Here is a 55,476-nt window from a genome sequence, read left to right on the forward strand (position 1 = left end):
GGCCGGAGCCGCGGCCGGCCCGGAGGCCGGAGCCGCGGCCGGCCCGGAGGCCGGAGCCGCGGCCGGCCCGGAGGCCCGCGACGGCGGGCCTCGCTACTTCCCGGCCGGACCCGGGGTGTCGTCCTCCGGGGTCTCGCGACGCAGCGGCAGCAGCCGGGAGCCGGCCATGCGCTCGCCGAAGACGTCGTCGGGGTTGGACAGGACGCAGGTCTCCAGGGAGAGGCAGCCGCAGCCGATGCAGTCCGTCAGGTGGTCGCGGAGCCGGCCGAGCTGCTTGATGCGGTCGTCGAGTTCGGCGCGCCAGGTGGCGGAGAGCCGGGACCAGTCCTCGCGGGTCGGGGTGCGCTCCTCGGGGAGTTCGGAGAGGGCGTCGCGGATGGTCGCGAGGGGGATGCCGACGCGCTGGGCGGCGCGGATGAAGGCGACCCGGCGCAGCGCGTCGCGCCCGTAACGGCGCTGGTTGCCGGCGGTGCGGCGGCTGCCGATGAGCCCCTTGGCCTCGTAGAAGTGGAGGGCGGAGACGGCCGCGCCGCTGCGGGCGGAGAGCTGGCCGACGGTGAGCTCGTGGATCTTCTCTGGAATCTGCGGCACCCCGCGAACCCTACTGGTCCGTTGACAGCGCGACCCCCACCCCACATGCTGAGCAAGCGCTTAGACACAGACCGTTGGGTATGTCGTACGAGAAGGGACCAGGGACATGGCCGAGCCGAGGATCTTCACCTCCGCCGAGGAGCTGCGCGCGGGGGTCGGCGAGCAGCTGGGACACAGCGACTGGCTGGAGGTCGACCAGAAGCGGATCGACCTCTTCGCCGACGCCACCGGCGACCACCAGTGGATCCACGTGGACCCCGAGCGCGCCGCCTCGGGCCCCTTCGGCTCGACGATCGCGCACGGCTATCTGACCCTCTCCCTGCTGCCGCTGTTCGTGCCGCAGGTGCTGCGGGTCGAGGGCATGAGGATGGGCCTCAACTACGGCACGGAGAAGGTGCGCTTCCCCGCGCCGGTGCCGGTCGGCTCGCGCCTGCGCGCCACGGCGGTCCTCACGAAGGTGGAGGAGGCCGGCGGCGGAGTGCAGGTCACCGCGAAGGTGACCGTGGAGCGCGAGGGCGGCGACAAGCCGGTGTGCGTCGCCGAGTCGGTCTCCCGCTACTACTTCTGAGCCCGGAACCCCACCATGCGCAGCACGAGGTCGGCGTAGAACGCGCCGACCTCGTCGGGCGTCCGGCGGCCCTGGACGTTGAACCAGCGAGCCACGTCGATGCAGAGGGAGAGCACGGCGACGGTGGTGCCGGCCGGGTCCGCCACGTCGAACTCGCCGGCCGCCACGCCCTCCTCGATGATCCGGCGCACGGTCGCCTCGGTCTCCCGGCGCAGCTCCACGATCTCGGTGCGGTGCTCGGGGCCGAGCGCGTCCAGCTCGTACTGGACGACCCGCGCGGTGGTGTGGCGCTCGGCGTGCCAGCGGACGAAGGAGCGGACGGCGTCGGCGAGCCGGTCGGAGGCGGCGCCGTCCCGCAGCTCGGCGGCCCGGAGGATCTCCAGGGCGCGGTCGTGACCGATGCGGCTGATCCGGTGGAGCAGCTCTTCCTTGGTCTTGTAGTGGATGTAGAGCGCGGCCGGGCTCATCCCGGCGCGGCCCGCGATGTCGCGGGTGGTGGTGGCGTGGTAGCCGCGTTCGGCGAACGCCTCGACGGCCGCGACCAGCAGCCTCCGGGCGGCCTCGGGCGCGACCTCGCCCCAGGTCACGTCCTCGCCGCCGGGCGTCTGCTCCGCCGTGCTCATCCCCACACTCCTCCTCGGACCGGTCAGGACGAACACCATACAACGAAGCTGAGCAAGCGCTTAGAGCCCGGGGCGCCCGGGGTCCGGGCCCACGGGGCTCAGAGCTTCTGCTGGAAGGGGTCGTGTTCGGCGAGGAGCTTCTCCAGACGGGCCTGGTCCACCCGGCTGACGATCCGGTCGGACTCCTGCCGGTCGCGGACCACCTTCGCGAGGGTGAAGGCGGAGGTGGTGAGGTAGAGCACGGAGACCGCCATGAAGGCGCGCACCCAGGCGCTCGCCTCCAGCTGGTAGATCCCGATGGCGACGGCGCCGAGGGCGATCGCGAAGGAGATGACGGCCTGCGCGTGGTAGGCGTTCGTGTTCTGCTGCTTGACCTGTGACTCGCTCATGGCGACAGCATCGGGCGGATGTGGCCGGCGCCACATCCGCCCGGATACTCAGCGCGGTACTCAGACCGCGGGGGCTCAGAAAGCGGAGATCCCGGTGAGCGCCCGGCCGATGATGAGCTTCTGGATCTGGCTGGTGCCCTCGTAGAGGGTCATCACGCGGGCGTCCCGCAGCAGCTTGCCGACCGGGTACTCGTCGATGTAGCCGTAGCCGCCGAAGACCTGGAGGGCGTTGTTGGCGGAGCGGACGGCGGCCTCGGAGGCGTACAGCTTGGCCTTGGAGGCGGCGGTGGCGAAGTCCAGGCCCCGGTCGATCAGGTCGGCGACCCGCCAGGTCAGCAGCCGGGCGGCGTCCACGTCGACGGCGATGTCGCTGATGAGCTCCTGCACGAGCTGGTACGAGGCGATGGGTCTGCCGAACTGCTCGCGCTCCCCCGCGTACCGCACGGCGGCGTCGAGGGCGGCCTGGGCGATGCCGACGCAGCCGGCCGCGACCGACATGCGGCCCTTGGCGAGGGCTGACATGGCAACGGAGAAGCCCTTCCCCTCGGGGCCGAGCATCGCGGAGGCCGGGACGCGCACGCCCTCCAGGGCGAGTTCGGCGGTGGCCTGGCCGCGCAGGCCCAGCTTGCCGTGGATGGTGCGGCGGGTGAGGCCGGGGGTGTCGGTGGGGACGAGGAAGGCGGAGACGCCCTTGTGGCCGGGGGCGTCGCCGGTCCGGGCGAAGAGCAGGACGACGTCGGCCCAGGTGCCGTTGGTGATGAACATCTTGGCGCCGTCGATCACGTAGTCGCCGCCGTCGCGGACGGCCCGGGTGCTCAGATTGCCCGCGTCGGAGCCGGTGCCCGGCTCGGTGAGGCCGAAGCAGCCGAGGGCGTCGCCGGAGGCGAGCCGGGGCAGCCAGGCGCGCTTCTGCTCCTCGGTCCCCCAGGCGGCGACGGTCTTGGTGACCAGCCCGAGGGAGACGGAGACGATCCCGCGCACGGAGGAGTCGCCGCGCCCGAGCTCCTCGGTGACGAGGCAGTACGCGAGGTGGTCGCCGCCCGAACCGCCGTACTCCTCCGGGACGGTGAGCCCGAGGAAGCCGACGTCGCCGAGCTTCTTCACCAGCCCCCGGTCGACGCTCTCCGCCCGGTCCCACTCCACGACGTGCGGCGTCACCTCACGGGCGACGAAGTCGGCCGCCAGCCGCCGTACGGCCTCCTGCTCCTCGCTCAGTCCCAGATCCACCGCGACGCCACCTCACCCGGTCCGCTCAGCATTTAATTACCACTGCTAGTTTTCTTGGTACGGGCCTACTATGTGCGCCATGGCCCGACCGCGCAAGCCCCTGCTCAGCCGAGACCGCATCGTCGAGACGGCGGGCGCGCTCGTGGACGCGGAGGGCCTGGACGCCCTCTCGACCCGGCGGCTCGCGGCCGAGCTCGGCGTGAGCGGGCCCTCGCTCTACAACCACTTCCGCACCAAGGACGAGATCCTGGACGCGGTCGCGGACGCGGTGAGCGCCAAGATCGACCTGTCGATGTTCGAGCCGGACGACCCGCGCGACTGGCGCACCGCCCTCCACGACTGGGCGCTCTCCTACCGGGCCGCCCTCGCCGACCATCCGCACATCGTCCCGGTGCTCGCCCAGGGGCCGGGCCGCCGCCCGGCGGGCCTCAAGGTCGCCGACGCGGTCTTCGGCGCGATGGTCCGGGCCGGCTGGCCGCCCGCCCAGGCCACCCACATCGGCGCCCTGATGCGGTACTTCGTCACGGGCTCGGCCCTCGGCTCCTTCGCCCGCGGCTTCGTCGACGACGAGACGGCGTACGACCCCGCCGACTACCCCCACCTCGGCCAGGCGCACCGCCTCGCGGAGCACCGCGAGAAGGTCGACGAGGGTGCCTTCGCCACCGGCCTGCGCGCCCTGCTCGACGGCCTCGGCGCGCAGTACGAGATCGGGGTACGGGGGGCCTGGGCGCCGCAGGGCGCGGAGCGGGGCGGTTAGGGAGCGGGGCGATTAGGGACCGGGGCGATTAGGGACCGGGGCGCGGGAGGGAAGCGGGGCGCGGGAAGGGTTCGTGCGGGAGGCGTCCGCGTGCGGGAGGAGTCCGCGTGCGGGAGGAGTGCGTGCGCGGGAGGAGTGCGTGCGCGTGGGAGGGGTCCCTGCGGGGACGTTTCGGGCGGGGCCGAAGGATGTGTGGGGGATGCTGGGCCCATGGGAGCCAGTGATCTCGCCGCGTTCGCGGCGCTCTTCGCGGAGGAGAGCCGGGCCGCGATGCTGCTCGCCCTGCTCGACGGGCGGGCCTGGACGGCCGGGGAACTCGCCCGGCACGCGCGCGTGGCACCGTCCACCGCGACCGAGCACCTGGGGAAGCTGGTCGCGGGCGGGGTGCTCACCGAGGAGCGGCAGGGCCGGCACCGGTACGTGCGGCTCGCCGGGCCCGGCATCGCGCACCTCGTGGAGGAGCTGGCCGCCCGCGCCGGCTCCGGCGCGGACGAGCCGCCCCGGTCGCTGGCCGCGGTGAGCGCCGGACGGGCGATGGCGCGCGGCCGCACCTGCTACGACCACCTCGCCGGGCGGCTCGGGACCTCCGTCACGGACGCGCTGACCGCGCGCGGGCTGCTGCGGCAGGACACCGGGTTCGCGCTCACGGACCGTGGCCTGGACTGGTTCGCCGGCCTCGGCATCCCCCTCGCGCCGAAGGGGCGGCGGCCGCTCGCGCGCGGCTGCCTGGACTGGACCGAGCGCCGGCCGCACCTGGCGGGGCTGGCGGGAGCGGCGCTCTGCGCCCACGCGCTGGACCACGGCTGGTGCGTACGCATCGGGTCCGAGCGGGCGGTGAAGGTCACCCCGGCCGGGGAACGGGCCCTGCGGCGGGAGCTCGGGATCGAGGCCGCGACGCTGCGGTGAGGTGCCCCGGGGCGGCGAGCGGATACGCCGGGGGACGGCGCGGGCCTGGTACGACGCGATGGCGGTCTCGGTCCGGGGTCGCGGTCTCGTCACGGTCCGGGGTCACGGTCGCGTTTGCGGTTGCGGTCCGGGGTCGCGGGCGCAGGCACGGGCGCGGGCACAGGCGCGGGCACCGATATTGCGGTGTGGGCCGAAGGGTGCGGGTCCTACCGTCGGGGCATGCCGAAATCCGTCTCCTCCGCCCGGCTCGCGCTTGCCGCGGCCTGCGTCACCGTCGTCCTGTGGGCGTCCGCCTTCGTCTCCATCCGCAGCGCCGGGGCCGCGTACTCCCCCGGCGCGCTCGCCCTCGGACGGCTGCTCGCCGGGGCGCTGGTCCTCGGGGCCGTCCTCCTGGTGCGGCGCGAGGGGCTGCCGCCCCGGGCCGCGTGGCCGGGGATCCTCGTCTCCGGACTGCTCTGGTTCGGGGTGTACATGGTGGCGCTGAACTGGGGCGAGCAGGAGGTGGACGCCGGGACGGCCGCGATGCTCGTCAACATCGGCCCCCTCCTGATCGCCCTGCTCGGCGCCCGGTTTCTCGGCGAGACCCTGCCGCCGCGGCTGCTGGCCGGCATGGCGGTGTCCTTCGCCGGCGCGGTGGCCGTGGGGCTGTCGATGTCCGGCGAGGACGGCCACGCCTCGGTGCTGGGCGTGGCGCTGTGCCTGCTGGCGGCGGTGGCGTACGCGGGCGGGGTCGTGGCCCAGAAGCCGGCGCTGGCCCACGCGAGCGCGCTCCAGGTGACGACGTTCGGCTGCGCGATCGGCGCGGCGGCCTGCCTGCCGTTCGCCGGGCAGCTGGTGACGGAGGCGGCGCGGGCGCCGCTGTCGGCGACCGCGAACATGGTCTACCTCGGCGTGTTCCCGACCGCGCTCGCCTTCACGACCTGGGCGTACGCGCTGGCGCGGACGACCGCGGGGCGGATGGGCGCGACCACGTACGCCGTGCCCGCCCTGGTGGTCCTGATGGCCTGGGCGCTGCTCGGCGAGCTGCCGGGGACGCTGACGCTGGTCGGCGGCGCGCTGTGCCTGGCGGGCGTGGCGGTGTCCCGGTCCCGCCCGCGCGCGTCCGCTCCCCCGGCGTCAGGGACGGGCGCCCACCTGGAGGAGGCCGCGGGCGAACGCCGCCAGTGAGACGCCGATCCGCTCGACGGGGAGCCCGAGTTCGTGCCGCTGGAAGGCGAACAGCTCGGGCGCGAGCGGGGCGAGGACGGTGTCGACGAGGGCGTCGGGGTCCTCGGTGCCGTGCGCGACGAGCAGGGTGCGGACGTGGACCCGCCAGAAGCCGTACGCGCCGGTGCGGAAGCGCTCGGGCCCGGTCTCCGCGCCGAGCGCCAGCGGGAGGTGCTTCTCCAGGAGGTTGAGCATCGCGAGGTAGAACGCGGCGAGCCGCTCCCCCGCGGGCGCGCCGGGACCCAAGGGCGGCGGGCCGTAGACGAGCTGCCCCTGGAGCAGCCGCTCGTGCTCGTCGAGCAGCGCCACGGCGACCGAGGACGGGTCGGGGAAGCTCCGGTAGAGGGTGGCGCGGCCGACGCCGGCGGCCTTGGCGATGCGGTCCATGGTGACCGTCCGGGGATCGCTCTCGGAGAAGAGCCGTTCGGCCGCGGCGAGGATCTGGGCGCGGTTGCGCTCGGCGTCGGCGCGGCGGCGCGGCGCGGCGGCCGGGCGCGCGCCGTGGGCCTGGAGGTCGCCCTCGATCAGGAGGCCGCCGGCCGCCGACGGGACCCCGGCCGCCAGCACGTCGCCCATGGCCAGGGGGTCGCCCGCCGCGCCGAGGGCGGCGGTCAGGTCGCGCTCGACGCGGGAGGGGCGGTCGGCCGGACGGGGGGCCGCCCCGTCCGGCGTCCGCGCCGGGTCCGGCCCGGTGCCGGGCCGCTCGTGGTCGCTCATGGATCCGACCCTACTTCCCTTTCACTCAAACGGACACCTTGTCCGCTTGAGCGTCCCCGTGGCACTCTAAATGGACACGGCGTCCGCTTGCGGAGTTCGTCGCCCTGCCCTGCCCTGCCCTGCCCCGGAGTTCCACGAGGGAGATCCCGGATGCACACCGCCCTGCTCGCCGTCGCCCTGCTCGTGGGCTGCCTCCTCGCCGTCCAGGCGTCGGCGAACCTCCAGCTCAACTCCGCCGTCGGGACCCCGTACGGCGCCTCGACGCTGCAGCTCGGCGTCGCCACCGCCCTCCTCGCCGCCCTGGCGCTCGCCGCCGGGACCCTCGGCGCGCTGGGCGGACTGCCGGACGTGCCGCCCTGGCAGTTGCTCGGCGGACTGGCCAGCCCCCTCTACATCACCAGCGGCATCCTGCTCTTCCCCCGGCTCGGCGCCCTGGCGAGCGTCGGACTCTTCGTCACCGGGCAGATGTTCGCCTCGCTCGCCCTCGACCTCTTCGGCCTGCTGGGGCTGGAGCGGAAGGAGCCCGGCGCCGGCATCGTCCTCGGCGCCGCCGCCGTCCTCGCCGGCATCGTCGTGATCATCCGCGGCGGGCGCGGCGCGGGCCCGGCGGGCGCCCCCGGTCTGTCGGCCGCCGCCCGCACGGGCTGGCTCGCCCTCGGGATCGTCGCGGGCGGGGTCCTGCCGGTGCAGGGCGCGGTCAACGCCCAGCTGAGGGAACGGCTCCACGCGCCGCTCACCGTCGCCGTCATCAGCTTCGCCGTCGCGACCCTCACCATCGCCGTCGTCCTGCTGGTGCTCCGGGCCACCCGGCGCACCCCGGCTCCGCGTGTCGCCCCGCTGAAGAAGATGCCCTGGTGGGGCTGGCTCGGCGGGGCCTGCGCCGCCGCGTACGTGACGGGCACGTTCCTGCTCATACCCGCCATCGGCGCGGCCGTGACCATCGCGCTGACGGTGACGGGCCAGCAGCTGACCTCGGCCCTCATCGACCACAAGGGGCTCTTCCGGCTGCCCCGGCGCCCCCTCACCCGGCCGCGCGCGCTCGGTCTCGCGCTGCTGCTCGCCGGCTCGCTCACCATCCAGCTCGCCTGAACCCCGCGCTCCACCCCGACGAAAGGACACACCCATGCCCGAGAGCACCACCGCGCCCGCGGCCGTCCCGTCCGCCGCCGCCACCGAGCCCTCCGCCGCCGTCACCCCGCCGCCCGGAGTCCTCATCGTCCACTCCGATCTCTGGTGCTCGTTCGCGCACCTCGCGATCCACCGGCTGCACACCACCCGGGCCCGGCTCGGTCTGGAGGACCGGGTCTCCTTCGACCTGCGCGCCTTCCCGCTGGAACTGCTCAACGACGCCCCGAGCCCGCGCCCCGGCACGGACAGCGAGGTGGCCCGGATGGCGTCGCTGGAGCCGGCGGCGGGATGGCAGCTGTGGCAGGCGAAGGACTGGCTCTACCCGTCCACGACCCTCCCGGCGCTCGAAGCCGTGCTCGCCGCCAAGGAGCAGTCCCTGCGCGCCTCCGAACTCCTCGACCTGGGGCTGCGCCGGGCCTTCTGGGCCGAGTCCCGGTGCGTCAGCAACCGGCGGGTGATCCTGGACGTCGCGAAGGAGGCCGGCGGGGTCGACGTGGCGGAGCTGGAGGCGGCCCTGGACGACGGCAGGGCCCGCCGCGCCCTCGCCGACCAGACGGCGCTCTCGCGGACGGACGCGATCCGGTGCAGCCCGCACCTCTTCCTGCACGACGGCACCGACGTCGCCAACCCGGGCGTCGAGGTGTCGTGGGAGGGCGCCTACGGCGTCGGCTGGCCGGTGGTGACCGGCGACGACCCGCGGGTGTACGAGGACATCCTCCTGCGGGCCGCCGCCTGAACCGCGCCCCGGGGCGTGCGCGAGAGCCGCGCCCCGGGGCGTACGACGGGTCGCCCCCCGGGCGCACCCCGGGGCCGTGTCCCCGGGTCAGAAGACGACGAGGGCGCGGCCGCCCCTGCCCGCGAGCATGGCGTCGAAGGCGCCGGGGATGCCGTCCAGGGTGATCCGTTCGGTGACGAGCGCGCCGAGGTCGAAGCCGCCGTCCCGGATGTGGCCGGCGATCACGGGCAGGTCGGCCGCCGGATTCGAGTTGCCGTACACGCAGCCGGCGAGGGTGCGGCCCCAGTGGAAGATCTCCAGCGCGTGGAAGGAGACCTGCTGGTCCTTGCCGCCGATGCCGACGACGGTGGTCCGGCCGCCGCGCCGGGTGGACTCCCAGGCGGTGCGGATGGTGACCGCGCGGCCGACGCACTCCACGGCCACGTCGACACCGTGTCCTCCGGTCAGCTTCCGGATCTCGCGGGCGGTGGTCTCCGAGGCCACGACGTACTCGGTGGCTCCGGCGGCCCGCGCCAGCTCCTCCTTCTCCGGGGAGACGTCCACGGCGACGATCGTGGACGCCCCGGCGATCCGGGCGGCCTGGAGGGTGGCGAGGCCGACGCCGCCGACGCCGAAGACGGCGACGGTCTCGCCCTCCCGGACCCGGGCGGAGTGGTGCACGGCGCCCCAGCCGGTGAGGACCGCGCAGCCGAGGAGGGCCGCGTCGGTGAGCGGTACGCCCTCCGGGACGGGCAGCACGCACGCCGCGGAGACGACCGTCTCCTCGGCGAAGGCGGCCACGTTGAGGCCCGGGTGCAGCTCGCGCCCGTCGGCGGCGCGGGCGTGCACGTTCGCGGCGCCGTTCAGGGCGTTGACGCAGAGCCACACCTCGCCGAGCGAGCAGGGGTGGCAGGCGCCGCAGGACGGCGCCCAGTTGAGGACCACGCCGTCGCCGGGGGCGACCTGGGTCACTCCCTCGCCGACGGAGACGACGGTGCCGGCGCCCTCGTGGCCGAGGACGGCCGGGACGGGGACGCGCATGGTGCCGTTGGACAGCGACAGGTCGGAGTGGCAGACCCCGGCGGCGGCGAGCCGGATCCGGACCTGGCCGGGGCCGGGTTCGGGCAGCTCGATGCCGGTGATCTCCAGGGGGGCACCGACGGCGGGCAGGACGGCGGCACGGATCACGGGTGTCTCCTTCTGCGGGTCGGGGCTCAGAACTGGAGGGACTTGGTCTGGAGGTACTCGGCCAGGCCGTGGGCGCCGAGTTCACGGCCGACGCCGGAACGCTTCCAGCCGCCGAAGGGGGCGAGCGGGTTGAACCGGCCGCCGTTGATGTCGACCTGGCCGGTCTCCATGCGGCGGGCGAAGGCGACCGCCTCGGTCTCCTCGCCCCAGACGGCGCCGCCGAGGCCGTACTCGGTGCCGTTGGCGAGGGCGAGGGCCTCCGCCTCGTCCTCGTACCGGAGGATCGAGAGGACCGGGCCGAAGATCTCCTCCCGGGCGATGGTCATCCCGGGGGTGACGTCGGCGAAGACCGTCGGGGCGACGTAGTAGCCGGTCTCCAGCGGGGCCTCGGGGCCACCGGCGACGAGCCGGGCACCCTCCTCGATCCCCTTCTCGATGTAGCCGCGGACCCGGTCGCGCTGGCGGGCGCTGACCAGCGGGCCGAGGCGCTCGCCGGGGACGTACTTGGCGGCGGCCTCGGCGGCGAGGGCGACGGCCTCCTCGTACCGCTCGGCGGGGACCAGCATCCGGGTCCAGGCGCTGCACGTCTGGCCGGAGTTGGCCATGACGTTGCCGACGCCGGCGGCGACGGCCTTGGCGAGGTCGGCGCTCGGCAGGATCACGTTGGCGGACTTGCCGCCGAGTTCGAGGGCGACCCGCTTCACGGCGCCGCCGGCGAGGGCGCCGATGCGGCTGCCGACGGCGGTGGAGCCGGTGAAGGAGACGAGATCGACACCGGGGTGCTCGGCGAGGGCCTGGCCGGCGACCGCGCCGACGCCGGTGACCAGGTTGAAGACGCCGGCCGGGAGACCCGCCTCGTGGACGGCCTCGGCGAAGAGCTGGGCGGTCAGCGGGGTGTCCTCGGCGGGCTTGAGGACGGTGGTGCAACCGGCGGCGAGGGCCGGGGCGACCTTGGCGACGATCTGGTGGAGCGGGTAGTTCCAGGGCGTGATGGCGGCGACGACGCCGACCGGCTCCGCGTAGACGGTGGAGTTGCCGACCTTCTCCACGAAGGAATGGGTGGCGGCGAGTTCGGCGTACGAGCCGGCTACCGTGACCGGCAGGCCGGCGTGCACGGCCGCGGCGATCTTCGGCGGGGCGCCGAGTTCGGCGGTGACGGTGGCGGCGATCTCCTCGGCGCGGGCGGCGAGCGCGTCGCGCAGGGCGCCGATCCGGGCGGCCCGCTCGGCGGGCGGGGTGGCGGACCAGCCGGGCAGCGCGGCCCGGGCGGCGCGCACGGCGGCGTCGACGTCCTCGGCGGTGCCGGCCGGGACGTGGGCGATGACCTGCTCGGTGGCGGGATCGACCACGGGGATCGTCTCGGAGGAGGCCGCGGGGCGCCACTCCCCACCGATGTACATCGCGTCGTGGGCCTTCATCAGCTTCCCCATTCCCGGTCCGCTCGACCGCTCGCCTGCGGCGGGGCCGATCCGATCGGCTCCGCCGACCCAAACTAGCGCTGTTAGTTTTAGGGCGCCAGGGCCTGCCGGAGTGGGGCGGATCTCATCGCGGCTCCCGTCGCCGGGCGCGGCGGGGCGCCGGGCCGCGCGGAGCGGCCCCGCGCCGGGTCCGTACGGCCCCGCCGGGGCGACGGTACCCGACGCGGGGCCGGTGCGGTCCCGCGCTTCAGATCGTCTTGTCGACACCGGTGAGGTGGGCGAAGACGACGATGTTGGCGTCGTAGCCGGCACCCCGGTCGTAGGCTCCGCCGCAGGTCAGCAGACGCAGCTCGGGCCGGCCGGTGAAGCCGTACACCTCCTTGTCGGGGAAGGCGGACTTCGGGTACGTGCGCACCTTGTCCACGGTGAAGACGGCGACCCGTCCGTCGGCGCGGGCGACCCGGACGGTGTTCCCGGGCCCGAGCGAGTCGAGGTCGAGGAAGACGGCCGGCCCGGTGCGGGTGTCCCGGTGCCCCACCATCACGGCCGTGCCACGTTCGCCGGGCGCGGGGCCTTCCGCGTACCAGCCGACCTTCAGCGGGTCGTCGATCGGCGGCACGCCGAGGCGTCCCTGCCGGTCGAGCCCGACGTCCAGGAAGGGCGCCTCGGTGGTGATCGCGGGCACGGCGAGGAGGGTGGGGCGGGAGCGGGAGAGCGGGGCGGGCGAGGGAAGCGGCGCGGGGTTTCTCGCCGCCGGAACCTCCGCACGCCCTCCGGCACCGGCACGACTCCCGGCCGCGTCGGTACGGGGCCCAGTCGCGTCGGTACGACCCCCGGCCGCGTCGGCACCGGGCCGGGAAGTGTCGGCACGAGGTCGAGTCTCGTCGGCACGACTCCCGGCCGCGTCGGTACGAGGCCGGGCCGCGTCCGCGCCCGCGGCGGTGCGAGGGCCTGCGGCGGTGCGAGGGCCCGCGGCCGGCGCGGTGGCACCGGCCGCGGGGCCGGGCGCCGCGGCCGACGCCCCGGCGTCGGACTTGGCGTCGGCCCTGGCGACGGGCTGCCGGTCGGCGGGGTCCCCGTCCCCGCTCCACCACACGCCCCCGGCCACCAGGGCCACGGCCACCGCCATGGTCCTGGTGAGCCGGAGGAGCCGTCGCCGCCGGCGCGTGAGGCGGGCCTTACGCCGCGCCATGATCGCGGCGGCGCGAGCGGCGGATCAGCACCAGGCCGACGGTGCCCGCGAGGCCGGCGGCGACCGCCGCGCCGACACCGAAGGCCGTGCCGTCCTCGTCGGCCGCCATCTCGGCGCTGCCGCCGCCGCCGGCGCCGACCGGACCGTGCGGGGGCTTGTGGCCGCCGTGGCCCCCGTTGCCGTTGCCCCCATCACCGTTTCCGCCGTTGCCGTTGCCGCCGCTCTCTCCGCCGTTCGGGCAGTCGACCTGGAAGACCTTCCGCTTGCCGGCACCCTGCTCGCCCACGAAGTTCCAGGTGAGCCTGTACATGCCGTCGGGCAGGGAGAGGGCGCCCGGAGTGCGGCCCGTGCCGGTCGGGGGCGTGAGCGAGCCGCTCAAGGTGGCTCCGCCGTTCCTCGCCGGCTGGGGCTCGATCCTCCAGGTGACCTCCTGGCCCTCGTCGAAGTCGAACGCGGCGAGGTAGAACGCGCAGACCTTCGGGTCGTTCCGCCGGTCGCTCTCGGGGGTGGTCGTCTGGTGGATCTTCACGTCCCCGTTGTCACCGGGTGCGGCGTACGCGGCCGGGGCGGCGGCCCCGAGGAGAGCGACGCCCGCGAGGGCGAGGCCGGACGCGGCGGCGAGGGGTCGGGCGGTACGAACGAGCATGCGGGTCCCTCCGCGAACGATGTCGTCAGACATTTCAAGCGATAATCCGACTATCCGTCACGTCATGAACACGCACGGTCGCGACATGCGCACGCCTCCCCGCCGGTCCCCCGTCCGGCCCAGACCCGGTCAGACGAGCCCGAAGAGGACCGCCGCGGCGAGGACGACCAGCGAGGTGAGAGCGGCCCACTTCACGGTGAAGCGGGTGTGGTCGCCGAATTCCACCTTCGCCATGCCGACCAGCACGTACACGGCCGGGACGAGCGGACTCGACATGTGCAGGGCCTGTCCGACGAGCGAGGCGCGGGCGATCTCCAGCGGCGAGACGCCGTGGGCGGCACCGGCCTCGGCGAGGACGGGCAGGACGCCGAAGTAGAAGCCGTCGTTCGACATGAAGTAGGTGAGCGGCAGGCTGAGCACTCCGGTCACCAGCGCCATGTGCGGGCCCATCGCCTCCGGGATGGCGCCCACCAGCCAGTCGGCCATGTGCTTGACCATGCCGGTGCCGGTGAGGACCCCGGTGAAGACGGCGGCGGCGAAGACCATGCCGGAGACGTTGAGCACGTTCTCCGCGTGCGCGGCCAGGCGCTCCTTCTGCTCGGCCGGGCGCGGGTAGTTCACGGTGAGGGCGAGCGCGGCACCGATGAGGAAGAGGACCGGGATCGGCAGCACTTCGAGGATCATCGCGGTGAGCAGCGCGACGGTGAGGGCGGCGTTGAACCAGTAGAGCCGGGGGCGGAGGGTGGCCCGGTTCGGGTCGAGGCCCTGGAATCCGGGGACGGCGAGGTCCTCGTCCGGCGTGCCGGCGCCCGCCGCGGTGGGGGTGGCGCCCGCGCCGCCGTCGGTGCCGCCCGTCCGCTGCGCGGAGCGCCCCTCGCCCTTGCGCGTGCCCGGGCCCTCGTCCGTTCCGCCGCCGGCGCCCACGAGGACGGTCTCGGCGTCCGCCCCGGTGGCGAGGGCCTCGTCGAGGGTGAGGTAGCCGATCCGCTTCCGCTCGCGGCGGCCGAGGACGTACGCGAGGGCGACGACGAAGAGCAGGCCGACGGCGAGGGCCGGGATCATCGGCACGAAGATGTCGCCGGCGTCCAGCTTGAGCGCCGTCGCGGCGCGGGCGGTGGGGCCGCCCCAGGGCAGGGTGTTCATCACGCCGTTGGCCGTGGCCGCCACGCCGGTGAGGACGACGAGGCTCATGCCGAGCCGCTTGTAGAGCGGGTACATCGCCGAGACGGTGATCATGAAGGTGGTGGAGCCGTCGCCGTCTAGGGAGACGATGGCGGCGAGGACCGCCGTGCCGACGACCACGCGGACCGGGTCGGCCTTGCAGAACCGCAGGATGGCCCGGACGATCGGGTCGAAGAGGCCGACGTCGATCATGACGCCGAAGTAGACGATCGCGAACATCAGCATCGCCGCGGTGGGGGCCAGCTTGCTCACGCCGTCGATGACGTAGTCGCCGAGCTGCGCGCCCTGCCCGACGGCGACGCAGAAGAGGGCGGGGATCAGGACGAGCGCCGCGATCGGCGACATCTTCTTCATCATGATCAGGACCAGGAAGGTCGCGATCATGGCGAAGCCGAGGACGGTCAGCATGGAGGCACCTCACGTTCACCGTTGAACAGCCGCCGAGCGGCGGTCCGGATGACCGTAGGTGCCCCCTTCCGGCCTCAACAAGGGGTCGACCCGTGAGCAATACGAGCAAAACCCCAGGTCACGGCCGTGGCGTCGATTCCAGCGGGGTCACCTCCACCGGGAAGCCGTTGAGGACGGCGGTGCCGGAGAGCGGGTCGAGGAGGGAGCCGTCGAGGAGCTGGTTCACGTTGACGCCGGGACGGACGGCGGCCACGGTGAGCCGGGTGCCGGGGCGGTCGTGGCCCCAGCCGTGCGGGAGGCTGACGACCCCGGGCCGTACGGTGTCGGTGACCTCGACCTCCGCCGTGAGCTCGCCCCCCTCGCCCTTGATCCGGGCGGGGGCGCCGTCCGCGAGCCGCAGCCGCCCGGCGTCGTCCGGGTGCACCTGGAGGGTGCAGCGGTTGGAACCCCCGGTGAGGGCGGGGGTGTTGTGCAGCCAGCTGTTGTTGGAGCGCAGGTGGCGGCGGCCCACCAGCTGGAGCGCTCCGGGTTCCGGCACGGCGGTGAGGGCGGCCCGCAGCCGGGGCAGGTCGGCGGCGATCGGCTTCGGGAGGAGTTCGATCCGCCCGCTGCGGGTCCTGAGCACCTCGTCCAGGCGGGGCTTGAGCGGGCCGAGGTCGATGCCGTGCGGGTGGGCCTTGAGGTCGTCGAGGGTGAGGCCGTACGGGCCGAGCCGCAGCATGAGGTCGAGTCGCCGCTCGGCTCCGCTCTCCCCGGTGAGCCGGGCGGCGAACTCCTTGGGGTCGGCGCCGTGGGCGGGCGAGTACGGCTGGGCGACCGCCTTGGCGAGGAGGGTGTCGACGGCGAGGTCGTCGACGGCGGAGGGCGGGGCGCCGTGCATGCCGGACGCGGCGAGGACCAGCCGGGCGTGGATCTCGCACTCGTCCATGCGGCCGGCCTCCAGGGGGGCGGCGGCGGGGGTGTAGCGGGCCTGGTCGCGGACGGCGAACCCGTTGAAGGCGAAGTCGAAGTGGGCGCTCTGGGAGGGCGGCGGCGGGGGCAGCAGGACGTCGGCGTGGCGGGTGGTCTCGTTGAGGTAGGGGTCGACGCAGACCATCAGGTCGAGGGTGTCGAGGGCGGCGTCGAGCCGGAGTCCGTCGGGGGCGGAGAGGACGGGGTTGGCGGCGATGGTGATCACCGCCCGGATGCGGCCCTCCCCCGGGGTGTCGATCTCCTCCGCGAGCGCGGCGAGCGGGAACTCCCCCTTGACCTCGGGGTGTCCGGAGACGCGGCTGTGGCGGCGGCCGAGGGCGAAGCCGCGGCCGGGCCCGGCCGGGCGGGGCGCGGGGGCGGTGGCGGAGCGGGGGAAGAGGGCGCCGCCGGGCCGGTCGAGGTTGCCGGTGAGGACGTTGAGGACGTCGACGAGCCAGTTGGCGAGGGTGCCGTGGGTCACGGTGGAGCTGCCCATCCGCCCGTAGACGGCGGCGGTGGACGCGGCGGCGAGTTCCCGGGCGACGGCGCGGATCGTCCCGGGGTCGAGCTCGCAGACGGGTGCGACGGCCTCGGGGGTGAAGTCCCGTACGGCGTCGCGGACCTGGTCGATGCCCTCGGCGCGGTCGGCGAGGGGGCCGGGGCGGGCGAGGTCCTCGGCGAAGAGGGTGTGGACGAGGGCGGCGAGAAGGAGGGCGTCGGTGCCGGGCCGGGGCGCGAGGTGGCGGTCGGCGAGGCGGGCGGTGCGGGTGCGGCGGGGGTCGACGACGGTGAGGGTGCCGCCGCGGCGGCGCAGCGCGGCAAGCCGGCCGGGGAAGTCGGGGGCGGTGCAGAGACTTCCGTTGGAGTCCAGCGGGTTGGCCCCGATGACCAGGAGGTGGTCGGTCCGGTCGAGGTCGGGCACGGGGACGGCGAAGGGGTCGCCGAAGAGGAGGCCGCTGGAGACGTGCTTGGGCATCTGGTCGAGCGTGGAGGCGGTGAAGAGGTTGCTCGTGCCCGTGGCGCGGAGGAGGAGGGGCGGGTAGAGCGCTCCGGCCATCGTGTGGACGTTGGGGTTGCCCAGGACGATGCCCAGGGCATCGGGGCCGTAATCCTCGATGAGGGGGCGGATTCTCGCCGCGATCGTGTCGAACGCCTCCTCCCAGCTCGCTTCCCGCAGGCGTCCGTCCTCGCGGACGAGCGGGGCGCGCAGCCGGTCCGGGTCGGCGTCGACCTGCGGGAAGGCGGCGCCCTTGGGGCAGACGAAGCCTCGGCTGAAGACGTCGTCGCGATCCCCTCGGGCGCCGGTGACCCGGCTGCCGTCGAGGGTCAGGACGAGTCCGCAGGTCGCTTCGCAGAGGGGGCAGATGCGCGGGGCGGTGGGCATGGCGTCTCCCGTGGACGGCGGCGGGGCGGCGGCTCGCCGAGAGCATACCGACCGGTAGGCACGTCGGGGAGGGGTTCGTCGGAGCGCACCCCGGCGGTCAGGCGGAGAGGGAGGGGGCGAGGTAGGCGTGGAGCAGCTGCCGGGTCTCGCCGATCAGGGCGGCGTCGCCGTCGGGGTCGGCGCGGAAGGCGAGGCGGACGAGGGTGTCGGCGGTCTCGACGCCGACGAGGACCTTGCGGCGGAGCGTCTCGTCGGAGGTGCGGCCGAGGTGGGTGGCGAGCAGCCCGCAGATCCGCTCGGCGACCAGGCCGTTGGGGTCCTCGGCGGCCGCTCCCCCGGCCTCGTCGGCGGCCGGGACACCGAAGTCGACGAGGGCGAAGCCGGGGACGCTCCGCTTCATCGCGATGAACTCGTCGAGGACGCCGTCGATGGCGGAGTGCGCGTCGAGGACGGGGGTCCGCTCGAAGCGGGCGGAGATCCGCTCGGCGTACCGGTCCAGGTTGCGGTGGGCGAGGGCGGCGACCATGGCCCGCTTGTTGCCGAAGAAGCGGTAGACCGAGCCGATCGGCACGCCGGCGCGGACGGCGACGGCCCGGGTGCTCAGCTGTTCGTAGCCGGTCTCGTCGAGGAGCCCGGCGCAGGCGTCGAGGATGCGGGCGAGCCGCTCGGCGCTGCGCTGCTGGACGGGGGTGCGGCGGAGCGCGGGCGGCGGGCCGTGCGGGCGGGTCTGGGGCACGGGGTCCATGATGCCGTTCCGATCCTGTTCAGGCGATGAGCAGGCCGATGCCGCCCAGCGTGTACGCGATCATCAGCGCGAACAGCGGGAGTTGGCCGGCGACGGCGCGGGCGGGCGGGAAGAGGCGGACGGAGCGGTCGTGGGCGGCGACGACGCCGAGGACGTGACCGGTGACGATCGCGGCGACCTGGAGGACGGCGAGGCCCCCGGGGCCCAGGGGTGGACCGGGTGAGGGGGCGTTGTCAGTGCCCGCTGCCATCATGACGGTGCGTGGTCCTTCGACCGCGAGGAGTGAGAAGTAGTGGGCGACGAGATAGCCGAGGGCGATGGGCAGCAGCGAGTGGGCGAAGGAGGTGAGGGGCGTGGTGAGGGCGCGGTTCAGGAGCCGGAGGGTGCCGGCGCAGAGTCCGTAGCAGGCGGCGGCGAGGGCGACGGCGGCGAGCAGGCCGAGGGTGGCGGTGGCGGTGGGGCCGAGGGAGGAGGTCTGGAGGGTGGTGATCCAGCGGGGGTTGTCGGAGAGGCCGTCGTAGGCGGTGGTGCCGAGGAGGACGCAGACGGTGGCGACGAGTCCGGGGGTCTCGGGGGTGGAGTCGAGGCCGTTGAAGGGAGAGCGGAGCACGAGCCGGCCGTCGGCGCGGCGGCCGAGCGGGGAGAGCCGGGCGAGGAGGGAGGAGTAGACCTCGAAGGGGTCGGCGTGGGCGAACCAGGCGACGCCGTGGCGGGCGGCGCCGAGGAGCTGGACGGCGAGGTGGGCGGCGAGGGCGGCGAGGAGGACGGAGCGGGAGGTGTTGTCGGGGGCGACGAGTTCGAGCCAGGCGAAGAGGAGGAGGCCGGCGGCGGCGGGGCGGATGCCGACGGCGGCGGGGATCGGCCGGGGCGCGCGGGGCGGCCGGAGGGAGAGGAGGGCGCGCAGCGGGTTGAGGAGGCGCCAGACGGGGCCGAGGAGGAGGGAGGCGGGCACGAGTCCGACCCAGAGGAGGACGTAGAGGGCGCCGGGGGCGGGGTTGCGGTCGGGGTCGTCGGGGCCGAGGAGGAGGTGGGCGAGGAAGAGCAGGGCGAGCGCGGCGCCGAGGAGGCGGAGGGCGGTGCGGGTGGCGGGGGCGTCGGCGAGGTGCTGGAAGGAGGCGGGCAGGGGGCGGCCGGCGCGGTCGCCGCGGAAGCGGGAGGTGGACCAGAGCAGCGCGAGGCCGAGGAAGGAGGCGAGCAGGGCGGTGAAGGCGCCGGCGTACGCGTAGAAGGGGGAGAGCGGCAGGTCGTGTTGGGCGCCGACACCGTGGGCGAGCGGGAGGGGCGGGGCCTGGGCGGCCGTCATCGGACCACCAGCTGGGTGAGCACGAGTCCGGACTCGTGGGTCTCCACCTCGAAGAGTCCGGTGCGGTCCGCGGTCAGGGTGAGGGTGGCCGGGGTGCCGGGGGCGAGGGTCGCCTCGCGGTCGTAGCCGTGGACGTGGACGGTGTCGGCGCGGTCCGAGGTGACGCGGAGGGTGACCCGCTCCCCCTTCTTCACCTCGACGCGGGAGGGCGCCGGGGTGACGGTCGAGCCGCTGACGCGGATGTCGAGGGTGCGGCCGGCGGGGGTGGGGTCCGCGGCGGGGGACGAGGCCGGGGGCACGGTCGGGGTGGGGGACGAGGTCGGGGGCACGGTCGGGGTGGGCGAGGGAGCGGTGGAAGGGGTGAGGGGAAGGGTGGTCTGGACGGGCTTGCCGGCGACGGCCCAGACGGTGTGGTCGTCGGCGTGGAGGCGGACGGTGAGGGTACGGGCGCCGGGCGGGAGGTGGAACCAGGGGCCGTAGGCGCGGGCGGTCTCCCGTCCGTCGACGAGCACGCGGGCGTGGCCCCGGCCGATGAGGGCCCCGCCGCCGACGGACTCGGGGGTGAAGCGGAACCTCTCCACGGTGAGGTGGACGTTCCAGCCGCCCTCGGTGTCCGGACGGGCCTCGGCGCGGACCGTGGGCGCGTCGGCGGCGGGAAGTTCGCGGAGGCGCCGGCCCGACTCGTCGCGGGCCGCGAGCAGGGTCCCGTTGGAGCCGGTGGCCTGCTCGTGGCCGGTGCCGGGCTTGTGATGGGTGGTCGCCCGGCCCCCGCACCCGGCGGCCAGGAGCAGGACCGCGGCGACGGCGGCCGCCGCGAGCGGAGCCGTACGACGCCGGCGGATCGCGGGGCGGTCCGCGCGGCGGACCGGACGACGGGCGAAGGGGCGGGAGGCGGGGCGGGGTTCGGGCGCGGGGGCGGGGGTGGGAGTGAGGGCGGGGGTGGGGTGGGGGGCGGGGCTGCGGGTGAGGGCGGGGAAGGAGGGGGCGGGGGCGGGAGTGGGGCGGGTCATGCGGGGATCTCCTCGGGGCGGTCCTCGGCCGGGTGCTCCGGGGCGGGGGCGGGAGTGGGGCGGGCGCCCGCGGCGATGACGGCCCACAGGACCCAGACGGCGCCGAGGAGGAGGCGGACCCAGGCGGGGCTGAGCGGGATGCCGGGGATCATCAGGACGGCCTTGTCGAAGGCGTCGAGGAGGGTGAGGAGGCCGAGGGCGACCGTGGTCCAGGCGAAGACGGGACGGGCGGGGCGCAGGAGGAGGCCGGTGACCGTCCACCAGGCGCCGGTGAGGAGGAGGGCGAGGGCGGGGACGTAGGTCGAGGCGAGGGTGAGGGTGGAGCCGGCGACGTCGAGGGCGAGCCCGGCGAGGCCGGTCGCGAGGGCCGCGGCGGCGAGGCGGCGGCCGCGCAGACGGCGCCACCACAGGGCGGTGCCGACGAGGGCGAGGAGGAGGGAGGCGGCGAGGGCGATCTGGGTCTCGACGCGCTCGACGCCGCGGGCGCCGTACCAGTCGCAGCCGGCGGGCAGGCGGCGGGCCTGGACGCTGTAGTCGGCGCAGACGAGGAGCTGGGCGAGCTTGACGGGTTCGCCGACGAGGCGGGCGGTGGCTCCGGAGACGTCGCCGCGGGCGGCGCCGCAGGTGGGCAGGGTGCGGGGGCTGGAGGCGCCGGTGTCGTCCTGCCAGCAGTTCTCGCTGCCCTGGCCGTCCCACCAGACGTCGGTGCGGTTGGGGCGGGAGTTGCCGGCCTTGTCGGTGCCGAGGCGGTTGTTCGCGTAGCGGTTGTGGTGGGAGGTGTCGGTCTGCTTGGCCCAGGCGGATTCGCCGCGGATGAAGGCGGGGACGGCGTTGAGGTAGAAGCCGGTGCGCTCGTGGCCGTAGATCCAGTTGTCCTCGTAGAGGTTCCAGTTGCCGCCCGCGGTGATGATGCCGCTGCCGGGGGGCATGGAGATCTGGGGGCAGACGACGCCGTTCTCGTAGCCGCGTTCGGCGGGCGGCTTGGCGCAGGTACCGTCGGCGACGTGGCGGTAGTAGTCCTCGTTGTTGTCGTGGATCAGGTTCCGCTCGAACTTGGCGTGGTTCTGCGGGAGTCCGGGGTGGCCGGGGAAGGCGGAGTCCATGGAGGCACCGCCCATGTTGTGGTCGAACTCGTTGTCGTGGACCCAGACGGAGTCCCCGGCGGTGCCGGAGTAGCCGACCATGTTGTGGTGGCTGCGGCAGCCGGTGATCTCGATGGAGTAGCGGGGGACGTCGTAGCCGCGCCCGTCGTTGATGTTCGACGCCGAGCCGGGGTAGATGCCGGAGTCGCCGTTGCCGTAGGACTCGCAGTTCTTGTAGAGGCCGTGGTCGGAGGCGAAGGTGAGGAAGCCGTACTCGTCGTTCCAGCGGGTGAGGACGTCGTCGATGACGAAGCCGTCGGCGGCGAGGACGTACAGCGAGTTGAAGGTGGTGCGCTGGGCGGTGAAGTTGCGGAAGTAGACGCCGTCGGACCTGTCGGCCCGGATCGCGTTCAGCTTGGTGTACTTCGCGTCGATGACGACGTCGAGGCGGGAGGCGCCGGTGCCCTCGATCTGGAGGTCCTTCTTGCCGAGGATGGCGACGAGGTTCTGGTTGTGCGGGCACGCGGCCTGCTGCTCGTACGACAGGATCTGGTAGCCGAAGGAGGACTTGGGGGCGTCCAGGGAGGCGCAGGCACCGGCGGGGGCGGGGAGCGAAGGCTCCTCCTCGTACAGGCCGGGCAGGATCGCGATGGTCGCGCCGGGCTTGTCGACGGCGTCGACGGCCTGCTGGAGGTGGCGGAAGCCGGAGCGGGAGCAGCGGGCGAAGAGCTCCAGGTTGCGGGCCTTGAGGCCGGCGGGGAAGCCCGCGATCCGGCGTTCGAATTCGGCCCGGTCCGTCTTGCAGACGAGGAGGTCGGGCTCGCCCGTACGGTGCTTCGGCACGCTGCCGGAGCCGTCGGGGAAGGTGACGGGCCGCTCCTCGTGCGCCTGGGCGACGGGGGCGGTGAGCAGGGCCGCGGCGAGCACCGCGAGCACGACCGAGAGCACGGAGACGAACCTTCTGGTCCACGACATGGCCGCGAGAGTAGAGCATTGTTCATCTTTTCGACCCCGTCGTGCGCGACCGAATCGCGAGAACCCCTGGACCGCCCGCGCGGCCGGGTCGCGGAGACCTCCGAACAGCAGGGCGCGACCGGATCGCGGAAACCCCCGGACCGTCCGGGCGACCGGGTCGGGGGATCCCCTTCGGGTCGTCGTGCGTCCGATCCACGGCGGCCGCGCCGCGCCCCGCGCGGAGGGCTCGCGGCAGCCCGTGGGTCCGCCCCGTTGACGGGAGCGGCAAGGAATCCTACGGTCATCCATAGGATTCCTTTCAGGACAGGAGCGGGCGATGACGACCGAGCAGGCCAGGAAGACGGCCGAGGCGCTCACCTACAGCACCGGATTCGGCAACGAGCACGGCTCGGAGGCGCTCCCCGGCGCCCTGCCGGAGGGCCGCAACTCGCCGCAGCGCGCCCCGCTCGGGCTCTACGCGGAGCAGCTCAGCGGCAGCGCGTTCACCGAGCCGCGGGCGCACAACCGCCGCTCGTGGCTGTACCGGATCCGCCCCTCGGCGGCCCACCCGCCGTTCGTCCGGACCGACAACGGCGCCGTCCGCAGCGCGCCCTTCGCCGAGACGGTCGCCGACCCCAACCGGCTGCGCTGGGACCCGCTGCCGGAGCCGGCGCCGGGCACCGACTGGCTGGCCGGCCTGTGGACGCTCGGCGGCAACGGCGACGTGACCCAGCGCACCGGCATGGCCGTGCACCTCTACCACGCCAACGCCTCCATGGAGCGGGTCTTCGGCGACTCCGACGGCGAGCTGCTGATCGTCCCCGAGCACGGCGGCCTCCTCCTCCGCACCGAGCTGGGCCTGCTGGCCGCGCACCCCGGCGAGGTGGCGCTGATCCCGCGCGGCGTCCGCTTCCGCGTCGAGCTGCTCGACGAGACCGCGCGCGGCTACGTCTGCGAGAACTACGGCACCCCGTTCCAGCTCCCCGACCTCGGCCCGATCGGCGCCAACGGCCTCGCGAACGCGCGGGACTTCCGCGCCCCCGTCGCCGCCTACGAGGACGTCGAGGGCCCGGTCGAGGTGCTCAACAAGTTCTGCGGCAACCTCTGGACCGCGACGTACGGCCACTCGCCGCTCGACGTCGTCGCCTGGCACGGCAACCACACCCCGTACGTCTACGACCTGCGCCGCTTCAACGTGATCGGGACGATCTCCTACGACCACCCCGACCCGTCCATCTTCACCGTCCTCACCGCGCCCTCCGACACCCCCGGCCTGGCCGGCGTCGACTTCGTGGTCTTCGCGCCGCGCTGGCTGGTCGGCGAGGACACCTTCCGGCCGCCGTACTTCCACCGGAACGTGATGAGCGAGTACATGGGCCTGATCGAGGGCGCGTACGACGCGAAGACCGCCGGAAAGGGGGGCTTCGTGCCGGGCGGCGGCTCGCTGCACAACATGATGTCCGCGCACGGCCCCGACCGGGAGACCTTCGACCGGGCGAGCGCCGCCGAGCTGAAGCCGCAGAAGATCGACGACGGCCTGGCCTTCATGTTCGAGACCCGCTGGCCGGTGACGGCGACCGCCCAGGCGGCCGGGGCCGACCACCTCCAGCGCGGTTACGACGACGTATGGCAGGGTCTGGAGCGTCATTTCCGGCCGTAGAGTCCTGCCTCAGCCGCCCCACCCCGTCGTCGTACGGAGAACGCCGTGACCGCCTTCGCTCCCGACTCGCTGGTCCTGAACCGCAAGCTCCCGCTGTGGTACCAGGTCTCGCAGTCCCTGCGCGCCTCCATACTGGGCCGCACGCCCGACGCCTCGCTGCGGCTGCCCACCGAGGAGCAGCTCGCCGCGCACTACGGCGTCAGCGTGCTGACCATGCGGCAGGCGCTGAAGGAGCTGGAGGAGGAGGGGCTGATCAGCCGGCACCGGCGGCGCGGCACCTTCATCGAGCCGGGCGCCCGGCGCTCCACCCCGCGCCGGCTGCTCGGCTCGATCGACGCGATCGTGGCCCAGCAGTCCGGCGAGCGGACGACCGTCCTCGGCCACGGCCCGGAGCCGGTGCCCGGCGCTCTCGCCGAGTACTTCCCGGACGTGGCCGAGGTCGCGACCTACCGCCGGCTGCGCTCAGACGGCGAGAGCGACGAGCCGACGAACTGGGCGGAGAACGCGGTGCGGCCGGAGTTCGCCTCCGCGATCGACCCGGCGGACCTGGAGCGCTGGCCGATGACGAAGGTGCTCCGGGACGTGGTGGGGGTACGGATCAGCCGGATCACCGACACCGTCGAGGCGCGCCTCGCCGACCCGGAGACGGCGGAACTCCTGCGGGTCCCGCTGCTCTCCCCGATCCTCCACTACACCGGCGTCACGTACGACGAGGACGGGCGCGTCGTGGACGTCGCCCGCATCCGCTACCGCGGCGACCGCTTCTCCTTCACGGTGACGCTCGAAGCGACCTGACCGGACGACCGCCGGCCCGGTACGGCGGCGCCGGGCCGTGCGGACGACGCCGAGCCCCGTACGGACGGCGCCGGCCGGTACGAACGGCGGTCGGCCCCGTGCGGACGGCGCCGAGCCCGGTGCCGACGGCGCTGGCCCGGTACGGACGGCGCTGGCCTGGTACGGACGGCGCTCGTTAGCATGCGGGGCGTGACAGAGGCTTCCCGGCAGCAGGCCCTTCCACCGGACGACGACGCTCCCCTGCTCGACGAGCTCATGCCGTGGTCGGTGGCTCCGCTGCGGTTCGGGCGGGCGTGGATCGTGGCGCCCGACGTACGGACGCTGCGCGGGCGGTGGGAGCGGCTGGTCGCGGCGGAGGGCGGTGAGCGCGAGGCGCTGTTCCGGCCGAGCCGGGCGCGCACGACGGGCACGGCGGTCGCGGCGCTGCCCGGGCAGCGGACCGGGACCGGGCGGTTCGCCCGGGAGAGCGGGCCCTGCCCCGAGCCGGTACGGGTACTGTCCGGGCCCTTCGACGAGCAGTGGCTGCTCCCCGACCACCGGCTGATCGACACCGCCCGGCCGGAGCTGTGGCGGGTGGCGGACGGGCCGCAGCTGTTCATGGTGGAGCAGGGGCATGTGCCGGGGGCGGCCGGACCTCCGTTGCTGGTGAGCGGCGCGCTGCCGGAGGGGCGTTCCCCTGCGGGCCGGCCGGGCCGGATCCGGCCGCTGTTCCGGCGCCCCGGCGGCGCGGAGCCGAACCTGGCGCCGGGGCTGCCCGGTTTCCTCGCCGAGCGGTACGGGCGCGGCGCGGGCGATCCGATGGCGTGGGCGGCCTGGGCGGCGGCGGCCGCGTGCCCGTCCCCGGGCGGCTGCCGGGTGCCGCTGCCCGCGGGGCCGGAGGCGTGGGCGGCGGGCGTGGCGCTCGGCCGGGAGCTGCTCGACGTCCAGGTGCGGGGCGCGCTGAGCGGGACGCGGCCGCGGCTGCCGGGCGGGCGCCGGCCCTATGTGCGGGCGGCGGTCCCGGCGCGTCCGGAGGAGATCGCGTACGACCCCGACGACGAGGTGCTGGGCGTCGGCGCGGGCCGGATCTCTCCGGTGCCGGAGGCGGCCTGGGAGTACCGGGTCGGCGGGGTGCGGGTCCTGGAGCAGTGGTTCGCCCGGCGGACCGCGCCGGCCGAGCCGGGCTCGCTGGAGGCGATCGGTCCGGCGGCCTGGCCGCAGGAGTGGACCTCCGAACTCCTCGACCTGGTCACGACGCTGGCGCTGCTCGGCGAACGCGAGGCGGACCGCGCGCCGTTCACGGCGGGCGGCGGCCCCGGCCGGGCGGCTCTGCGTGCGGCCGGGATCCTGCCGGTACCGGCCGGGGCGCGCCGGCCGGCCTCGGTGCTGGACCATCAGGAGGAGGGTCCGGAGGGCCAGTTCATGCTGATCTGACGGGCACACGACGGTCACGGCGCCCGCGGGCCGCGCCGGACGGGGGCCGATTCCCCGGCGGCACAGGCGCACCGGACGACACGCGAGGCCCCTCAGCGGCACAGGCGGACCGGAAGCACGTGCGCGCCCCGGCCCGGCAGGGCCCGTCACCCACCCCGGCCACCCACCCCGGCCACCCGCCCCGGCCACCGCCCCGTCCTCCGCCTCCCGTCCTCCGACCCGTCACCCTTGGGCGGCCGGGTCCGCCGTGGCGAAGGAGTCCAGGAGCCGCGCGATGGTCATCTCGAAGATCTCCTCCGCGTCGGTGGGGGCGGCGGACTCGGCGAGCAGTGCGGCGAGGTGGGGGTACCGGCCGGTCGCCACCTGGCCCATGAGGTAGGCGCCGCGGACGGCCTGTTCCTCCTCCTCGGTCCAGGGCAGGCCGCGGGCGCGTTCGGCGATGGCCTGTTCGTTGCGGACGGTGGCCATGACCGTGCCGTTGATCATCGCGATGAGCTGCATCTTGAGCCCGGCGGGCACGTCGAGGGGTTCCAGGCAGCCGAGGCACCACTCCAGGTAGCGCAGGGCGTGGGGGCTGAAGCCGTAGGCGGTGGTCATGACCCGGGAGAGCCAGGGGTGCCGGTACATGATCGCGCGGGTCTGGTGCGCGAGGTCGGTCATGTCGGCCCGCCAGTCGCCGCTGGGCCGCTCCGGGAAGGCGTACTCGGCGCTCGCGGCGTCGACCATCAGCTCGTACAGGTCCTCCTTGCGGGGGACGTAGTTGTACAGCGACATGGTGCCGCAGCCGAGGTCGGCGGCGACGCGGCGCATGGAGACCGCGTCGATGCCGTCGGCGTCGGCGATGCGGACGGCGGCGGCGACCACGTCCTGCCTGCTGAAGGCGGGCTTGGGGCCGCGGCCCGCGCGCTCGGGGCGCGCCCAAATCACTTCGGGTTCGGCCGCTCGGCCCGCCATCTCATCACCTCGCCCCCCATCGTAGTTACGTACACCGTACGTAGTGCGGTACGGTGCCGCCATGACAACTACGTACGCTGTACTTAGTGAGGGTCTGGAGAAGCGGTACGGGGAGGTCCACGCGCTGCGCGGGCTCGACCTCGCCGTCCCCGAGGGCACGGTCTGCGGCCTCCTGGGCCCCAACGGCGCCGGCAAGACCACCGCCGTCCGGATCCTCACCACGCTCCTCGCGCCCGACGCCGGAAGCGCCCGGATCGCCGGCCACGACCTGGTCCGCGACCCCGCCGGGGTGCGCCGGCGGATCGCCGTCACCGGCCAGTACGCCTCCGTCGACGGCGACCTCACCGGCGCCGAGAACCTGCGCCTCTTCGCCCGGCTCCTCCGGCTCCCGCGCGCCCGCGCCGACGAGCTCCTGGAGGAGTTCGGCCTCGCCGGGGCCGGGGACCGGCTCGCCCGCACCTACTCCGGCGGCATGCGGCGCCGCCTCGACCTGGCGGCGAGCCTGCTGGGCCGCCCCTCGGTCCTCTTCCTCGACGAGCCGACCACCGGCCTCGACCCGCGCAGCCGCAACGCCGTCTGGGACGCCGTCCGGGGGCTCGCGGCGCAGGGCACCACCGTGGTGCTCACCACCCAGTACCTGGAGGAGGCCGACCGGCTCGCCGACGACATCGTCCTCGTCGAGGACGGCCGGGCCGCCCACCGCGGCACGCCCGCCGAGCTGAAGGCGCTCGTCGGCAGCCGCGCCGAGGTCGTCCTCGCCGGGACCGGGCCGCTGGAGGCCGCCGCGGCCGTCCTGGACCGGCTGACCGGCGCCGCGCCGGTCCTCGACGCCGAACGCCGCACGGTCGGCGCGGTCACCACCGACCCGACCCTCACCCTGCCCCGGCTCGTCCGCGAGATCGACGCCGCCGGGATCCACATCGTCGACGCCTCGCTGCGTCCGCCCACCCTCGACGAGGTGTTCCTGCGCCTCACCGGACGAAAGGAGACCGCCGCGTGAACGCCCTCGCCCTGGAAAGCGCCGCCCTGGTCGGCCGCAACCTCCGGCGGATCCGGCACGCCCCCGCCCTCGCCGTCATGACCCAGACGATGCCGGTCGTCTTCCTGCTCTTCTTCGGCTACGTCCTCGGCGGCGCGCTCGCCATGCCCGGCGCCGAGTACCGCGCCTTCCTCGTCCCGGGCCTGCTGGTCGCGACCGCCGCCGGCGGGCTGATGACCGGCATGTTCCAGGCCGCCCAGGACACCCACCGGGGCGTCACGGACCGCTTCCTGACCCTCCCGGTCGGCCGCGCCGCCGTGCCGGTCGGACAGGCCGTCGCCGACCTCCTCGTCTGCGCCGTCGGCACGGTCCCGCTGCTCCTGGTGGGGCTCGCCATGGGCTGGCGGATCGAGGGCACCGCCCTCGAAGCCCTGGGCGCCTTCGGCCTGCTGCTTCTCTTCCGCTTCGCGACCACCTGGGCGGGGATCCTGCTCGGCCTCGCCTCCGAGAGCGAGGAGGCGGCCGGCCAGCTCGGCAGCGCCACCTTCATGCTGCCGCTGCTCTCCAACGCGTACATCCCGACCGACGGCATGCCGGGCTGGCTGCGCACGGTCGCCGAGTGGAACCCGATCTCCGCCGTCACGACCGCGGTGCGCGACCTCTTCGGCAACGCCCCCGTGCCGGAGGGCGCCGCCTGGCCGGTCGCCCACCCGGTCGCGGGCTCGCTGCTGTGGTCGCTGGGCCTGATCGCGGTCCTCGCCCCGCTCGCCGTCCGGCGGTACGGGCGCCGCTGATCCGGCGGTGTGAGCCGGCTCCTGATGACAGGGCCCGGCCGGGCGCGGTAGGCAGGCGGGCATGAGCACTCAGCCACTCCCCCTGGACGGGATCACCGTCGTCTCCGTCGAGCAGGCCGTCGCCGCGCCCTTCGCCACCCGCCAGCTCGCGGACCTCGGGGCGCGGGTCGTCAAGATCGAGCGCCCCGACGGCGGCGACTTCGCCCGCGGCTACGACACCGCGGCCCGGGGCCTGGCCTCGCACTTCGTCTGGTGCAACCGCGGCAAGGAGTCGGTCGCCGTCGACCTGAAGGAGCCGCGCGGACGAGAGCTGGTGGGGCGGCTCGTGGCCGACGCCGACGTCTTCGTGCAGAACCTCGCGCACGGGGCGGCGGCCCGGCTCGGCCTCGACGCGGCCACGCTCTGCGCCGCGCACCCCCGGCTGGTCGCCGTGGACGTCTCCGGGTACGGCCCCGACGGCCCGTACGCGCACCGGAGGGCCTACGACATGCTCGTGCAGTGCGAGACCGGGCTCGTCTCGGTCACCGGCACGCCCGGACAGCCCGTCAAGTCCGGCATCCCGGCCGCCGACATCGCGGCCGGGATGTACGCGTACTCCGGTGTCCTCGCCGCCCTCGTCCGGCGCGGCACCACCGGCCGGGGCGGGCCGGTGGAGGTCTCGCTGTTCGACGCGCTCGCGGAGTGGATGGGCCACCCGCTGCACCACGGGGCGCACGGAGGTACGGCCCCGGCGCGCACGGGGCTCGCGCATGCGGTGATCGCGCCCTACGACGCCTATCCGACGGCGGACGGGGGCCTGGTGCTGCTCTCGGTGCAGAACGACCGGGAGTGGCGGCGGCTCGCCGAGCGGGTGCTGGAGCGGCCGGAGCTCGCCGCCGACCCGGCGTTCGCGACCAACGCGGCCCGGGTCGCGGGCCGGGCGGCGACCGACGCGGCGGTGGGGAAGGCGCTCGGCGGTCTGGACGCGGACGAGGCGGTACGGCGCCTGGACGCGGCCGGCGTCGCCTGCGCACGGCTCAACTCGGTGGCGGAGCTGGTACGCCACCCCCAGATGGCGGCCCGGGACCGCTGGCGCCCGGTGGACTCCCCCGCCGGGCCGCTGCCGTCCCTGCTGCCGCCGGTGGTCTTCCCCGACGCGCCGGAGGCGCCGATGGGCCGGATCCCGGCGCTCGGCGAGCACACGGACGCGGTCCTCGCGGAGCTGGGCGTGCCGGCGGCGGAGGTGGCGGAGCTGCGGGCCGCGGGCGTCGTGGCCTGACCGCGGGCGCCTCGGGGCGGGTACGACGGAGCGCCGGACGGGCGGGGACGCGTCCGGCGCTCTCTGCGTGCGGGTGGGTGCGGGCTGCGGGCCCGGGCGGGGGCCGCGTCGGGGACGCGGGTCCGGCGCCCCGGCGCGCGGCTAGTGGCGGGCGCCGAAGAGGGTGCGGCGCAGGCGGCGGAGCGGGGCGAAGAGCGAGACCCGCGCGCGGCCGCCGTGCGGACTCTGCACCGGCGTCTCGTGGCGACGGGACGTCAGTTCCCGCATGAGCAGCGTCGCCTCGGCCACCTCGCGCTGGGGCACGGCGGGACCGCCGAGCACCGCGAGATGGCGGTCGAGGCGCGAACTGGTCGCGCTGCTCCCGCAGGTGATGGCAGGCACACGCGGCCTGCTCCGCATCGTCGTTATCTGTTCCATGTCACTCCCCACCCGTACGAGGGCACCCGGCCCGGGCAGGTTAACCCTATCGCCCCACAGTGACACGCGTGTATCCCGCCGACGGGATTCACTGCACTCGTACGGGGGTTGACGGTCACTCTACGAATCCATCTGATTCCAGGGCGAGTTGGACAGGGTTCGAACACCTGCCGAACCGTCATGAACCATCCTGCACCCCGGCCGCCCGCCTGCGGTCCGGCAGACCGGTGTGATCTATGCCACCGGGGTCCGTTCGAGTGGGTCGCCACCCGGCGGGGGCGCGGCTACCGTGGGTCCATGACGCTGATCGCGGGCCGTTACCGGCTGCTCGACGCCCTCGCGGAGGGCGCGGCGGGGATCGTCTGGCGCGCCAGGGACGAGGCGCTCGGCCGCGAGGTGGCCGTCAAGGAGGTGCACGCCCCGCCGGGGACGCCCGGGGCGGAGGAGCGGCTGCTGTACGCGCGGGTCGAGCGCGAGGCGCGGGCCGCGCGGGCGATCACGGATCCGGGCGTGGCCGAGGTGTACGACGTGGCCGTGGAGCACGGCCGGCCGTGGATCGTGATGGAGCTGGTCCGCGGCCTGACGCTGGCGGAGACCCTGGAGGCCGGCGGGCCGCTGCCGGACCGGGAGGCCGCGCGGGTGGCGCTCGGGGTGCTGAGGGCGCTGCGGGCGGCCCGGGAGGCCGGGGTCCCCTATCACGGTCCGGGACCGGACCGGGTGCTGCTGGCCAACGACGGGCGGGTGGTGGTGACCGGGGTGGCCACCGGGACCTGGGCGCCGGACGCGCCGCCGCCGGGGCCCGAGGAGGACCTGCGGTCGCTGGGCGCGCTGCTGGGCGGGATGGTCGCCGATCCACCGGCGGGTCCGCTGGCACCGGTGGTCGCGGGGCTGGCCGACCGGGACGCGGACGTCCGGGCCGGGGCCGTACGGGAGCTGGAGCGGGTGGCCGGGTCCGGGGAGCGGTCTCGCGGGAGCGCGCCGGGCGCCGGGGCGCCCGAGCGAGGTCCGGTGCGCCCGGAGCGTCGGGAGCACGACGGCCCGGACGGAGTGCGCGGGGGGCGTACGGAGGGGCGCTCGGGTACCGGCGGGCGGCGGGGGCCCAGGAAGGGCGCGGTGATCGCCGCCGGGGTCGCCGGGCTGCTGGTGATCGTGGGGGCGCTGGTCTGGCAGGCCGTCAGGGACGAGGGTCCGGGCGCCGGTCCGGGCGGGGGCGGGGCGTCGAGCACCGCTCCTGCCGTTCCCGGCGCCGCGGGTACGGGTGCGGAGGTGGGGGAACCCGCCGCTACGCCGCGTTCCTGAACGTGGGCAGGTAGCCGCCCGACTGGCCGGCGGCCGTCGGGTGGTAGGACTCCCCGATGTTGAGCCAGTTGACGCTGTGCAGCCAGGCCGAGCCGGAGCAGATCTCGTGGCCCGTGAAGGCCGGGACGACACTGGCGAAGGCGAAGCCGTGGTCGGCGGCGCGCTTGGCGACGGCGGCGTTGAGGTAGTCGGAGGCGCCGTTGATGGCCTTGCGCTCGTTCTCGCTGAGGCCGGCGACGCAGGTGCCGTTCAGCTGGTAGAAGCGCGGGTAGCCCAGGACGACGACACGGGCGGCCGGGGCCTTGGCCCGGATCGCGTCGTAGACGGCGTCGAGGCGGGCGGGCAGGGTCGAGTCGACGTAGCCCTTCGCCTGGTTCACCCGATTGACGCAGGTGCTCTCCGACTGGAGCACACAGGTCGTCATGACGTCGGCGAAGCCGGCGTCGTTGCCGCCGATGGTGATCGAGACGAGGTCGGTCGCGGAGGAGAGCGGTCCGAGCTGCTTGGTGGTGACGTCGGTGGTGACGGCGCCGGAGCAGGCGGTGAAGGCGAAGGAGGAGGGGGCGTTGGCGTTGGCCCAGAGGCGCGGGAACGCCTTGGTGGAGCGCTTGCAGTCGCCGCTGGCGCTGTCGTAGCTGCCGGCGCCGACGCCGGAGGAGTACGAGTCGCCGAGGGCGACGTAGTCGAGGGCGGCGCTCTCGGCGGCCTGCGCGGCCCCCGCCCCGGTCAGGGCGAGGACGGAACCGAGCAGGAGCGAGGACGCGAAGGCCGCGAATCGCGACAGTTTCATGGAACCTCCCTGTAGCAGGATCTCTGCGCTACCAGGAAGTAGCATCGGAGCCGCCCCACGGGAAGTGTTCATGTCAAAGTTGCCACCGTGAACCGAGTGAAGCTGCCTCAGGAGTCGCTGCTTTCAGGCCACCTGAGGAACCGGAAGTTCCTCTCCCGCTTCATGGCCGAACGGGATCACGACACACCCGCACAACTCTGCACAGGAGTGCGACAGATCCCCACCGTTCCCTCCACCCAAACGGATTGATCGAATCCGATCGAGAAGACAGCGCTTTCGACCACTGTTCGTTCGCCAAAGTGCCAGAAACCGGGCCGTACAAGCGGGACTTGCCATACAGTCCCATTCATCAATACCGTCGTACATCTCACCCGCATCGGTTCACCGGCAAGGCGGCTCAGGGGAGAGCCGCCGGAGCGCCGGCGATCCGGAGCGGGGCGCGGTAGGGGGGTGCCGTGCTCGGCGTGTCATGCACGCCGGGTCGCGGGTACCGCGCGGCCAGTCATGCCAACTCGCCGATCCCGCAAGGAGATCGCTTCCGTGCGGGGATGGCGAGAACCCCCCTTTCGAACCGGACACACGACCGGGCCGCCCAGGGGTGGGCGGCCCACCGGACGAGAGGGAAACCGACCCATGAGCTCGTTCCTGCGCCCGGCCGTCACGGGCCATGAATTGACCGAGCCGAGTCGAATAGCGGCCCAGTACCGGGCCATCACGTCCCATCTGGCGATCACTCCGCCCGTGAGTGTCGTCATTCCCGCGATGAATGAAGCGGAAAATCTTCCGTACGTGTTCAAGTCGCTGCCGGAATGGATTCACGAAGTCGTCCTCGTCGACGGAAATTCGACGGACAACACCGTGGAAGTGGCCCGCGAACTGCGGCCCGACGTGAAGGTCGTCAAGCAGGTCGGCAAGGGCAAGGGCGACGCCCTGATCAGCGGCTTCGCCGCCTGCACCGGCGACATCATCGTCATGGTGGACGCCGACGGCTCGGCGGACGGCCAGGAGATCGTCTCCTACGTCTCCGCCCTGGTCGGCGGCGCCGACTTCGCCAAGGGCTCGCGCTTCGCCAACGGCGGCGGCACCGACGACATGACCGGGATCCGCCGGCTCGGCAACTGGGCCCTGTGCGCCCTCGTCAACCGGAAGTTCGGCGCCCGCTACACCGACCTCTGCTACGGCTACAACGCCTTCTGGAAGCACTGCCTCGACAAGATCACCCTCGACTGCACCGGCTTCGAGATCGAGACCCTCATCAACATCCGGGTCGTCAAGGCCGGCCTGAAGGTGCAGGAGGTCCCGAGCCACGAGTACCTGCGGATCCACGGCGTCAGCAACCTCAACGCGGTGCGCGACGGCATCCGGGTCCTCAAGGTGATCCTCCGGGAGAAGCGCGTCACGAAGGCCGCCCGGGCGCTCCGCCGGCCCGCCGCCTTCTCGGTCAACGTCCCCCGGGGAGAGGTGTCTTGAACGACCGCCCGGCCCCGCTCCGCTTCTCGGTGGTGATCTGCGTCTACACGGAGGAGCGGTGGGGGGACATCCTCGCCGCCGTCGACTCCGTCCGGAAACAGTCGCTGGCCCCGCTGGAGACCCTGCTCGTCGTCGACCACAACGAGCGGCTCCTGGACCGGCTCACCGAGGAGTACGCGGACGCGCGGAACCGCGGCGAGGTGCGGGTGCTCGCCAACGCGGGCCCCCGCGGCCTCTCCTCCGGCCGCAACACCGGGATCGCGGCGGCCCGCGGCGAGTTCGTCGCCTTCCTCGACGACGACGCGGTGGCCGAGCACGACTGGCTCCACCATCTCGCCGCCGGCTACGAGGACCCGGAGGTCGTCGCCGTCGGCGGGCGCACCCTGCCCTCCTGGGCCTCCGGCCGCCGGCCCGTCTGGTTCCCCGAGGAGTTCGACTGGGTCGTCGGCTGCACCTACCGGGGGCTGCCGCCCGGCCGGGCGCGGGTCCGCAACGTGCTCGGCGGCAACGCCTCCTTCCGGCGCACCGCCTTCGACGCGGCCGGCGGATTCGCGACCGGCATCGGGCGGGACGGCGACCGGCGGCCGCTCGGCTGCGAGGAGACCGAACTCTGCATCCGGCTCGCGAACGCGGTGCCGGGCGCGGTCCTGCTCATCGACGACCGGGCGGTCATCCACCACAAGGTGCCCGCCGTCCGCGAGCGCTTCGCCTACTTCCGCACCCGGGTCTACGCCGAGGGCCTCTCCAAGGCCCTCGTCGCCCAGAGCGTCGGCGCCGGCAAGGGCCTGGAGTCCGAACGGCGCTACACCAGCCGGGTGCTGCCCGCCGGTGTGCTGCGCGGGGTGCGGGACACCCTGCTCGGCCGGCCGGGCGGCGCGGGCCGGGCCGGGGCCATCGTCACGGGCGTGGCGCTCGCCGCCGGCGGCTACGCCCTCGGCACCCTCCGCGCCCGCCGCGGCGGGGCCCCCACCTTCTCGTGGGGGCCGATCACGCCGGAGGGCGCACCCGGGGAGGACCGGGACGCCGGCGCCAAGGAGACGGTCGCGTGAGCGGGACCCCCGCCGGGGAGGCGGCCGCCCCCGCCCCCGTGCCGATCCTCATGTACCACGCGGTCGCCCCCGATCCGGCGCCCGCGACGCTCGGGCTCTCCGTGACCCCCGAGGCGTTCGCCGCGCAGATGGACGTGGTGGCCGACCGGGGCTTCACCCCGGTCACCACCGCCGCGCTCGCCGCCGCCTGGCGGACCGGTGCGGACCTGCCCGCGCGGCCGCTGCTCGTCACCTTCGACGACGGGTACGAGGGCGTGCACCGGTACGCCCTGCCGGTGCTCGCCGGGCACTCCTTCGTGAGCACCGTCTTCGTCACCAGCGGCTGGCTGCCCGGACGGCACGCCACCGGCGGCGCCCTCGACACCATGCTCGCCTGGGGACAGGTCCGCGAACTGGCGGCCGCCGGCACCGAGATCGGCGGGCACAGCCACAGCCACCCGCAGCTGGACCAGCTGGACGCGCGCCGGCTGCGATTCGAGGCGCTGCGCTGCCGGGAGCTCGTCGGGGAGGAGCTCGGCACCGCCCCGGACTCCTTCGCCTACCCGTACGGCTACTCCAGCCGGCGGGTGCGCGCCACCGTCCGGGAGGCCGGCTTCGCCCAGGCCCTCGCGGTGGGCAACGCGCTCGCGCGCCGCCGCCAGGGGCCGTACGCCCTGGAGCGGGTGACCGTGCGCCGCTCCACCACGGTCGAGCAGTTCGCCCGCCTCGTCGAGGGCAGCTCCGTCGCCCGCGACTTCGCCGTCGACCGGGCCCTGACGAAGGGGTACGCGCTCGCCCGCCGGGCCCGGGGCGCGGTGCGCGGGCACTGGATCTGAGGGGCCGGGGAGAAGCGGGCCCCACCGGGGCAAAACCCCGTGCGCGGCCCGGCCGGCCGGTGGATCATGGCGGCATGCCAGACACCCCCGCCGTACCTCCCGGGCCGCGCGAGCCGCTGCCGGTCGTGGTCAACCTCGACGACAGCGACTCGCCGAGCGACGTCATGGACGCGCTCTTCCTCGACCGGTTCACGACCGGGGCGCAGCCGCACGCGCACGGCCTCACCCTGGACCGGGTCCGGCCCGACGCGACCCTGCTGCCGCCCGGTGCCCGGGTGCTGTGGGGCGCCAAGGAGGAGGACCGCAGCTCCGTGCTGGCCGAGGGCGAGGGGTGGACGATCCTCTCCTCCCGCTGGAAGCACCGCGCCGACGTCACCGTGACCGCGACCGGCCCGGAGCTGGCCGAGCGGGTTCTCGCCGAGGCCACCGACGGCGCCAAGGACGAGCCGGAGCCGGAGCCCGAGGACGTCACCATGGGCTTCTGGTACCTGGCCCCGCAGCGCGGGCCGCGCCGGATGACCCGTCCGATCAGCGCGGCCACCTGGGAGGAGGCCCGCCCCAACTACACGGCGGCGGTGGCCGATTCGATGGACCGGCTGATGAGGACGACGCCGGAGGACGTCACCGGGCGGCTCCTGCTGCTGCACGGCCCGCCCGGCACCGGCAAGACCTCCGCGCTGCGCACCCTCGCCCGGTCCTGGCAGGACTGGTGCCAGGTGGACTGCGTGCTGGACCCCGAGCGGCTCTTCAACGACATCGGGTACCTGATGGACATCGCCATCGGGGAGGACGACGGCACCGAGAAGGAGCGCTGGCGGCTGCTGCTCCTGGAGGACTGCGACGAGCTGATCCGGGGCGGGGCGAAGGAGGCCACCGGCCAGGCGCTGTCCCGGCTGCTCAACCTGACGGACGGTCTGCTCGGCCAGGGCCGCAACGTGCTGGTGGGGCTCACCACCAACGAGGACCTGGAGCGGCTGCACCCGGCCATCGTGCGGCCCGGCCGCTGCCTGGCGCGGATCGAGGTCGGGCCGCTCAGCCGGGCCGAGTCGGTGGCGTGGCTGGGCCACGAGGACGGGGTGCCGGGCGACGGCGCCACGCTGGCGGAGCTGTTCGCGCTGCGGCGCGGCGCCTCCCCCTCCGACTTCCCCGACCAGCGCTCCCCGTCCGCCGGGCTCTATCTGTGAGGCGGTGACGCCGGGTCCGCCGGAGCGCGCCCCGGCGGACCCGGCGTCTCACTCGGAGTCGTACGCGGCCCTCAGCGCGTCCCGTACGGCGGCCTCGGCCTCGTCCCGGGTGAGGCCCAGCCGGTACGCCTCCTCGGCGTACTGGGCGGCGGCGGAGGCGGCCCTGCGGCTGGCGGCGTCACCGGCCGCCGCGACGAAGGTGCCGTGCCGGCCCCGGGTCTCGATGACCCCGTCGGCCTCCAGGGCCTTGTACGCCTTGGCGACCGTGTTCGCGGCGAGCCCCAGCTGCTCCGCGAGTCCCCGGACCGTCGGCAGCTTGTAGCCGACCGGGAGTCTGCCCGACCGGGCGCGCTCCGAGATCTGGGCGCGCAGCTGTTCGTAGGGGGCGGTGGTGGACTGGTGGTCCACGGCGAGTGTCAGTGTCACCCACCCGATTCTGCCCCCACCCCACGGGAAAATGGGAGGCGGCGGCACGGCCCCGGCCGTAGCGTGCGGCCCCATGACTGTGATCGTGCGTGACGTACGGCCCGACGACGCCGAGGGTTTCGCCCGCGTCCGGCGGGCCGCCCTCCCCTGTCTGCCGGCCACCGCCGAGCAGGTGGCCTTCGACTGGGCGCACGCCCATCCCGGCTCCCACGCCCGGCCGCTGGTGGCGGTGACCGAGGACGGCGAGGTCATCGGGACCGCGCAGGTCTCGCTCGCGCACGACTCCCCGGAGCCCGGCATCGGCTGTCTCGACGTGTACGTGGACCCGGCCCGTCAGGGGCTCGGCGCGGGCACGCTGCTGGTGCGCACGGCGGAGGAGCACCTGGCCGAGCGGGGCGCGACGACGCTCTACAGCCGGGTCCTCGACGAGCCGGGGAACCGGGGCTACGCGGAGCGGCGGGGGTACGCGCCGAGCCGTTCCGCGCACTTCCTGCGGCTTGACCTGACGGCGGGGCTGCCGCCGCTCCAGGCGCCGCCGGCCGGCGTCGAGCTCGTGCCGGCCGAGGAGTTCGCGGCGGACCCGCGGCCGCTGTTCGCGCTGGACGCGGCGACCACCGCCGACGAGCCGGGCGATGTGCCGGCCGAGCTGGACGACTATCCGCACTGGCTGGAGACCACCTGGAACCACCCGCTGCACGACCGGTCGCTGACGACCGTGGCGGTGGTGGACGGGGTGCCGGCCGCGTTCAGCGCCGCGCGGACCGACGGGCTCGGGCGGTACTTCTCCGGGATGACGGGGACGGCCCCGGCCTTCCGCGGGCGCGGTCTGGCCAAGCTCGCCAAGAACGCGTCGCTGCACCGGGCGCGGGCGGCGGGCTGCACGGAGGCGTTCACCGGGAACGACGCCGGGAACGGGCCGATGCTGGCGATCAACGAGTGGTTCGGGTACGCGATCGGGGCGACGGAGGTGCGCTATGTCAGGGCGCTCGGTTGAGGTGGCGCTGTGGAAGGCGGGGCGGCTGAAGATCCGCTATCCCGCCGAGGTGGTGACGGAGACGGCGGTGCGCCTGTCGGTGCGGGCGCCGTGGGCCGCGGAGGGGGTGCGGGACTTCGGGTTCGTGCGCTTCGAGCCGGGTGACGTCTTCGTCGAGCACTACTGGACCGACCGCTGGTTCACCGTGAAGGAGGTGTGGTCGGCGGAGGGCGGGCTCAAGGGCTGGTACTGCGACATCACCCGGCCGGCCGAGTTCGGGGCGGCCGGGGTGACGGTCGAGGACCTGGACCTGGACCTGTGGGTGTCGGCGGACGGCAGCGAGGTGCTCCGGCTCGACGAGGACGAGTTCGCGGCGAGCGGTCTCGCCGTCTCCGACCCGGAGGCGGCCGAGCGGGCCGTGGCCGCCCTCGACGAGCTGGAACGGCTGGGCCGGCGGGGCCTGGTGGCCCTGCTCGGCTGAGCCGTCGGCCGGGGCTCAGCCGAGGTTGACGGGGGCGTTCTCCAGGGCGCGGAAGCCGGGGTCGGGCAGGCCGAGTCCGCCCTCGGGCGCGAGCTGTACGAGGGTGGCCTCGACGCGTGCCTCGCCGGGCTGGTAGGCGGGGTCCTTCACCACCGAGGTGTTGGTCCAGGTGCGGAGCAGGCCGTCGCAGACGGCGCGGGTGCCGCCGATCCCGGCGGAACGGTCCTGCTGGCGGAGGGTGGAGCTGACGAAGACCGGGCCGGCGCTGTCGTCGAGGCAGCGGTAGGTGCCGGAGAGGGTGATCCTGCCGTCGGCGCCGAGGAGTCCGGCCGGGTCGACGGTGAGGAAGTCCGCGAGCCGGCCGGCCGGGTCGACGGCGAGCCCGTCCGCCCCTCCCGCGTGGGCGAGAGGGGCGGCGGCCGCGGCGAAGAACGCGGTGGCGGCGAGGGCGAGTCGGACGCGCATGGGGGGTGTCCCTTCGGGGTGGGGGGAGACGTACGCCCGCCAGGGATACCGGATCCGGCCGTCCGTTGTCCGAAACTCACTCCTTCATCGGCGCGTTGGCCGGACGGCACGCCTATCGTCGTACCGTCCTACGCCCCGGGGTCACGCCTCGGTGCGGCGGCGGGTCACCGCCTTGCGCACCAGCGGCCACCCCAGCAGGAGCAGCACGATCACGTAGACGGTCACCGAGAACGGGGTGTTCACCAGCCCGGCGACGGAACCGTCGCTGATCTGGAGGGCCCGGCGCAGCTGCTGCTCGGCGGCCGGGCCGAGGATGACGCCGATGACCGCCGGCAGCACCGGCAGGCCGTAGCGGCGCATGCCGAGGCCGAGGAGACCGACCACCAGGAGCACGACCAGGTCGAGGGCCTCGCCGCCGACCGCGTACGCGCCGACGGCGGCGAAGAACAGGATCCCGGCGTACAGGTACGGGCGCGGGATCCGCAGCAGCTTCGCCCAGACGGGCGCGAGCGGCAGGTTGAGCGCGAGCAGCAGGACCATGCCGACGAAGAGCGAGGCGATCAGGCCCCACACCAGCTCGGGCTCCCGCTCGAAGAGCAGCGGGCCGGGCTGGATGCCGTACTGCTGGAAGGCGGCGAGCATCACCGCGGCGACGGCGGTCGTCGGCAGGCCCAGCGTCAGCATGGAGACGAGGGTGCCGGCGGCGGACGCCGAGGCGGCCGACTCGGGGCCCGCGACGCCCTCGATGGCGCCCTTGCCGAACTGGTCCTTGTGCTTCGAGAGCCGCTTCTCCGTCACGTACGACAGGAAGGTCGGGATCTCGGCGCCGCCGGCCGGGATCGCGCCGAACGGGAAGCCGAGGAACGGGCCGCGCAGCCACGGCTTCCAGGTGCGCCTCAGGTCCTCGCGGCCCAGCCAGGGGCGTCCGACGGGCACGGGCCGGCCGGCGGTGCGGCGCAGATGGGCCGCGACCCACAGGGCCTCGCCGATGGCGAAGAGGCCGACCGCGACGATGACGACGTCGACGCCGTCGGCGAGCTGGAGCGAGCCGAAGGTGAGCCGCTGCTGGCCGGTGAGCTGGTCGAGGCCGACCAGACCGATGGTGAGGCCGATGAGCAGGGAGGCGACGCCGCGGATGCGGGAGGAGCCGAGGACCGAGGTCACCGCGATGAAGGCGAGGACCATCAGGGCGAAGTAGTCGGGGGCGCCGATGTCGACGGCGAGGGCCGCGACGGTGGGGGCGAGGACGACCAGCAGCATCGTGCCGATCATGCCGCCGGTGAAGTGGCCGATCGCGGCGGCGGCGAGCGCCTGCGCGCCCCGCCCGGCCCTGGCCATCGGATGGCCTTCCATGGCGGCGACGACGGCCGCGCTCTCACCGGGGGTGTTCAGCAGGATCGAGGTGGTGGAGCCGCCGAACATGGCGCCGTAGTAGATGCCGGCGAACATGATGAAGGCGCCGGTGGGTTCGAGGCCGTACGTCACCGGGAGCAGCAGGGCGACGGCCATGGCGGGGCCGATGCCGGGCAGCACGCCGATCGCGGTGCCGAGGAGCACGCCGACGGCGGCCCACAGCAGGTTGACCGGGGTGAGGGCGGTCCCGAAGCCGTCCATCAGGGAGGTCAGGGATTCCATGGGTCAGAGCACTCCCATCAGCGGCCCGCCGGGCAGCGGAACGCCCAGCAGGCGGTCGAAGACGCCGTAGGTGAGGAGGGAGAGGACGGCCGCGATCAGCGGGTCGCGGGCGGGGTGGCGGCTGCCGAGGGCGTAGGCCGCGCCCCAGAAGAGGAGGGCGCCGGAGACCGGGAAGCCCAGCGGGCCGATGAGGACGGCGAAGCCGAGGAAGACGCCGACGAGCAGCAGGACGGTGCGCCAGTCGGCGGGGGCGTCGAGGTCGATGTCCTCGCCGCCCTCCGCCTCGCCGCGTCCGCCGTGGAGCACGTCGAGGGCGAGGAGGACGGCGACGACGAGGAGGCCGCAGCCGACGACGAGGGGGACGGTGGCCGGGCCGACGGGGCCGCGGGCGGAGACGTCGACGTCGAGGGTGAGGGCGTCGGTGAGGACGAGGACGCCGAGGAGGAGGAGCAGGGCGCTGACGCCGAGCTCGGAGCGGTCCTTGAGCCGGTCCTTGAGCGGGGGCTTCGGGGGGGTGGTCACAGTCCGAGCTCCTTCAGCACCGTGTCGACGCGGGTGTTCTGTTCGGTGAGGAAGGCGCCGAACTCCTCCCCGGGCAGGAAGGCGTCGGTCCAGCCGTGGGTCTTCAGGGACTCGCGCCACTGGGGCGAGTCGTGCAGTTTCGTGACGAGCGTGACGAGCCGGTCCCGCTCGGCGTCGGTGAGGCCGGGCGGGGCGACGATGCCGCGCCAGTTGGTGAACTCGGTGTCGAGACCGGCCTCGCGGAGGGTGGGGGCGTCGAGTCCGGGGACCCGCTCGGCGCCGGTGACGGCGAGCAGGCGCAGCTCGCCGGCCTTGATCTGGTCCAGGTACTCGCCGACGCCGGAGACGCCGAAGGCGACCTTGTCGCCGAGGATCGAGGCGAGGAGTTCGCCGCCGCCGTCGAAGGGGATGTAGTTGACCTCCTTCGGCGGGATGCCGGCGGCCTGGGCCATCAGCATCGGGGCGAGGTGGTCGGGGCCGCCGGGCGAGGAGCCGCCGCCGACGGGCAGCTTGCCGGGGTCCTTCCGCCAGGCCGCGAGCAGCTCCTGGATCGTCCGGTACGGGGAGTCCTTGGAGACCACGACGATGTCCTGCTCCTCGGTGAGCCGGGCGATCGGGGTGGTGTCGGCGAGGGTCCTGGGGGTCTTGTTGGTGTGGACGGCTCCGACGACGCCGAGCCCCATCGACATGGCGACACGGCCGTCGCCGCGCTCGCCGACGAGCCGGGTGAGGCCGACGGTGCCGCCCGCGCCGGGCAGGTTGAAGACCTCGATGTCGCCGGTGAGACCGGCTTCCTCGGCGTTCTTCGCCGCGGTGCGGGCGGTGATGTCGTAGCCGCCGCCGGGAGTGTTGGGGACCATGAACCGCAGGCCGGGTATGTCGGTGCCGGTGTCGGAGCCGCTGCCGGGGGTGAGCAGCGGCGGCCCCACGAGCACCAGCAGCGCCGCCCCGAGCAGGGCGAAGGGGGTGCGAAGACGCAACGCGGCCGCCTCTCGGTGGTTGGGTGGGTTCCGGGACGGGCCCGGGAGAAGTGAAGTGGGCCACATGTTGCCCGCGCGTGAGGAAGCTGTCGCTCTTCCGCAACCAACGGACGTTGTGGTCCTTGTGGTCGCGACCTACCGTGTCCGGCGTGACGAAGGTGCTGGTGGTCGACGACGACTTCATGGTGGCCAAGCTGCACAGCCGCTACGTGTCGGCCGTGCCGGGCTTCTCCGTCGTCGGTGTCGCGCACACCGGCGCGGAGGCGCTGCGCGCCGCCCACCGGCTGCGCCCCGACCTGGTGCTCCTGGACATCTTCCTGCCGGACATGGACGGCATCGGGGTGCTGCGCGAGCTGCGCGGGGCCGGTCTCGCGATGGACGCGCTCTTCATCACGGCGGCCCGGGACGCGGGGATGGTCCGGGCGGCGCTGCGGGCCGGCGCCCTGCACTACCTGATCAAGCCCTTCAACCAGGCCGCGCTCCACGAGCAGCTGCGCCACGTGGCCTCCCTGCGCACCCGCCTCGACGGCCTGGACGAGGCCCGGCAGGAGGACGTGGACCAGATCTTCGGCACCCGTCCCCCCGGCTCCCGCGAGCTCCCCAAGGGCCTGGCCCCGCACACCGCCGATCTGGTCGAGGGCATCCTCCGCGCCCACCCCGACGGCCTCTCGGCCACCGAATGCGCCGAGGCGGGCTCCCTCTCCCGCGTCAGCACCCGCCGCTACCTCGAACACTTCGCCGCCACCGGCCGCGCCGAGGTCACGCTCCGCTACGGCGGCACGGGCCGCCCGGAACGGCGGTACCGGCCGGCGGGGTGAGGCGGGGCCGTTCCTGAGGCGGTTCTTTCGTGGACCTTAAAGCGGTCCTAAGAATCGCCATCTCCCCTTCTCCGGGGCCTTTTTCGGCGGTCGCGGGGGCTAGCGTGCGGGGCAACCCCCCACACCCCACCCTCGTGTCAGGAGTGTCCCCCCATGACGTCTCGTCGTACGGCCGCCGTTCTCACCGCCTCGGCCGCGGTCGCCCTCGCCGGGCTCGCCGGTGCGCCGGCCCACGCGCACGGTTCGATGACCGATCCGGTGAGCCGGGTCGCGGCCTGTTACGCGGAAGGGCCCGAGTCGCCGTCGTCCGCGGCGTGCAAGGCGGCGGTGGCGGCGAGCGGGACGCAGGCGTTCTACGACTGGAACGCGGTGAACATCGCGAACGCGGCCGGGCAGCACCGGCAGCTGATCCCGGACGGGAAGCTGTGCAGCGCGGGCAACGACAAGTACCGGGGTCTGGACCTCGTCCGGGCGGACTGGCCGGCGTCGAAGCTGGCGGCCGGGAAGCACACCTTCCGGTACAAGGGGACGGCGCCGCACAAGGGTTCGTTCGAGCTGTACGTGACGAAGGACGGGTACGACCCGTCGAAGCCGCTGAAGTGGTCGGACCTGGAGGCGAAGCCGTTCGTGACGGTGACCGACCCGGGGATGCAGAACGGCGACTACGTCTTCGAGGGGACGGTGCCGAAGAAGTCGGGCCGCCACCTGATCTACTCGATCTGGCAGCGGTCCGACTCCCCGGAGGCGTTCTACACCTGCTCGGACGTGGTGTTCGGCGCCGACAGCGGCGGGGCGGCGCCGTCCGCCTCCGCGCCGACCGACGACCAGATCGAGGACGGGACGGACGAGTCCTCCGTCGAGCACGGCGGGCACGGCGACCACGACGCCTCGACCGGGGCGGGGGCCACGGACGCGGCGCCCGAGCCGACCGCGGAGGCGACGGCGAAGGCGACGGGGGCCGCCCCGGAGCCGTCCGCGGAGGAGACGGAGGCCGCCCCCGCGGCCACGCCGGCCGTCACCGCCTCCCACGCGCCCGCCCTCGGCGGCGCCGGCGACGCCGTGGAGCTCGCCGAGACCGGCGGGGACGCGAACACGCCGTACCTCGCGCTGGGTGGTGCCGCCGTGCTGGCGGCCGGCGCGGCCGTGCTGTTCGGCGCGACCCGGCGGCGGGCCCGCCGGGGCTAGGCCGTTCCCTTCGGATCACGCCGCGAGCCCGGCAGGATCCGAGAGCGACGGCCTTGGAGCCGACGGTGTTACCCGATCACCGAGAGGCAGGTGGTCGGGGTGGCGCGGGCCGGGTCGAGGGCGTTGGCCACCTCGTGGAAGGCGACCCGGTCCACCGTGCCGATGGCCACGTGCTCGGAGAGGTCGAGGGCGCACTTGTCCTGGATGAGGACGTTGGTGACGTCCGGGCCGGAGAGGAACTGCGAGCGGTACGGCGTGACGACCTCGTCGTACCGGGTCGCGATGGTGTGGTAGCGGACGCCGGGCACGGTGTCGCCGCCCTCGTTGAGCTTCGTGAGGAAGGCGGAGCCGGCGATCTGGTCGGCGAGGCCCGGCGTCGTCGCCTTGATCAGGTCCTCGGCGCCGGGGAAGTACGGCAGGAGCCTGGTGAGGCCGAGCAGGGTGGTGCCGTGGTTGTCGGGGGCGATCCCGACGAGCGCGTTCACCTTCTCGGCCCCGCCGAGGAACTTGAGGTACCAGCGGGGCATCATGCCGCCCTGCGAGTGGCCGACGAGGTCGGCCTCGGGGGCGCCGGTGGCGGCGAGGACCCGGTCGACGAAGACGTCGAGCTGGCCGGCCGACTTCTCGATGGGGCCGAGGCCGTGGAAGAAGGGCACGTTCGGCAGCTGGCCGTAGTCGAGCGAGTAGACGCAGTAGCCGCGGTTCACCAGGTAGGGCGCGAGGACCAGCCAGTTGTCGACCGAGTTCCCGAGGGTTCCGTGGACGAGGACGACCGGGCGCGGGTGGGCGGCGGAGGGCTTGCAGGACCAGTCGTTCCAGCCCCGGCTCGGGGCGGCCTGGGCGGTGGCGGTGGGGGCGAGGACGGCGGCGACCGTCAGGAGCAGGACGGACAGCGCTCTGGCGAGGTGTTTCCAGGGCAGCATCGGGCGATCTCCTTGCGGCTCAAGGGGATGGTGGGGGTGCTGTGCCCTGCGGCCCGGACCACAAGTGGGGATGCTCTCCGGCCACGTTACGCACGGGTGTTACCGGCTGGGAAGTTACGCGGCGGTAAAAACTGGCGTGTCGTCAGGGTCCGCCCGGAGAAAGGCCGTTCAGGCGGCCAGGGAGCCCGGGAGGATCGCCCTCGGCCCGAATTTCGCGCGGGCCAGGTCGGCCACCGCCTCGATCCGCCGGGCCTTCTCGTCCGCCGGGTCGAAGGTGAGCTGGTGCGCGGCCCGTTCGGCCGGCCCCAGGCCCTCGGCGCGCAGCGCGACGCCCCGCACCCGGGCCCGCTGGAGGCCGAGGGAGTCGTGGAGCGCGTACCCGAGGGCGGTGAGCGCGGTGGTGTGGGCGGTCGGTTCGGGCAGGGTACGGCTCCGGCTCGTGGTGCTCCGGTCGGCGTACCGGACGGTGAGCGCGAGGGACCGGCAGACCTGGGCCTCGGTCCGCAGCCGGGCGCCGAGTTCGGTGGCGAGCGAGAGCAGCGCCCGGCGCTGTTCCGTACGGTCGGTCTCGTCGTGCGGGAAGGAGCGTTCGGCGGCGAGCGACCGGGCGGCGGCGTTCGGCACGACGGGGGTGCGGTCGATGCCGCGGGCCCGCTCCCACAGCTCGCGGCCGGCCTTGGCGCCGACGAGCCGCTGGAGCACGGCGAGCGGGGCGTCGGCGACCCGGCCCGCGGAGTCAAGCCCGTAGCCGCAGAGGGTGCGGGCGGTGGCGCGGCCGACGCCGTCGAGCGCGACGACGGGGCGGTCGCGCAGGAAGGCCGCCGGGTCGTCGACGGTCAGGGTGAGGCCGGGCCGGGCCTCGCGGGCGGCCATGCGGGCGAGCATCGGGTTGGGCCCGGCGCCGATGACGCAGTCGGCGCCGTACAGGGCGAGGGCCCTGATGCGGATCACGGCGGCGAGTCCGGCGGGGGTGCGGTCGAAGTAGCGCAGCGCGCCGCGCACGTCGGCGAGCGCCTCGTGGGGCGGGGCGGCCTCCACGACGGGGGTGAACGCGCCGAGCAGATCGACGAGCCGGGGCAGGAACGCCTCCCCCGTCTCCGGTCCGAACCGTACGCAGAGGATCATCCGGCGCTCCCCGGGCTGCTGTGCCAGAGCTTCCGCGCCGGGGTGGCGGCGCCGTCCCCGGCGGGCCGGAGGTCGGCCCAGGGGTTCATCTCGTAGCCGGTCTCCATGCGGATCCGGCGGCCGCCGTCGGCAGGGCCGGCCTCCCGCCGCCGCGCGGACAGCCGCTGTTCGGACAGCCGCTCCCCCACCGCGTCCAGCCCGCCGGTGGCCCGCAGTTCGGCCAGTTCGGCGAGGTTCCAGGCGGCGGCGCCGACGACGCTGACGCTGCGCGGGCCGCGCCGCTGCACCACGCCCCTGACCAGGAGCAGCCAGGAGTGGAAGACGGTGTGGGCGCACTGTTCGTGGGCGTCGTCGAAGAAGGCGAGGTCGACGAGGCCGGTGCCGTCGTCGAGGGTGGTGAAGATGACGCGTTTCCCGGAGCGGATCGGCGGGGTCTGGGTGGCGGCCTTGGCACCCGCGACGAGGACGGTCCGGCCGTGGGGGGTGGAGCGCAGCCGCTCGGCGGAGACGACGCCGAGTTCGGCGAGGAAGGCGTGGTGGTCGCCCATGAGGTGGCGGGAGGCGTCCATGCCGAGGACGCCGAGTTCGGCGCTGAGGCGCTCCGACTCGTCGAGGTCCGGCAGGCCGATGGGCGCGGTCTTCCGGCCCTGGGCGAGCGGCAGTTGGCCGCCGTAGGAGGCGGCGCCGCGCTGGGTGCGGTGGAGTTCGGTGAGGTGCAGGAGGAGGTCGCGGCGGTTGGCGCCGAAGGCGTCGAGGGCGCCGACCTGGGCGAGGCGTTCGGCGACGGGCCTGCCGGGGCGGGCCCGCTCCCAGAAGTCGAGCAGGGAGGCGTAGGGCTGTCCGGTCTCGATGCGGGCGGACTCGGCCTCGCTGATGCCGTGGACGTCGGTGAGGCCGAGCCGGAGCCCCCACACCGGAGGCTCATCGGACACCAGTTCGATACGGTGGGCGACCGCCGACCGGTTCACGTCCAGCGGCAGCACCGGCACCCCGCGCCTCCGGGCGTCGGCGAGCAGCAGCCGCTTGGGGTACATGCCGGGGTCGTGGGTGAGCAGTCCGGCGTAGAAGGCGGCCGGGTGGTGGGCCTTGAGCCAGGCCGACTGGTAGGTGGGCACGGCGAAGGCCACCGCGTGCGCCTTGCAGAAGCCGTACGAGCCGAACGCCTCGACGATCTCCCAGGTGCGGGCGACGACCTCGTCCGCGTACCCCCGGCGCCGCGCCCGTCCGGCGAACCACGCCTTGATCCGGCCCTGCGACTCGGGGTGCGAGAGCCCGCGCCGCACCTGGTCGGCCTCGGCCCGGTCGCAGCCGGTCATGATCCGGACGATCTCGATGATCTGCTCGTGGAAGACGACCACGCCGTACGTCTCGCGCAGGGGTTCCTCCAGGTCGGGGTGGGGATAGCGGACCGGGGCGCGGCCGTGCCGGGCCTCGATGAAGGGGCGGACCATGTCGGCGGCGACCGGTCCGGGGCGGAAGAGCGAGATGTCCACGACGAGGTCGTGGAAGGTCGCGGGCTGGAGCCGGCCGACCAGATCGCGCTGGCCCGGGGACTCGATCTGGAAGCAGCCGAGGGTCTCGGTGGAGCGGATCAGGGCGTACGTGTCGGGGTCGCCGGCCGGGACGGCGTCGATGTCCGGACGGGTGCCGGTCGCGCGTTCGACCTCGGCGACGGCGTGGGCCATCGCGGACTGCATGCGCACCCCGAGCACGTCGAGCTTGAGCAGTCCGAGGTCCTCCACGTCCTCCTTGTCGAACTGGGACATCGGGAAGCCCTCGCCGCTGGTGGGGACCACGGGGGTGCGGGTGAGCAGCGAGGCGTCCGAGAGGAGCACTCCGCAGGGGTGCATGGCGATGCCGCGCGGGAGCGCGTCGAGGGCTTCGACCAGCTCCCAGAGGCGGCCGAACCGGGCGCGTTCGCCCGCGAGTTCGCGCAGTTCGGGGAGTTCGTCGAGGGCGGCGAGGGCGTCCCGGGCGCGGATGTGCGGGAACGCCTTGGCGATCCGGTCGGTCTCGGCCGGGTCCAGGGAGAGGGCGGCGCCGACGTCCCGGACGGCGTGCCGGACCCGGTAGGTCTCGGGCATGGAGACGGTGGCGACCCTTTCGGCGCCGAAGCGGCCGATGATCGCCCGGTACACCTCCAGGCGGCGGGCGGACTCGACGTCGACGTCGATGTCGGGCAGGGCGGTGCGGCGCTTGGAGAGGAAGCGCTCCATGAGCAGGCCGTGCTCGACGGGGTCGGCGTGGGCGATGCCGAGGAGGTGGTTGACGAGGGAGCCGGCACCGGAGCCGCGGGCGGCCACCCGGATGCCCAGGGAGCGGACGTCGTCGACGACCTGGGCGACCGTCAGGAAGTAGGTGGCGAAGCCGTGGTGGGCGATGATGTCGAGCTCGCGGTGCATCCGGTCCCAGTAGGCGCCCCGCCTCTCGTACCCCCTGAGGACCATGCCGGCGGCGGCCCGGGAGGCGAGGACGCGCTGGGCGGTGCGGTGCGCGGCGCCGACGAGGTGCGGCTCGGGGAAGTGGGCGGAGCCGATGCCGAGGTCGTCCTCGGGGTCGACCAGGCAGGCGGCGGCGGTCTCGGCGGTCCGGTCGAGCAGCCGGCGGGCGGCGTCGGGGCGGAAGCCGGCGGCCTCGACGATCCGCTCGGCGACGGCCGTCATCGCGGCGGTGTCCTTGAGCCACGCCTCGCCGCTGTCGAGGCCCTTGCGGGGGTCGACGGGGACGAGCCGGCGGGCGGCGTCGAGGACGTCGGCGACGGGGCCCTGGCCGGGGTCGGCGTAGCGGACGGCGTGGGTGAGGACGGGCGTGACGCCCTGTTCGGCGGCGAAGCCGACGGTGCGGGCGGCGAGCCGCAGGGAGCCGGGGCCGGTGCCGGAGCGGCCGTGGTCGACGGCGGCGAGGCGGAGCGCGTCGCCGTACCGGTCGCGCCAGGGGGCGAGCAGCCGGGCGGCGCGGTCGGGGCGGCCGGCGGCGAGGGCGCGGCCGACGTCGGAGTCGGGACCGAGCAGGACGAAGAGGTCCTCGCCGGGGCCGGCGGAGGCGGGCAGGACGGGCCGGGCCTCGCCCGTCCGGGCGTGGGCGGCGGTGACGAGGGCGCAGAGCGAGGCCCAGCCGGTCCGGGAGCGGGCGAGGAAGACGGCCCGGGGCGCGGACTCGTCGACGAAGGCGCCGCCGCGCACGGGCACCCGGCGGGCGGAGGTGAGCCCGTCGCCCGGCTCACCGGCCGGGGCGGTCAGGGGTTCGTGGGCGAGGTCCACGCCGAAGAGGGGGCGGATGCCGTGCTCCTCGCACGCCTTGGCGAAGCGGATCGCGCCGCCGAGGCTGTCGCGGTCGGTCAGGGCGAGGGCGTCCATGCCCCGCTCGGCGGCGCGCGCGGCGAGGGTCCCGGGGTGGGAGGCGCCGTAGCGCAGGGAGTGTCCCGAGGCGGTGCGCAGATGGGTGAAGCCCGTCATGGCGCACCTCCCGCGTTCCTGCTCCGGCGGTGCTTCCCGCACCGGTATTCGTACAGATGTTCCCACCCCCACGGACCACCCTAGCTCATTTCGAACGTGCGTACGATAAGCGAGACGCGGCCGATCGCCGTCAGCCGTTCGGCCCCACCCCACCTGCGGAAACACCCCCTCCCCCGGAACCTGGGGGGCATGAGTCTCGTCGACGAACTGAAAAGCGCCGTCACCCCCCGAGCCGCCCTGCTCGTCGTCGGGGTCTTCGCCCTCCAGCTCCTCTTCATCACCTCGTACGTCGGGGCCCTGCACAACCCGAAGCCGTCGGACGTGCCCTTCGGCGTGGTCGCGCCCGAGCGGGTGGCCACCGCCCTCGTCGGCGAGCTGGAGGAACTGCCCGGAGACCCGCTCGACCCGCGCACGGTCGCCGACGCGGACGAGGCCCGGGACAAGATCATGAACCGGGAGATCGACGGGGCCCTGATCGTGAACCCGGCGGGCCGCACCGACACCCTGCTCGTCGCCTCCGGCGGCGGCACCGTGCTCTCCTCCGCCCTGGAGAAGATCTTCATCCAGGTGGAGGCGGCCCAGCAGCGGGAGGTGCGGACGGTCGACGTGGCCCCCGCCTCGCCGCAGGACTTCGACGGGCTCTCCGCCTTCTACCTGGTCGTCGGCTGGTGCGTCGGCGGCTACATCTGCGCGGCGATCCTCGCCATCAGCGCCGGCTCCCGGCCGGCCAACCGCGAGCGGGCGGTCATCCGGCTCGGCGTCCTCGCGCTCTACTCGGTCCTCGGCGGCCTCGGCGGCGCGATCATCGTCGGCCCGATCCTGGGCGCCCTGCCCGGCTCCGTCGCCGCCCTGTGGGGGCTCGGCACCCTGGTCGTCTTCGCGGTCGGCGCGGCCACCCTCGCGCTCCAGTCGGTCTTCGGGATCGTCGGCATCGGCCTGGCGATCCTGCTCGTGGTGGTCCTCGGCAACCCGAGCGCCGGCGGCGCCTTCCCCGCGCCGATGCTGCCGCCGTTCTGGAAGGCGATCGGCCCCGCCCTGCCACCGGGCGCCGGCACCTGGGCGGCGCGCTCGATCGCGTACTTCAAGGGCAACGACATGACCGCCTCGATGCTGGTGCTCTCCGCCTGGGCGGTGGTCGGCGCCGTGGTCACGCTGGTGATGTCCTCGCTGAAGCGGAAGCCGGAGGGCGACCCGATCGCGGCGGAGGTGGGCGAGCCCCGCGCCTGACCCCGGCCGGACGCGCGAGGAGGCCCCCGCCGCCGCGGGGGCCTCCTCGCGCGTCCGGGGCTACGCGCCGTAGTACGCCCGGACCATCAGCTCCTTCATCTCGTCGATCATCGGCATCCGCGGGTTGGCCGGGGCGCACTGGTCGGCGTAGGCGTTCATCGCCTGCCGCGGCAGGGCCTCCATGAAGGCCGCCTCGTCGACGCCCTCCGCACGGAAGCCCGCCGGGATGCCGCACCGCTCGCGCAGCTCCTCGACCGCCCGGGCCCAGGACTCCACGCCCTCCTCGGGGGTCGCGGCCGGCAGGCCGAGCGTCCGCGCGATCTCCTGGTAGCGCTCGGGCGCCCGGTAGACCTCGGCCTTGGGCCACGGGACGGCCTTGTGGGTGACGGTGCCGTTGTGCCGGATCACGTGCGGCAGGAGCAGCGCGTTGGCGCGTCCGTGGGCGACGTGGAAGGTGTTGCCGAGGGTGTGGGCCATGGCGTGGACGAGGCCGAGGAAGGCGTTGGCGAAGGCCATGCCGGCGATGGTGGACGCGTTGTGCATCTTCTCGCGGGCCTCGGGCGCCTTCGCGCCCTCCTTCACGCAGGTCTCCAGGTTCTCGAAGATCAGCTTGATCGCCTGGAGGCACTGCCCGTCGGTGAAGTCGCTGGCGTAGGCCGAGACGTACGCCTCGGTCGCGTGGGTCAGGGCGTCGAAGCCGGAGTCGGCGGTGACCGTCGGCGGGAGGTGCAGCGGGAGCACCGGGTCGACGATGGCGACGTCCGGGGTGAGGGCGTAGTCGGCGAGCGGGTACTTCTGGGCGGCCTCCGGGTCGGAGATGACGGCGAAGGGGGTGACCTCGCTGCCGGTGCCGGAGGTGGTCGGGATCGCGACCAGCTTCGCCTTCTCGCCGAGCTTCGGGAACCTGTAGGCGCGCTTGCGGATGTCGAAGAACTTCTCCTTGGTGTCCGCGAACTCGACCTCGGGCCGCTCGTACATGAGCCACATGATCTTCGCCGCGTCCATCGGGGAGCCGCCGCCGAGCGCGACGATCGTGTCCGGCCGGAAGTCCCTCATGGCGGCGGCGCCGGCCCGGACGGTGGCGAGCTCGGGGTTGGGCTCGACGTCGTCGACGACCTGGATCGCGACCGGCTCGGGGCGGCCGTTCAGGATGTCGGTGATCTTCCGGACGAAGCCGATCTCGCCCATGGTCCGGTCGGTGACGATCGTGACCCGGTGGACGTCCTCCATCTCGCCGAGGTAGCGGATCGCGTTGCGCTCGAAGTAGATCTTCGGCGGGATCTTGTACCACTGCATGCTGGTGTCGCGCCGTCCGATCCGCTTGACGTTGATCAGGTTCACGGCGGTGACGTTGTCCGAGACCGAGTTGTGCCCGTACGAGCCGCAGCCGAGGGTGAGCGAGGGGAGGAAGGCGTTGTAGACGTCGCCGATGCCGCCGAAGGTGGAGGGGGCGTTGACGATGACGCGGACCGCCTTGACCCGCCGGCCGAACTCCTCGGCGAGCGCCTCGTCCTCGGTGTGGATCGCGGCGCTGTGCCCGAGGCCGTGGAACGCGACCATGGCGGCGGAGAGGGCGAGGCCGTGTTCGGTGCTGTCGGCGCGCAGGGCGGCGAGGACCGGGGAGAGCTTCTCGCGGGTGAGCGGCTCGTTCTCGCCGACCTCGGCGCACTCGGCGAGCAGGATCGACGTGCCCTCGGGGACCTCGAAGCCGGCCTGTTCGGCGATCCACACCGGGGACCTGCCGACGACGGCCGCGTTGAGCCTGGCCCCGCCGCAGTCGGTGCCGTAGGCGGTGGCGCCGAAGAGGTACTCCTCCAGCTTGGTCTTCTCGGCGGCGGTGACGACGTGGGCGCCGAGCCGCTCGAACTCGGCGATGCCCTCCTCGTACACCTCGGCGTCGAGGACGACGGCCTGTTCGGAGGCGCAGATCATGCCGTGGTCGAACGCCTTGGAGAGCACGATGTCGTGGATCGCCCGCCGGAGCCTGGCGTCCTTCGTCACGTAGGCGGGGACGTTGCCGGCGCCGACGCCGAGGGCGGGCTTGCCGCAGGAGTAGGCGGCCTCGACCATCGCGTTGCCGCCGGTGGCGAGGATGGTGGAGACGCCGTCGTGGCGCATGAGGAGGCCGGTGGCCTCCATGGAGGGTTCCTCGATCCACTGGACGCAGTGGGCGGGCGCGCCGGCGGCGACGGCGGCGTCGCGGACGATCCGGGCGGCCTCGGCCGAGCACTTCTGGGCGGAGGGGTGGAAGGCGAAGACGATCGGGTTGCGGGTCTTGAGGGCGATCAGCGCCTTGAAGACGGTGGTCGACGTGGGGTTGGTGACCGGGGTCATCGCGCAGACGACGCCGACGGGTTCGGCGATCTCGGTGATGCCGTTCAGCTCGTCGCGGGAGATGACGCCGGCGGTCTTCAGGCCGGCCATGGAGTGCGTGACGTGTTCGCAGGCGAAGAGGTTCTTGACGGCCTTGTCCTCGAAGAGGCCGCGGCCGGTCTCCTCGACGGCGAGGCGGGCCAGTTCGCCGTGGGCGGCCAGCGCGGCGAGCGACGCCTTCCTGACGACGCGGTCGACCTGCTCCTGGTCGAGGGTCTCGAACTCCGCGAGCGCCCCGAGCGCCCGGCCGACGAGTCCTTCCACCATCTCCTTGGCCTCCATGACGGGCCTCCTTCACCGGTCCCTTGTTTCTCCGTCTCCTCCATTCGACACCCGATGACCTGCGGAAAGGGACGCGGAAAGACCCTTGGGACGGGGCCGGAAGTCCTTTTGTGAACGGATTCACAAGATCTTGGGAAGGGGCGCCCCCGGCCGCTCCGGCCGGGGGCGCACCGCGCGGGTCAGTAGAGGTCGACCCCGTACTTGGACAGGGCTTCCGGCACCGGCTGGTAGAAGGTGGTGCCGCCGGTGGAGCAGTTGCCGCTGCCGCCGGACGTGAGGCCGAGCGCCTTGGTGCCGTCGTACAGCGCGCCGCCGGAGTCGCCGGGCTCGGCGCAGACGTTCGTCTGGATCATGCCCCGCACCGTGCCGCCGCCGGAGTAGCGGACGGTGGCGTTCAGGCCGGTGACGGTGCCGCTGCGGGTGCCGGTGGTGGAGCCGGACCGCTTGACCGACTCGCCGACGTAGGCGTCGGCCGCGGTGAAGCCGCCGGTGTGGGCCAGCGAGGTGTTGTCGTAGCGGACCAGGGCGTAGTCGTTGCCCGGGAAGCTGGAACCGACGGTGGCGCCGATCAGGGTGGACTGGGCCGAGTTGGCGTACCAGGTCTTCACCACGTTGCCGCAGTGGCCGGCGGTGAGGAAGTAGTACGTGCTGCCGCTGCGCACGTTGAAGCCGAGCGAACAGCGGTAGCCGCTGCCGTAGATGGCGTCGCCCGCGCCGAGCAGGGGCTTGAAGACCCCGGCGTCGCGCTGGACGCGCAGGGCGCCGGCGTCGGCTCCGGCCGCCGCGCGGATCCTCGCGAGCCCCGCCTCGGAGACGGTCGAGTCGGCGGTGACGACGACCCGCCCGGCGGCCTTGTCCACGTACCAGGCGATGCCGCCGACCCCCGCGGCGTCGACCGCGGACTCGGCGCGGGACAGCTGGGCGGCCGCGGCCGGGCCGGGGGCGGGGGCGGCCTGGGCTCCGGGGAGGCCGAGGGCGGTGACGGCCGCGAGTCCGGCGGCGACGGCGAGCAGACGGGTGCGCTTGATCCTCACAGTGCTCCTCACATCCTTCTGGGACAGCGGAGGGGGGCCCGGGGGGTGAGAGGCCCGTGAGGCGATGTCGAGTGACGTGTTCCTGACATCCACCGGACGTGATGGTGCCGCCTCCGCGCCCCGGGCACAAGACCGCCGCACGGAACCGCCGCACGGAACCGCCGCACGCGCGGGTGCCCCCGGCCGCACCGGCCGGGGGCACCCGCCTCCCGCGTCGCGAAGACTCCGGCCAGGAGGCCAGGAAGTCAGACGGTCAGGCCGTCAGGCCGTCTGCACCCGCCGCTCCCCCGCCTCCACCGCGAGGTCCAGCGTGTTCCCGGGCGGCGGGAAGGGGCAGATGAAGTGGTCCACGAAGGCGCACGGCGGCAGCAGCGCCCGGTTGAGGTCCACCGTCACCGATCCGTC

51 protein-coding genes (1 of these 51 only partly in view) are annotated in these 55,476 nt (G+C 74.3%); 22 read left to right on the forward strand and 29 right to left on the reverse strand.

The features are described from left to right. Positions 1–93 precede the first annotated feature (93 nt). Positions 94–591, reverse strand: coding sequence for a redox-sensitive transcriptional activator SoxR (gene soxR / locus ACFVU3_RS27915; RefSeq protein ID WP_390070413.1), 498 nt, complete (start codon positions 589–591; stop codon positions 94–96). 106 nt (positions 592–697) lie between these two features. On the opposite strand from soxR, the gene ACFVU3_RS27920 reads away from it, so the two are divergent. Continuing rightward, complete coding sequence (locus tag ACFVU3_RS27920) at positions 698–1,159, forward strand: MaoC family dehydratase (RefSeq protein WP_390070415.1); 462 nt, start codon at positions 698–700, stop codon at positions 1,157–1,159. On the opposite strand, the gene ACFVU3_RS27925 is transcribed toward ACFVU3_RS27920, so the two are convergent. The 3 genes from ACFVU3_RS27925 to ACFVU3_RS27935 all read right to left on the reverse strand — a co-directional run bounded on the left by ACFVU3_RS27925 (position 1,150) and on the right by ACFVU3_RS27935 (position 3,398). Further along, the gene (locus tag ACFVU3_RS27925; protein WP_390070417.1) at positions 1,150–1,782 is read right to left on the reverse strand and encodes a TetR/AcrR family transcriptional regulator; all 633 of its coding nucleotides are present in this window, start codon (positions 1,780–1,782) and stop codon (positions 1,150–1,152) included. The genes ACFVU3_RS27920 and ACFVU3_RS27925 overlap by 10 nt on opposite strands. A 98-nt stretch (positions 1,783–1,880) precedes the next feature. Continuing rightward, a complete protein-coding gene (locus tag ACFVU3_RS27930; RefSeq protein WP_390070419.1) occupies positions 1,881–2,171 on the reverse strand; it encodes a YiaA/YiaB family inner membrane protein in 291 nt (96 codons plus the stop codon). Positions 2,172–2,246: 75 nt separating this feature from the next. Continuing rightward, a complete protein-coding gene (locus ACFVU3_RS27935; protein WP_390070421.1) occupies positions 2,247–3,398 on the reverse strand; it encodes an acyl-CoA dehydrogenase family protein in 1,152 nt (383 codons plus the stop codon). A 79-nt stretch (positions 3,399–3,477) separates the two neighbouring features. Between ACFVU3_RS27935 and ACFVU3_RS27940 the strand changes: the two genes are divergently transcribed. The 3 genes from ACFVU3_RS27940 to ACFVU3_RS27950 all read left to right on the forward strand — a co-directional run bounded on the left by ACFVU3_RS27940 (position 3,478) and on the right by ACFVU3_RS27950 (position 6,228). Continuing rightward, positions 3,478–4,155, forward strand: coding sequence for a TetR/AcrR family transcriptional regulator (locus tag ACFVU3_RS27940; protein ID WP_390070423.1), 678 nt, complete (start codon positions 3,478–3,480; stop codon positions 4,153–4,155). Positions 4,156–4,365: 210 nt separating this feature from the next. Continuing rightward, the gene (locus ACFVU3_RS27945) at positions 4,366–5,061 is read left to right on the forward strand and encodes an ArsR/SmtB family transcription factor (RefSeq protein ID WP_390070425.1); all 696 of its coding nucleotides are present in this window, start codon (positions 4,366–4,368) and stop codon (positions 5,059–5,061) included. A gap of 219 nt (positions 5,062–5,280) precedes the next feature. Then, positions 5,281–6,228, forward strand: coding sequence for a DMT family transporter (locus tag ACFVU3_RS27950; RefSeq protein ID WP_390070426.1), 948 nt, complete (start codon positions 5,281–5,283; stop codon positions 6,226–6,228). Here ACFVU3_RS27950 and ACFVU3_RS27955 read toward each other — a convergent pair. Then, on the reverse strand, positions 6,178–6,843 hold the full coding sequence (locus tag ACFVU3_RS27955) for a TetR/AcrR family transcriptional regulator (RefSeq protein WP_390070592.1): 666 nt from the start codon (positions 6,841–6,843) through the stop codon (positions 6,178–6,180). The genes ACFVU3_RS27950 and ACFVU3_RS27955 overlap by 51 nt on opposite strands. Before the next feature lie 291 nt (positions 6,844–7,134). Between ACFVU3_RS27955 and ACFVU3_RS27960 the strand changes: the two genes are divergently transcribed. Together ACFVU3_RS27960 and ACFVU3_RS27965 are read left to right on the forward strand one after the other, a co-directional pair. Beyond that, on the forward strand, positions 7,135–8,073 hold the full coding sequence (locus ACFVU3_RS27960; protein ID WP_390070427.1) for a DMT family transporter: 939 nt from the start codon (positions 7,135–7,137) through the stop codon (positions 8,071–8,073). A 34-nt stretch (positions 8,074–8,107) separates the two neighbouring features. After that, a complete protein-coding gene (locus ACFVU3_RS27965; RefSeq protein ID WP_390070428.1) occupies positions 8,108–8,848 on the forward strand; it encodes a DsbA family protein in 741 nt (246 codons plus the stop codon). A gap of 87 nt (positions 8,849–8,935) precedes the next feature. Here ACFVU3_RS27965 and ACFVU3_RS27970 read toward each other — a convergent pair whose 3' ends face one another. The 10 genes from ACFVU3_RS27970 to ACFVU3_RS28015 all read right to left on the reverse strand — a co-directional run bounded on the left by ACFVU3_RS27970 (position 8,936) and on the right by ACFVU3_RS28015 (position 22,311). Next, on the reverse strand, positions 8,936–10,015 hold the full coding sequence (locus ACFVU3_RS27970) for a Zn-dependent alcohol dehydrogenase (RefSeq protein WP_390070429.1): 1,080 nt from the start codon (positions 10,013–10,015) through the stop codon (positions 8,936–8,938). A gap of 26 nt (positions 10,016–10,041) precedes the next feature. Further along, a complete protein-coding gene (locus ACFVU3_RS27975) occupies positions 10,042–11,433 on the reverse strand; it encodes an aldehyde dehydrogenase family protein (protein WP_390070594.1) in 1,392 nt (463 codons plus the stop codon). A gap of 247 nt (positions 11,434–11,680) precedes the next feature. After that, positions 11,681–12,118 (reverse strand): class F sortase, encoded by a 438-nt coding sequence (locus tag ACFVU3_RS27980; RefSeq protein WP_390070431.1) that lies wholly within the window; start codon positions 12,116–12,118, stop codon positions 11,681–11,683. 493 nt (positions 12,119–12,611) lie between these two features. Next, the gene (locus ACFVU3_RS27985) at positions 12,612–13,271 is read right to left on the reverse strand and encodes a hypothetical protein (RefSeq protein ID WP_390070433.1); all 660 of its coding nucleotides are present in this window, start codon (positions 13,269–13,271) and stop codon (positions 12,612–12,614) included. A gap of 129 nt (positions 13,272–13,400) precedes the next feature. Further along, complete coding sequence (locus ACFVU3_RS27990; RefSeq protein ID WP_390070435.1) at positions 13,401–14,861, reverse strand: CitMHS family transporter; 1,461 nt, start codon at positions 14,859–14,861, stop codon at positions 13,401–13,403. A gap of 118 nt (positions 14,862–14,979) precedes the next feature. Continuing rightward, the gene (locus ACFVU3_RS27995; protein ID WP_390070437.1) at positions 14,980–17,196 is read right to left on the reverse strand and encodes a molybdopterin oxidoreductase family protein; all 2,217 of its coding nucleotides are present in this window, start codon (positions 17,194–17,196) and stop codon (positions 14,980–14,982) included. 97 nt (positions 17,197–17,293) lie between these two features. Then, entirely contained in the window at positions 17,294–17,941 is a 648-nt protein-coding gene (locus ACFVU3_RS28000) for a TetR family transcriptional regulator (protein WP_390070439.1), read from the reverse strand. Between the two features lie 19 nt (positions 17,942–17,960). Beyond that, positions 17,961–19,244 carry a hypothetical protein gene (locus ACFVU3_RS28005; RefSeq protein ID WP_390070441.1) on the reverse strand — a complete coding sequence of 428 codons (1,284 nt, stop codon included), beginning with the start codon at positions 19,242–19,244 and terminating at the stop codon, positions 17,961–17,963. Further along, entirely contained in the window at positions 19,241–20,086 is an 846-nt protein-coding gene (locus ACFVU3_RS28010; protein WP_390070596.1) for a hypothetical protein, read from the reverse strand. Before ACFVU3_RS28010 ends, ACFVU3_RS28005 begins: the two co-directional genes overlap by 4 nt. A 164-nt stretch (positions 20,087–20,250) precedes the next feature. Beyond that, positions 20,251–22,311 (reverse strand): right-handed parallel beta-helix repeat-containing protein, encoded by a 2,061-nt coding sequence (locus ACFVU3_RS28015; RefSeq protein WP_390070443.1) that lies wholly within the window; start codon positions 22,309–22,311, stop codon positions 20,251–20,253. A 316-nt stretch (positions 22,312–22,627) separates the two neighbouring features. Between ACFVU3_RS28015 and hmgA the strand changes: the two genes are divergently transcribed. The 3 genes from hmgA (at position 22,628) to ACFVU3_RS28030 (ending at position 26,158) form a co-directional block, all read left to right on the forward strand. Next, positions 22,628–23,950 (forward strand): homogentisate 1,2-dioxygenase, encoded by a 1,323-nt coding sequence (hmgA, locus tag ACFVU3_RS28020; protein WP_390070445.1) that lies wholly within the window; start codon positions 22,628–22,630, stop codon positions 23,948–23,950. 45 nt (positions 23,951–23,995) lie between these two features. Beyond that, positions 23,996–24,745, forward strand: coding sequence for a GntR family transcriptional regulator (locus ACFVU3_RS28025; RefSeq protein WP_390070446.1), 750 nt, complete (start codon positions 23,996–23,998; stop codon positions 24,743–24,745). A gap of 180 nt (positions 24,746–24,925) precedes the next feature. Beyond that, entirely contained in the window at positions 24,926–26,158 is a 1,233-nt protein-coding gene (locus ACFVU3_RS28030) for a type ISP restriction/modification enzyme (RefSeq protein ID WP_390070448.1), read from the forward strand. 222 nt (positions 26,159–26,380) lie between these two features. Here ACFVU3_RS28030 and ACFVU3_RS28035 read toward each other — a convergent pair whose 3' ends face one another. Continuing rightward, entirely contained in the window at positions 26,381–27,112 is a 732-nt protein-coding gene (locus ACFVU3_RS28035; RefSeq protein ID WP_390070450.1) for a TetR/AcrR family transcriptional regulator, read from the reverse strand. A 61-nt stretch (positions 27,113–27,173) separates the two neighbouring features. Between ACFVU3_RS28035 and ACFVU3_RS28040 the strand changes: the two genes are divergently transcribed. From ACFVU3_RS28040 to ACFVU3_RS28050, 3 genes are all read left to right on the forward strand, one after another. Further along, on the forward strand, positions 27,174–28,112 hold the full coding sequence (locus tag ACFVU3_RS28040) for an ATP-binding cassette domain-containing protein (protein WP_390070452.1): 939 nt from the start codon (positions 27,174–27,176) through the stop codon (positions 28,110–28,112). Next, complete coding sequence (locus ACFVU3_RS28045; RefSeq protein ID WP_390070454.1) at positions 28,109–28,885, forward strand: ABC transporter permease; 777 nt, start codon at positions 28,109–28,111, stop codon at positions 28,883–28,885. Before ACFVU3_RS28040 ends, ACFVU3_RS28045 begins: the two co-directional genes overlap by 4 nt. A 61-nt stretch (positions 28,886–28,946) precedes the next feature. Next, positions 28,947–30,143 (forward strand): CaiB/BaiF CoA transferase family protein, encoded by a 1,197-nt coding sequence (locus ACFVU3_RS28050; protein ID WP_390070456.1) that lies wholly within the window; start codon positions 28,947–28,949, stop codon positions 30,141–30,143. A 141-nt stretch (positions 30,144–30,284) separates the two neighbouring features. Here the strand turns inward: ACFVU3_RS28050 and ACFVU3_RS28055 are convergent, their stop codons facing one another. Further along, positions 30,285–30,560 carry a hypothetical protein gene (locus ACFVU3_RS28055; RefSeq protein ID WP_390070458.1) on the reverse strand — a complete coding sequence of 92 codons (276 nt, stop codon included), beginning with the start codon at positions 30,558–30,560 and terminating at the stop codon, positions 30,285–30,287. Between the two features lie 297 nt (positions 30,561–30,857). On the opposite strand from ACFVU3_RS28055, the gene ACFVU3_RS28060 reads away from it, so the two are divergent. Then, on the forward strand, positions 30,858–31,859 hold the full coding sequence (locus ACFVU3_RS28060) for a hypothetical protein (protein ID WP_390070460.1): 1,002 nt from the start codon (positions 30,858–30,860) through the stop codon (positions 31,857–31,859). Here ACFVU3_RS28060 and ACFVU3_RS28065 read toward each other — a convergent pair. After that, the gene (locus ACFVU3_RS28065; RefSeq protein ID WP_390070462.1) at positions 31,843–32,649 is read right to left on the reverse strand and encodes an SGNH/GDSL hydrolase family protein; all 807 of its coding nucleotides are present in this window, start codon (positions 32,647–32,649) and stop codon (positions 31,843–31,845) included. The genes ACFVU3_RS28060 and ACFVU3_RS28065 overlap by 17 nt on opposite strands. A 633-nt stretch (positions 32,650–33,282) precedes the next feature. On the opposite strand from ACFVU3_RS28065, the gene ACFVU3_RS28070 reads away from it, so the two are divergent. From ACFVU3_RS28070 to ACFVU3_RS28085, 4 genes are all read left to right on the forward strand, one after another. After that, the gene (locus ACFVU3_RS28070) at positions 33,283–34,119 is read left to right on the forward strand and encodes a glycosyltransferase family 2 protein (RefSeq protein ID WP_390070464.1); all 837 of its coding nucleotides are present in this window, start codon (positions 33,283–33,285) and stop codon (positions 34,117–34,119) included. Continuing rightward, entirely contained in the window at positions 34,116–35,168 is a 1,053-nt protein-coding gene (locus ACFVU3_RS28075) for a glycosyltransferase family 2 protein (RefSeq protein ID WP_390070466.1), read from the forward strand. Before ACFVU3_RS28070 ends, ACFVU3_RS28075 begins: the two co-directional genes overlap by 4 nt. Before the next feature lie 50 nt (positions 35,169–35,218). Further along, positions 35,219–35,983, forward strand: a complete 765-nt coding sequence (locus ACFVU3_RS28080) for a polysaccharide deacetylase family protein (protein ID WP_390070598.1) — start codon at positions 35,219–35,221, stop codon at positions 35,981–35,983. A gap of 74 nt (positions 35,984–36,057) precedes the next feature. Then, positions 36,058–37,167 (forward strand): DUF5925 domain-containing protein, encoded by a 1,110-nt coding sequence (locus ACFVU3_RS28085; RefSeq protein WP_390070468.1) that lies wholly within the window; start codon positions 36,058–36,060, stop codon positions 37,165–37,167. A 48-nt stretch (positions 37,168–37,215) separates the two neighbouring features. Here the strand turns inward: ACFVU3_RS28085 and ACFVU3_RS28090 are convergent, their stop codons facing one another. Further along, on the reverse strand, positions 37,216–37,593 hold the full coding sequence (locus tag ACFVU3_RS28090) for a GntR family transcriptional regulator (protein WP_390070470.1): 378 nt from the start codon (positions 37,591–37,593) through the stop codon (positions 37,216–37,218). A 73-nt stretch (positions 37,594–37,666) separates the two neighbouring features. On the opposite strand from ACFVU3_RS28090, the gene ACFVU3_RS28095 reads away from it, so the two are divergent. Both ACFVU3_RS28095 and ACFVU3_RS28100 read left to right on the forward strand, forming a co-directional pair. Beyond that, positions 37,667–38,587, forward strand: a complete 921-nt coding sequence (locus ACFVU3_RS28095; protein ID WP_390070471.1) for a GNAT family N-acetyltransferase — start codon at positions 37,667–37,669, stop codon at positions 38,585–38,587. Then, a complete protein-coding gene (locus ACFVU3_RS28100; RefSeq protein WP_390070473.1) occupies positions 38,568–39,047 on the forward strand; it encodes a DUF402 domain-containing protein in 480 nt (159 codons plus the stop codon). The genes ACFVU3_RS28095 and ACFVU3_RS28100 overlap by 20 nt, the downstream gene beginning before the upstream one ends. Before the next feature lie 15 nt (positions 39,048–39,062). On the opposite strand, the gene ACFVU3_RS28105 is transcribed toward ACFVU3_RS28100, so the two are convergent. From ACFVU3_RS28105 to ACFVU3_RS28120, 4 genes are all read right to left on the reverse strand, one after another. Next, positions 39,063–39,512 (reverse strand): DUF6299 family protein, encoded by a 450-nt coding sequence (locus tag ACFVU3_RS28105; protein ID WP_390070474.1) that lies wholly within the window; start codon positions 39,510–39,512, stop codon positions 39,063–39,065. A 141-nt stretch (positions 39,513–39,653) separates the two neighbouring features. Beyond that, positions 39,654–41,147 carry a tripartite tricarboxylate transporter permease gene (locus ACFVU3_RS28110; protein ID WP_390070476.1) on the reverse strand — a complete coding sequence of 498 codons (1,494 nt, stop codon included), beginning with the start codon at positions 41,145–41,147 and terminating at the stop codon, positions 39,654–39,656. A gap of 3 nt (positions 41,148–41,150) precedes the next feature. After that, positions 41,151–41,669: a tripartite tricarboxylate transporter TctB family protein gene (locus tag ACFVU3_RS28115; protein ID WP_390070478.1), complete on the reverse strand. Its 519-nt coding sequence runs from the start codon at positions 41,667–41,669 to the stop codon at positions 41,151–41,153. Next, positions 41,666–42,649, reverse strand: a complete 984-nt coding sequence (locus tag ACFVU3_RS28120; RefSeq protein ID WP_390070480.1) for a Bug family tripartite tricarboxylate transporter substrate binding protein — start codon at positions 42,647–42,649, stop codon at positions 41,666–41,668. Before ACFVU3_RS28120 ends, ACFVU3_RS28115 begins: the two co-directional genes overlap by 4 nt. Positions 42,650–42,798: 149 nt before the next feature. Here ACFVU3_RS28120 and ACFVU3_RS28125 point away from each other — a divergent pair, with 149 nt between their 5' ends. Continuing rightward, a complete protein-coding gene (locus tag ACFVU3_RS28125; protein ID WP_390070482.1) occupies positions 42,799–43,467 on the forward strand; it encodes a response regulator in 669 nt (222 codons plus the stop codon). Between the two features lie 153 nt (positions 43,468–43,620). After that, positions 43,621–44,652, forward strand: coding sequence for a lytic polysaccharide monooxygenase (locus ACFVU3_RS28130; protein ID WP_390070484.1), 1,032 nt, complete (start codon positions 43,621–43,623; stop codon positions 44,650–44,652). Positions 44,653–44,720: 68 nt separating this feature from the next. Here ACFVU3_RS28130 and ACFVU3_RS28135 read toward each other — a convergent pair whose 3' ends face one another. The 3 genes from ACFVU3_RS28135 to ACFVU3_RS28145 form a co-directional block, all read right to left on the reverse strand. After that, a complete protein-coding gene (locus ACFVU3_RS28135; protein WP_390070486.1) occupies positions 44,721–45,575 on the reverse strand; it encodes an esterase/lipase family protein in 855 nt (284 codons plus the stop codon). Positions 45,576–45,743: 168 nt separating this feature from the next. Continuing rightward, on the reverse strand, positions 45,744–46,700 hold the full coding sequence (locus tag ACFVU3_RS28140; protein WP_390070487.1) for a hypothetical protein: 957 nt from the start codon (positions 46,698–46,700) through the stop codon (positions 45,744–45,746). Then, positions 46,697–50,155: a DNA polymerase III subunit alpha gene (locus ACFVU3_RS28145; RefSeq protein ID WP_390070488.1), complete on the reverse strand. Its 3,459-nt coding sequence runs from the start codon at positions 50,153–50,155 to the stop codon at positions 46,697–46,699. The genes ACFVU3_RS28140 and ACFVU3_RS28145 overlap by 4 nt, the downstream gene beginning before the upstream one ends. 189 nt (positions 50,156–50,344) lie before the next feature. On the opposite strand from ACFVU3_RS28145, the gene ACFVU3_RS28150 reads away from it, so the two are divergent. Then, on the forward strand, positions 50,345–51,382 hold the full coding sequence (locus ACFVU3_RS28150; RefSeq protein WP_390070490.1) for a DUF3533 domain-containing protein: 1,038 nt from the start codon (positions 50,345–50,347) through the stop codon (positions 51,380–51,382). Positions 51,383–51,442: 60 nt separating this feature from the next. Here the strand turns inward: ACFVU3_RS28150 and adhE are convergent, their stop codons facing one another. The 3 genes from adhE to ACFVU3_RS28165 form a co-directional block, all read right to left on the reverse strand. Continuing rightward, entirely contained in the window at positions 51,443–54,037 is a 2,595-nt protein-coding gene (adhE, locus tag ACFVU3_RS28155) for a bifunctional acetaldehyde-CoA/alcohol dehydrogenase (protein ID WP_390070492.1), read from the reverse strand. Between the two features lie 179 nt (positions 54,038–54,216). Further along, on the reverse strand, positions 54,217–55,071 hold the full coding sequence (locus tag ACFVU3_RS28160) for a S1 family peptidase (RefSeq protein ID WP_390070493.1): 855 nt from the start codon (positions 55,069–55,071) through the stop codon (positions 54,217–54,219). Between the two features lie 261 nt (positions 55,072–55,332). After that, positions 55,333–55,476: the end of a DUF1684 domain-containing protein gene (locus ACFVU3_RS28165; protein ID WP_390070495.1), read on the reverse strand. The gene runs 669 nt beyond the window's last position; only the last 144 of its 813 coding nucleotides appear in the window; its start codon lies off the right edge, out of view; it ends in the stop codon at positions 55,333–55,335.

This window comes from Streptomyces sp. NPDC058052 (assembly GCF_042885515.1).
GTDB lineage: Bacteria > Actinomycetota > Actinomycetes > Streptomycetales > Streptomycetaceae > Streptomyces.

Coding starts and splice junctions, on each gene's coding strand:
- ACFVU3_RS27995 (WP_390070437.1), bottom strand. CDS start 17,196: ATGCCCACCGCCCCGCGCATCTGCCCCCTCTGCGAAGCGACCTGCGGA.
- adhE (WP_390070492.1), bottom strand. CDS start 54,037: ATGGAGGCCAAGGAGATGGTGGAAGGACTCGTCGGCCGGGCGCTCGGG.
- ACFVU3_RS28085 (WP_390070468.1), top strand. CDS start 36,058: ATGCCAGACACCCCCGCCGTACCTCCCGGGCCGCGCGAGCCGCTGCCG.
- ACFVU3_RS28005 (WP_390070441.1), bottom strand. CDS start 19,244: ATGACGGCCGCCCAGGCCCCGCCCCTCCCGCTCGCCCACGGTGTCGGC.
- ACFVU3_RS27960 (WP_390070427.1), top strand. CDS start 7,135: ATGCACACCGCCCTGCTCGCCGTCGCCCTGCTCGTGGGCTGCCTCCTC.
- ACFVU3_RS28015 (WP_390070443.1), bottom strand. CDS start 22,311: ATGTCGTGGACCAGAAGGTTCGTCTCCGTGCTCTCGGTCGTGCTCGCG.
- ACFVU3_RS28040 (WP_390070452.1), top strand. CDS start 27,174: ATGACAACTACGTACGCTGTACTTAGTGAGGGTCTGGAGAAGCGGTAC.
- ACFVU3_RS27955 (WP_390070592.1), bottom strand. CDS start 6,843: ATGGGCGACGTGCTGGCGGCCGGGGTCCCGTCGGCGGCCGGCGGCCTC.
- ACFVU3_RS28000 (WP_390070439.1), bottom strand. CDS start 17,941: ATGGACCCCGTGCCCCAGACCCGCCCGCACGGCCCGCCGCCCGCGCTC.
- ACFVU3_RS28110 (WP_390070476.1), bottom strand. CDS start 41,147: ATGGAATCCCTGACCTCCCTGATGGACGGCTTCGGGACCGCCCTCACC.
- ACFVU3_RS27985 (WP_390070433.1), bottom strand. CDS start 13,271: ATGCTCGTTCGTACCGCCCGACCCCTCGCCGCCGCGTCCGGCCTCGCC.
- ACFVU3_RS27990 (WP_390070435.1), bottom strand. CDS start 14,861: ATGCTGACCGTCCTCGGCTTCGCCATGATCGCGACCTTCCTGGTCCTG.
- ACFVU3_RS27945 (WP_390070425.1), top strand. CDS start 4,366: ATGGGAGCCAGTGATCTCGCCGCGTTCGCGGCGCTCTTCGCGGAGGAG.
- ACFVU3_RS27965 (WP_390070428.1), top strand. CDS start 8,108: ATGCCCGAGAGCACCACCGCGCCCGCGGCCGTCCCGTCCGCCGCCGCC.
- ACFVU3_RS27925 (WP_390070417.1), bottom strand. CDS start 1,782: ATGAGCACGGCGGAGCAGACGCCCGGCGGCGAGGACGTGACCTGGGGC.
- ACFVU3_RS28095 (WP_390070471.1), top strand. CDS start 37,667: ATGACTGTGATCGTGCGTGACGTACGGCCCGACGACGCCGAGGGTTTC.
- ACFVU3_RS28060 (WP_390070460.1), top strand. CDS start 30,858: ATGACGCTGATCGCGGGCCGTTACCGGCTGCTCGACGCCCTCGCGGAG.
- ACFVU3_RS28150 (WP_390070490.1), top strand. CDS start 50,345: ATGAGTCTCGTCGACGAACTGAAAAGCGCCGTCACCCCCCGAGCCGCC.
- ACFVU3_RS27950 (WP_390070426.1), top strand. CDS start 5,281: ATGCCGAAATCCGTCTCCTCCGCCCGGCTCGCGCTTGCCGCGGCCTGC.
- ACFVU3_RS28055 (WP_390070458.1), bottom strand. CDS start 30,560: ATGGAACAGATAACGACGATGCGGAGCAGGCCGCGTGTGCCTGCCATC.
- ACFVU3_RS28130 (WP_390070484.1), top strand. CDS start 43,621: ATGACGTCTCGTCGTACGGCCGCCGTTCTCACCGCCTCGGCCGCGGTC.
- ACFVU3_RS28050 (WP_390070456.1), top strand. CDS start 28,947: ATGAGCACTCAGCCACTCCCCCTGGACGGGATCACCGTCGTCTCCGTC.
- ACFVU3_RS28145 (WP_390070488.1), bottom strand. CDS start 50,155: ATGACGGGCTTCACCCATCTGCGCACCGCCTCGGGACACTCCCTGCGC.
- ACFVU3_RS28100 (WP_390070473.1), top strand. CDS start 38,568: ATGTCAGGGCGCTCGGTTGAGGTGGCGCTGTGGAAGGCGGGGCGGCTG.
- ACFVU3_RS28030 (WP_390070448.1), top strand. CDS start 24,926: ATGCGGGGCGTGACAGAGGCTTCCCGGCAGCAGGCCCTTCCACCGGAC.
- ACFVU3_RS27920 (WP_390070415.1), top strand. CDS start 698: ATGGCCGAGCCGAGGATCTTCACCTCCGCCGAGGAGCTGCGCGCGGGG.
- ACFVU3_RS28105 (WP_390070474.1), bottom strand. CDS start 39,512: ATGCGCGTCCGACTCGCCCTCGCCGCCACCGCGTTCTTCGCCGCGGCC.
- ACFVU3_RS27975 (WP_390070594.1), bottom strand. CDS start 11,433: ATGAAGGCCCACGACGCGATGTACATCGGTGGGGAGTGGCGCCCCGCG.
- ACFVU3_RS27940 (WP_390070423.1), top strand. CDS start 3,478: ATGGCCCGACCGCGCAAGCCCCTGCTCAGCCGAGACCGCATCGTCGAG.
- ACFVU3_RS28065 (WP_390070462.1), bottom strand. CDS start 32,649: ATGAAACTGTCGCGATTCGCGGCCTTCGCGTCCTCGCTCCTGCTCGGT.
- ACFVU3_RS28135 (WP_390070486.1), bottom strand. CDS start 45,575: ATGCTGCCCTGGAAACACCTCGCCAGAGCGCTGTCCGTCCTGCTCCTG.
- ACFVU3_RS28035 (WP_390070450.1), bottom strand. CDS start 27,112: ATGGCGGGCCGAGCGGCCGAACCCGAAGTGATTTGGGCGCGCCCCGAG.
- ACFVU3_RS28140 (WP_390070487.1), bottom strand. CDS start 46,700: ATGATCCTCTGCGTACGGTTCGGACCGGAGACGGGGGAGGCGTTCCTG.
- hmgA (WP_390070445.1), top strand. CDS start 22,628: ATGACGACCGAGCAGGCCAGGAAGACGGCCGAGGCGCTCACCTACAGC.
- ACFVU3_RS28080 (WP_390070598.1), top strand. CDS start 35,219: ATGTACCACGCGGTCGCCCCCGATCCGGCGCCCGCGACGCTCGGGCTC.
- ACFVU3_RS27930 (WP_390070419.1), bottom strand. CDS start 2,171: ATGAGCGAGTCACAGGTCAAGCAGCAGAACACGAACGCCTACCACGCG.
- ACFVU3_RS28070 (WP_390070464.1), top strand. CDS start 33,283: ATGAGCTCGTTCCTGCGCCCGGCCGTCACGGGCCATGAATTGACCGAG.